The sequence below is a fragment of the Paenibacillus filicis genome (assembly GCF_038070315.1).
GTDB classification, from domain to species: domain Bacteria; phylum Bacillota; class Bacilli; order Paenibacillales; family NBRC-103111; genus Paenibacillus_G; species Paenibacillus_G filicis.
In genome coordinates this window covers 1-57,671 of record NZ_JBBPCC010000010.1, presented here as the reverse complement: position 1 = coordinate 57,671, position 57,671 = coordinate 1, and the positions used below count along the sequence as shown (strand labels likewise).

Sequence of the window (57,671 nt, the reverse complement as noted above, 5' to 3'; positions counted from 1 at the left end):
ATAATCCTCCGCCCTGCTGCCTTCCACACGCGCATAGCGGAGAAGAATAGCAGCCAGCTCGGCTCTGGTAGCCGTGCCGTTCGGACGGAAAGACCCGTCGTCGAAGCCATCGATCAAGCCGGCTCCCTTGGCGACCGCTAGGTAAGGAATCTGTTCAGGCTCGACCCCGCCTTTGTAGATTTCGGGCGTAGGCAGCAGTGTATGTACCGTGTCCTGAAGCGCCTGCCTGAACCCCGTATCGGCTTGCGCCAGGCCCGTCGCCATCCACTTCATGATTTCAAAGCGTGAGACGGGAGCGTCCGGCTGAAAGCCCTGTGGATAATCCGCGCTCGAGATGAACCCTAGCCCAGCCAGCTTGCTGACCTCGTTGCGGCTCCAATGCTTGTCCAGCCCGGGGAAAGGGTCGGACGCCTTGTCCGGCCCTTTCAGCCGGGTGACACGACTGAGCATGCCGGCCGCTTCCGCTCGGGTAACTTCATGGTCGGGCCTAAAGGTCCCATCCTCATAGCCTTGAATAAAGTGTTGGGCTATCGCTGTTTCCACCACACTCCCGGCCCAATGGCCGGTTAAATCGGTGAACGAGTCTGCTCTTGCATCAGCCGGTGCAATGAGGATCGCGGCTAGAGCGAGCAGCATCAGTCCTGACGCAAATCGTTGGTAATTGATCCATTTCTTAATCTTCGTTTGTTGTTCATTCATAGCTACACGCTTCCTCTGATCCATAATATTCTATGAGTTCCATCCAAGTCAGATTAGGAAATCCGGAACACAGCATGGTAACGATACCCTATTTTCTTCCTCTGGTAAATGGCTTGCCCCGATTTGTGCGCATAAGTTCACAGATCTTGTCGCGCTGGCCGAACAAGATCAATACGTGGCGTGTTTTTTGGGGGAAATGAATAGAACCAAGAACAACCCGCTGGGGCGGGCCGCTCTTGGTTCTCCGTTCAAGCCTGCTTTTCAATTCAAGCGACTGATATCTGTAGGCTGCTCCCGGATCAGAGAGGCTACAATCTCATCCATCTGACTGCCTCCGTCCCGGCTGAACTCCACGAGATAGCAAACCTCGTTCTCTTTCCAGAAATAGCTGTAGACATCGGGTTCAGTCGAACCGCTAAGCGCCTCATCGATCTTGTACGGCTCCGTCCGGTAGACCTCCTGTCCAGCCAATGAAACGGCATTCACCTTCACCTGGAAGGGCTGTCCGTCGATCCGCTGGAAGGCAACGTGACCGCTGCTGCGGATTTCCTCGAAGATGCCGTTATTCTGAATTTGCCGGAAGCTGAAGCTTTGTACGCCTTCTTGGCTCTCCACAATACGACTGTATCTAATCGACAGCACCTTTCTCTGGTAATCCTCATCGTCCTTCGGATGACGGAAGTTCACCATCTTGGTACCCATGGCGCTCGCCGCCTGGAACTGCCCCTGTACACGCAGCGGAAACTTGGGGGCAATGCCCATCGAAGCGCTGGCTCGCTGGATATCATCAGTATCGTACATCGGCGCGACGAGCAGCGTGTCGCTCACATACGCCTCGCCCATCGGCAGACTCGGCGTCTTCATGGACGCGACCAACCGGAGAACATCGGCTTCGGTTATATCGCCCGGACCGACTTGGTACCGGACTCCAGCCTCCTGCCACAGGTAGTACCGCTTCTCGGCCTTCCCAAAGGTAACTTTGATCAATAGCCCGTTCAAGCCGTTTGGATTCCAGGACTCCTTCGTAAGGGTGACCGATCTCGGGATGTCCTTCGCGAAGCGCTGCTCCTCCTGCTCAATACGGGCATAAGCAGCCTCCAGCCCCTCACCGTCGTCGACAGCATAAAACGCAAATCTCCCCGTGCTTTTATTTCCCTTACCTTGATTGAAGTCGATTCGGACTTCACGCCAATACCCATCCTGCGAGTCACGCTTTAGCCCGACCTCTCGCAGCTTATAACGCTCCGGGAGCTCGTAGGGGACTTTGAAGCTGAAGCCGGCGACCAGCACCGCTTTATCCAGATTATCATATTTCCGTGACTTCTCATTATCAAACAACAGCTTGTTGTCCGATGCCGACGTTCCGCCCGCGTAGCTATCCGGCACACTTCGCTTAACCGGATCGGCCGCCTTGGTTAGTGTCGCCGCGCTTAGAGCGAGCATCCCGACTATAGCCAATAGCGATAATTTGTAAGACCCTTTCTTAAATCCATGAATCATCCGAATTCGCTCCTTAATCTGGCGGTAATGGTTCGACCCGAAGAAATGAAGCACATGCGGACGGCTGCGCTCGGCGGAATGACTCTTTAATATCTCGATCATCGTCATACCATACGGCACCGCCTCGTTCTCCCCCAGCGTCTCTAAGACACAAGCATCGCAAGCCAGCTCCCGGTCCTCCTTCATCCGCTTGACGCACAGCCAGACCAGCGGGTTCATCCAGTGGATTGCAAGCGCCAGCCCTCCAAGCAAGTTCCAGAGGGCGTCCCATCGTCTGACATGAGCCAGCTCGTGGGAGACGATGTGGGCTAGCCTTTCCTGGCTGAGCTCTCGGTTCAAACTCTCGGGAATATAGATTTTCGGACGAATAAGCCCGAATAAGAACGGACTCGCCGAAGCATCCTCTCCCGTATAGACGGGAACCCGCCTGCGCAGATGAAGACTTCTCCGGCTTTCCTCTACGATGGAGAGCAGCCTCGGGTCGGTGACTTGTCTGAACATACGGAAGCTCTTGCCGATCCTGTACATACGCACTATCATAACCAACGTCAGGGCAACAGCTCCGGCGAGCCAGATCAACGCTGCGCTCTTGAGGAGGACGCCTTCTTCCTTCCCAGCAGGGACTGCCGGATTCGGCCCCTCCTCCAGCGTCACACCTTGCTCTCCCAGATTGGCGTAGAGATAACGGACATCTGTCGGGACCTCCAAGTCGACGGAGCCGGGCGGGGCCTCCTGCCGGGAAGAGCCTGAGGTCAGGGAGTGCATAGAGGCCAGCAGGCTCTTCACAGGATGGTCCATCTGCAGCACTTGAAACAGGCTGACCGGACTGGCCGGAACGGCCGGCAGCAGCAGTCTCGCCAGCACGATCAGCCACAGCGCGTGCCGCAGCCGGGGGCTGATGCGAGAGCCGAATAGCTTGGCGATCACCATGACCAGCAGCGCAACTGCACTGGCTGCCAGCGTCGTCTGCAGGAACCATCGGAATGCGATCTCAATCATATCCATCGTATACCTCTTGGAGATAAGCCTCCCGCTTCCTTAGGCTGCGGATGCCTATCCCTTCTTTTGTTTGTCTTTCAGCATCTGCTGAAGCTGTTCGATTTCTTGTTCGGACAGATCGGTATGCTCCAAGAAGTTCGTAACCATCAGGTTGGCCGCTCCGCCAAATACACGCTTGATAAAGGAACTGCTCTCGGCCTTTACACATTCCTGTTCCGATACGAGCGGATAATAGCTGTAGCTGCGTCCCGTCCGCTCGAACCCGATCGCCTGCTTCTTCACCAATCGGTTGATAAAGGTTCGAACTGTCTGGTCGCTCCATTCGTGCTCAGCAGGAATCTCGGCCACGATCTGTTCAGCCGTAACCGGATGCTGCCTCCAGATTACCTTCATGATCTCCCACTCCGATTCCGATATCCTCGGAATAGCTTGTGTCACTGTATTCACCCCTTGCCCTATTTACTTTTACACTTGTAATAACATACTCATACGACAATATTACAAGTGTAAAAGTAAATTGTCAACTTTATCCTGTTTATTCGGTGGTATAGTATGAAGAAAAGAGCAAGGAGCCGAAGCTATGACAGATATTATGCCTATTGTGCAAGGGACGCCGGAAGAGGGCGAATATATCCGTAACCAATTGATCAAGTTCAATGCGCAGCATGCCCCTGGACGTTACGAACCGATCAACCTTGCTATCAAGGCCGAGGACGGCCGGGTGGTCGGTGGGCTGCTGGCCGCTCTATGCTGGAACTGGGTCGAGGTCCATATCCTGTGGGTGGATGAATCTCTGCGGGGACAGAACTACGGCTCACGCCTCTTGCAGCAGATCGAGCAGATTGCCAGGGAGAAGGCCTGTACCTTGATTAAGCTGGATACCTTCAGCTTCCAGGCGCCCGACTTTTACCGGAAGCACGGGTATAGCGAATTCGGGGTACTCGAAGATGCTCCGCAAGGCTTCCAGCATTATTATTTCAAGAAGGACCTCCGGTAACCTTGTCTTGGCAGAAAATAAGCCTCTAAAGCAAGGGGTGACTAGGCGATTCGAGCACATCGAGTGCACAAAGAAACCGTTCCTTTCGTAAATGGTTGATCGAACTTCCATTTTACGAAGAAACGGTTTCTTTTAGTTGTGAGAAATTGAAAAGAGGTGTCCCCCAGCCATTTTCATGGCTTTTGGGACAGCCCCTTACGTATTCCAAGAATTATTGCTGTTTACGGTGTAGCTTCGTAGACATCGACATTGCCTTTTACTGCTCCCCAAATGTGAACTCTGTAATGTGTACTTGTTGAAAGATTCCAATACGTTGTTGTTTGAGTTGTGTTGTAAGTGAATTCTTTTGTTTCAACTGTATAATAGTAGCCTCCAAAAAACCGCCACTCATCTACCCCAACCGAATAAGTCGTATTGTTTGTTGAGCCGTTTTTCTGACCAAGAGTGTAGATAGTAATTCCAGAATAACCACTAGATAAAGTAATATTTTTGTTGATTTGATAATGATTGGTCGCTTCTATATTAGCTGACCACAAATAATTACTGCTGTATAATGGTTTCACTATTCCATTTGATTCGAATTTATTATAAATAATAGCAGTCCCTTCTCCCTCAGTAACAGGGGTTCCAGGCGGTGGCGGGGTAGTTGCAAAGGCAGTGCTTGGTAAAGTTGCCAAGGCAACTAAAGAAGAAAATAGAATTTTTTTGATCTTGTCCATAAAACTTTCCTCCTATTATTTTTTTTTGGTATAATATGGTTAGTAGTGCTATGGTGAATATTATCATATAAATTATTGTAAATAAATGTTATTGGAGGGAATATATGAAAAAAATAATATTGTTAAGTTTAAGTGTATTCTTATGTGGCGGCGCTGTGCTTAATACGGGTTGCTCTAATTCAAAAAATTATGCCTCTGATAAGGTTTCAAGGCAAGACACAGGTGAAACTTCTAAGTTAGAATCGGAAAGGATTGTAAGTAATTATTGGAAGGCAATATCAGATAAAAATGGAGAAGACGCATATAAAATGCTTGATCCTAATAATCGTCCAGATAAAGATAAATTTGTTGAAAGTGTAAAAAGATCGAATATCTCTCAGGTAAAGATTAATCAATCCGAGAAAATAAATGACCAGTCTTTTAAAGTTTTTATAGATTTTACAGATGGAAAAAAAGAATTTGAGAAGGTCCCCTTTACAACCGTTTTGAATGGAGGAAGTTGGTTTGTACGTATAAACACTGATCCTGATAAGGGAGAAACGCTGACTCCAAAGAGATAAAGATTTTACTTTGAAATTTATCCAGAAGTATCACTCATTGAACTATAAAACCTATAACTTACTATTAGTAAGCCATGGTGAAGGTTTGTGATTGAAGAAATTTTGATATCCTAAATCTTTTACCGACATGGCGATCGGCGAAGAGCTCGAGTTGCTGACGCATGAGCAGGTCGTCGCCGTAGCGAAACGCATATTCATTGAGCTGGTACAGCGGCAGGTTGAGCTTTAGGTGAGGTCGTTGTAGCTAAAAATGGATTTCATCCATCACGACTACTTTCCAGGTTTTCATAAACCGAGGTTTTCGTATTATTAGGTCAGCCAGAAACTGATATGCTCCCCTTTAGGTAGACAGGTGAAATAATAAAACCTTTCTACCTAAAGGGGAGTTTTTTCATGTCGAAAATAAATGAGTACTGCGGGGAAGACAAATTAGCGATTCTGAAGGAGTATGAAGCAGGATGGGGATCACGAAGTGAGATCGCCTGTAAATATAACATTAACGTCAGTACTTTGAAGGAGTGGCGACGTCGTTATGAACTGTACGGAGTCGAAGGGTTGGCATTTCGTGCAGAGAATAAGAGCTACTCTATGGAACTTAAACTTCAGGCTGTTCAAGATTATTTATCTGGAAAGTACTGACAGAATGAGATCCTAAAGAAGTATCGTATAGCAAGCCGTACACAACTCCGAAACTGGATTAAGAAGTATAATAGTCATAGCGGTTTAAGACCGTACAAGAACGGGGGCGGAGCCACTATGACAAAGGGACGGACAACGACTTGGGAAGAACGAATGGACATCGTCACGTATTGCCTTTCGCAAGATCGAAACTATCACAAAACAGTAGAAAAGTATCACGTTTCTTATCAGCAAGTTTATGGATGGGTAAAGAAGTACGATACAAGTGGCGAGGATGCTTTGCGCGACGGCAGAGGACGCACGAAGGCACCTGAAGAGTTAACCGAGGCCGATCAGCAAAAGCTCGCCATGAAGAAACTGGAGTACGAAAATGAGCGTTTACGAGCGGAGAATGCTTTCTTAAAAAAGTTACAGGAACTTCAAAGGAGGCGTCGCTAAGCGGGCATCGACAGGAAAACATGTACCTCGCGATCCAATCCGTGCAGCAGGCAGAATCGCTTAGCATACAGCTTCTGTGCAAGGTTGCAGGGATTCCAAGGTCAAGTTACTATAAGTGGCTCCATCACAAGCCTAGCCAACGCCAGTTGGAGAACCAGGAGCTGACGGCAGTCATGATGGCGTTGCATGAGAAGGTTGAAGGCATCTTCGGCTACCGTCAATTAACGCTACACCTGAGACGGAAAACCGAAAAACAGATGAACTACAAACGTGTGTACCGCCTGATGAAGATACAAGGGATACAATCCGTCATCCATAGGAAGAAAAAGAAATATGAGTATGCTACGCCGCAACATGTTGCTGAAAACGTATTAAACCGTCAGTTTCAAGCGGAAACTCCGAATGAGAAGTGGCTAACAGATGTCACTGAATTGAAGTACGGCAACGGTCAGAAAGCCTATTTAAGCGCAATTCTCGACCTTCATGATAAATCGATTATTTCTTATGTGCTGGGGCATTCCAATAATAATCCGCTCGTGTTCTAGAGTAAAGGGCTGAAAATTATCAGCCCCTCCTCATCAAACCGTACGCGAGGTTTTCCCTCATACGGCTTTCCGATGTTCGTCATTCATGGGCATGCGGATTACAATAGCGTTTTGAGTCCATACTGTGTCGCCAGGAACCTGACCTCGCGGACCGAGCTCGCCCATCGTGAGCGTTGTCGCTTCTTCGCATACCATCTTGACAGCCGTTGTACGATGTACCAATCCAGCTTCGCCATCTTCGATTGACTGTAGGCCGTGTAGTAATAGTTTCGCAAGCCCTGTATTTTGGGGTTCAGCCATTCTACATGCTCTTGGAATGTCTTATGTCGCATCCTCGGCGGCGCCAATCTTTTCTTTACCACTTCCCGAATGCGCTCTTCTGCCTTTCGGGTTAGCCATTGTTGGGTGGTGTAGTACACGTTCCCCTTGGACGTTTCAGCTTTCGTCTTGCGATGGTGCATACCGAGAAAGTCGAAACCCTCCTCTCCCGTCCAAAGGCCCACGATTCGGGTTTTTGTCGGATGTAACGTAAGTTCCAGACGCTCCATGATCGTGCGTACAAGTTCGTATGCTCGATCTGCGTCTTTCCTTGTCTTACACACGATGACGAAGTCATCCGCGTATCGCGTCAGTTCTCCGGTCCCGCTGCCATGTCTCTCCCACAGGATGTCGAGGTAATTCAGATAGATGTTTGCCAAGAGCGGTGAGATGACCCCGCCCTGTGGCGTTCCTAAATCCGACCGCCTCACCATCCCTTCCTCCATAACTCCCGCCTTTAACCACTTTCGCACCAGTTTCAGGATACGTCTGTCGCTGATTCGCATTCCCACCAGCTTCATCAGCTTCTCTTGATTGATGGTGTCAAAGTAACCTTGGATGTCGACGTCGACCACCCAATTCCCTTTGCGGTTGCATGCTTTTCGGATACGGTCCAGCGCTCCCTTCGCGCTTCGCTTCGGTCGAAATCCGAATGAGGCTTCCTGAAAATCCGCTTCAAAGATCGGTTCCACGACCAGCTTTGTTGCCATCTGTATGACGCGGTCTCGAATGGTTGGAATCCCGAGTGGTCTTTGTTTTCCATCTTTCTTCGGGATGTATCTCCGCCGGACGGGCTGTGGGTGATAATCGCCTTCTTTCAGGAGCCGATGGCATTCGTGCAGGAAGATATGCTCTCCTTGCTTTTCAATGTCAACTAGCGTTTCTCCGTCGATGCCAGCCGCTCCTTTATTTGCTCTCACCCTGCGCCAAGCTTCCCACAGGATTTCCATTCGGTAGACCTTGTCGTACAACGCATGGAATCTTCGCTTCTTACTTTCCTTGGCCGCATGACCTAGTTTCTCTTGGAGTTGTTGAACGTTTTCCTTTGGTGTCGTTAGCCGTTTGGCATTCACTGACTCGTACCTCCTTAAGTAACATGAACAAAGCAGGGCGCCTTCCCTCCCACAGGTTGTGTTGTCCTGCGTTCTTCGGTACTATTCACCCCTCGGACTCCCTTCCTGCAGACGGCTCACTTCACCTTTTCTGGCTTATAGATCGTCTCTTTACGGTTTCAAAAAAATCCCGTGCAGGGGAGGGTCTCCCCAGTTCACTGCATCTTCTTTCCTACCATGCCATTCCCCATACGCCGGAGGATTCTTCGTTACCGCTCCAAGTTCTTCGTAACTTCCATGGCCTTCATCCAGTTCCACGGGATTCGGCTTCCTCTTGTCCCTCTTGCGAGGCCTTTTTGACGACGCGGCAGGATTCACTTGATGTTACGGCCTGGTGGGTTGCTCGCCCTGTCTCTGACAGGTACTTTTGTCGATACGCTCTTACGCACAGATTTCTCCATACGCAAGTATCCAAGCTACGCGGGGACTTGGCTCTTCCCGCGACCGGACTTTCACCGGCTAGAAGATGCGTGCTTAGCTGGGCACGCTAAAACATTAAAGTTGGCGCTAAGGCAGCGCCAAGGAGCAAAACGCTCCTTCATAGCGACCGGGGCTTCCAGTATACATCTCAAGGCTTTAAGCGAATGGTGGACAAAGCTAAAATGAAGCAGAGCATGTCCCGAGTTGGACGTTGCATGGATAACGGTCCAATGGAATCTTTTTGGGGAACGTTGAAATGTGAGAAGTACCATTTACATAAATACCAAACCTTTGACCAGTTGAAGAACGCCATTGATGATTATATTCACTTCTATAATTACGAGCGATTGCAGAAAAAACTAGACGGCCTCAGTCCCATGGAATTCAGGGCTAAGGCCGCTTCATAGATCTTTATTTTTTGCACTGTCTACTTGACGGGGAGCAGTTCAAAACTTCTGGTTGGCCTATTTTTATGGTCGTTCTATGATGGTGGTAGCGGGAGAAAACGGCGTCTTTTGGTCACAGCCCCTGTTGCAAAAACGTTCTCCCACTACTCCCAAATGACTATGTTTCAGCTGCTTGGGACATTTGACCTTCAATCACAAGCGAAGCTATGGGATTGGAACTATGGTGGGATTGCTGGCGAATCTAAAACGGGAGATTACTATGGAGCCAGTATTAGGTGTGAATGTAGCGAAAGGTTCTAGTATTGTACCAGCCTTTCTGAAACGGAACGAACCGTACGGGAGATTGGAGAGCATCCCGCACGAAGAGAGTGGGTTTGAGCGTTTAGGGGAACTGTTGGCTGAGTTAAAAATAAGAACCATGACGGATCCCGTCGTGGTTCTCAAAGAGACAGCCCATTATCATCGTGGACTTGTTGCCTATCTAGAACACAGTGGATGGACCTACTTTATCGTCAATCCGTTACAAGCTAAACGAGCGAGAGCGGTACAGTTACGAAAGATGAAGACAGATGCGGTGGATGCCTGCATTTAGCGGAGATGTACGATCGAGGAGATGTCACGCCGCATCTTACATGGGATGAGACGTTTGTGGAGCTTCAACACGTGACCAGACAGCATGCATTTGTAACCGGGATGTTTGTGCAAGCCAAGTTAAATATGAGGGCCCTGTTAGACCAGGTCTTCCCGGCTTATGAGAAGGTGTTTCACGATCAGTTCTCAGTCACATCTCTAAAGGTACTGATTAGTTGTCTGGAGGGACGTGTTGAAAATCTTGTCGAGGAGATCCAAACATGTACAAGGAGGTCTCATGCTAAGCGTTGGGTCGAAGAGAAGCGAAACGTCTCAAGGAAGTTCTGCTGGATTGAAACGATCAACCGAGATTCAATCTTAAACCGTTGCTTTGCAAGGCATGGTCTCCTTGCTGCTCTCGTTTACCGAGCAACTGAGCGAGTTGGAGAAGCAAATGGACGAGATTGCGTCGAGTCTCCCTGAGGTAGAATGGGTGAAAGGCATACAGGGCCTAGGAGATAAACTTGCAGCTGCGATTGTCGCAGAGATTGTAAGCGTAGAGCAGTTTAAACATGCGAAACAACTCGTTGCTTTTGCAGGAATAGACCCGGGAATATTCAGCTCAGGCAAATTTACGGCAACAAGTTCACGGATTACAAAGCGTGGCTCAAAGAGGCTGCATCATGCTTTGTATTTAGCGGTACAGTGTGGGATTCGTGGGAGTATCAACTCCAAAATTCGAGAGTACTACGACAAAAAAAAGAGGGCAAGCCTTACAAGGTGGTCGTGATTGCTTGCGCCAACAAGCTTCTCCATCACATTTATGCCATCCTTAATAAACGCCAGCCCTACCAAACCCAAATCCATATTTATCCATGTACTTCACGCCAATGAAGGTTATTTATCATATCTTGATTTAGTATACCAGCAACTTAGTGTACTCCAAGATTAAAATACTTGACAAGTAATTAGCTGGTTTTTAGTTATCTCTAGTGACGGATGGGCAACGTATAGTAATTAAACGCTTGGTCCAACAAGGCACTGGCTTCTTGGCGCTTCAGAAGCTGCTTGGAACGGAAGTTGACCGAACCGTCCGATTGGTTCTTGGTATCCGGGTCTATGATACCTTGGGATACAAGCGCCTGGATAGCTTTCTCAGCCCAAGCATCCGTTTCGCCACTCAATTTGACGTTCGTTCCAGGCTCCACCTGCCTCAGGTTTTGGATCATGACCGCTGCCATCTGTCTCGTGATCGGAGCATTAGGCTGATAATCAGGCACCCCGGTCATCATCTGTTTCTTATTCGACTCCGTCATGTAAGGCATGACCAGCCACCCTTGGGCACGCAGCAGCACGTCAGAGAATTCTGCCTGTGTCATCGTTCCTTGCGGATCGAAGAGGCCCGATGACTTCCCGCTCATGACCTTCAAAGCATGGAGATTGTCAATATAGGACTTGTATGGACTATCCTTAGGTACATCGGTAAATGGCGAAGTCACGTTGATTTTTTGGGAATACGCTACAAGATCTGGAGACTGCGTGTAGTAGTAATAGGCAATTTGACCCGCCTCATTTTTATTAAACGTCAATTTAGTACCGGATTCATCCTCAAATAATAAAGGGTGGATCATGTTCAGCGTGTGTTTGCCTGCAGCTGACTCCATTACTAACTTTCCATCCGAATAGGAAACCTTCGCCCTCAGGGAAGCAAGACGCGTGTTTTCATACAGTCCCACATAGTCTTGAGCCTCCTTCTCGCTGATGGCCGTGTAGGTAGACTTTGAAACTTCCGTTTTCCTCGGATAGTAATGATTCATAAACTCCTCATATACGTCCAGGCTCATCATGGAGTCGTTATTGTAGGACATGTAAAACCCTGTATTCTTGTCGGGCAGAAGAACAATCAAGGAAGAATGCCCGGTCACATTCCCTCCTTTTAAAACCACATTCTGATCATTCATTTTTTCTCTGAAATAGCCTTCGAACCCAATCGTTGTAATGGGAATGGTTTTATCCGCAAATAATTGGTAGGTTTGCATCTGCTCCACCCCCTTGGGGCTCAAGATTTCTTTCCCCTCATATTTCCCTTGGTTCAGATACATAAGGAGGTACTTGGCCATGTCGTTGGCTGTCGAGACCATGCCGCCTTGAGGCCTTTCCGTTGGATTAAATCCCTCCAAGGGCTCGAACTCGCCAGCCGGGTTATAGTGGGAAGCCATTCTGCTCAGCAATTCGGGCGTAAAGCGCACACTCGTGGAGGTCATGCCTAACGGCTTGAAAATATGCTCATCCATATACTGGGAAAACGGCTTGCCTGCTACGTTCTCTACCGCATAGCCCGCTAGCATGAAGCCAAAATTGTCATACGTGTACGCTTCTCCCGGTGGCCTGACGACCGTTGGCATATGCGAGGCGATGTACGGCTTCAGTGGGAAGTCTTGATTCACAAATTCGGGAGATGATCCCGTGGCGATATCCGGCAAGTCAAAGCCGCCTGCATAGGTAAGCAGGTCATACATCGTCAGTTTTTTACCCGTTGTATTCGGAACCTTCATTCCTCCCAAGTACTCCTGGATGTCCTGTTTGAGATCGATTTTCCCCTGATCGACCAACTGCATAGCGGCCAATGCCGTGAATGACTTAGTCACAGAGCCGATTTGGAAAACGGTATTTGAATCCACCGGAGTCTTCTTCTCCTTGTCGGCATACCCATAGCCTTTGCTTAAGATCACTTTCCCATCCTTGACGACTGCGAAATTAGAACCTACGGTATTGAACTTCTTCATCTTGTCTGCGAATACGCCATCTGCAAATGCCTCAAGTTCCTTGGCATCCTGTGGCCCCTCCAAGCTAACCTTATCTGCAGCAGGTGCGGGGGATACGTTGGTGGGTCCGGTACACGCAGTAGCTATCGTAGCTGATAATAGTAGAACTGCAAGACTGGAGGTGCGAATCTTTTTGTTCATGAATGATTTCTCCTTTACTTCTTGTTTGCCATAACGTTCGGCTAAGTCGAGTATGGCAAAAGGCTTGTCATCTCAACAAGTTGCATTCCGTCATGACTATCCAAAGCGCCTTCTATTGTGTCATATGACAGAATGGCACTGCGTGAAATGACAAAGAAATCAGTAAGATACATCTATGATTCCTTTAGAAAGGACGATGGATCTTTCATGAAACAAACGCTTCTCCTGTTCATTCAAAACTTCTACTTTCTGCTGTTTACTTTCATTAGCGGGTTGTTTTATTTCAGCTTTTATTTGCTCGGCATTACGTTAGGCTTAAGCCTCTCCTTTACCTTGATAGGCATTCCCTTGCTTACTTTTATCCTGCGAACCACTTCGACTTTCGTCCAATACGAACGTATACAAACCAAGATTTATACCAATATCACCGTTCAGCCTTATAGAGGCCAAACAAATCCGGAAGGCCCTTTTTGGATACAAGCCAGAGAGGAGCTTCTCGACCGCCGCAACTGGCAGGCCGTCTTATGGTTAATGCTCAAATCCGTGATCGGTATATTCAGTCTGATCGGTGCCTTCGTGCTGTACGTGATCCCCCTGTTATTGATCCTGGCTCCGATTCTCGTCTACGGATTCAACGTCTACTTCTTCGGGCTAGTCATCGATACACTCCAGGAATCTCTTCTGATGACAGCCGCGGGGCTCGGCGTCGTACTCCCCTTTGGTTGGATAGGCCATCGCCTCGTTCGAATGATCGGGATGTACACGCGCTCCATCATTCAAAGTTTAATTCACTAAGCATTTATCCTATACTAATGAGGATAGCGAAGAGAAACCGAAGGTTTATTAGGGGTTGATGAATATTGTTTGAGATGGTAAAGCAATGGTTCTGGTATGATTGGTTCATGCTCGTGGTTCGCCTGATGTTCAGTGTATCGCTCCTATTCACGACCCTTCACTTCCAGGATCAAATCCCTCTGCCGATTTGGGGGCTTATTTTTTGGCAGTTGATCGCCTTCTCCGCCCCATGGCTATGCTTGCTGCTGAACTACAAGTACTATCTGCTTGCAGAAATCATCCTGTCCGGCGGATTAAGCTTATATTTAACATCGTTATTTCCAGAAGCTTATCTTTCTTTTTTAACTCCTGCTTTCTTGATTGCCGCTAATAGTGCAGCTACGTCTTATCGGTGGTCGGGTCCTATGACCATGCTTGGTTTCCCTCTGCTCATCTATGTCGTCTCCGAACAGAGTGACCCCTTGGCCGTGATGCTTCACACCGTATTAGCTTATGCGGGCGGATTCGCCTTTCATCTGCTTGTCGTGAATCACCGTCAAAGCGAAATCATTCGTGAACAGAATCGCATCTTGGAACAGTATTTGTCTCAAATCGAGCGCATCACGTTAGCTGAGGAACGTCATCGGCTGGCTAAGGATCTCCATGATACGATCGGTCATTCCTACACTTCGATCATGATGAGCTTGGAGCAATTGCGCCCAGAGCTTTCCGCGACAGCAGGGGAACAAAGGCTGGAACCGCTGCTGGAATTAACGCGTAAGGGACTGGAAGAAGTCAGGACATACCTGCATCAGATGGAGTCCCCGTATGAGAGGCTTCCGCTGCTGGAGTCCTTGCAGCAGTTGGCTCAGGAGTTTCAAGCACATGCCAATGTGCCCGTTCGTTTCCGAGTATTTGGTGAGGAGTACCCTTTATCCCAACAGGCCAAAATGACCTGCTACCGCTGCTTGCAAGAATCATTAACCAATGCCGTGCGCCATGGACAAGCTACAGCTATTACCGTGACTCTACAGTTCGAGGAGCGGCAGCTCCGGCTGGAGGTACAGGATAACGGGAACGGGATGGCGATCCGACAAGAAGGCTTCGGTCTGACTGCGATGAAAGAACGTGCGATGAATTTGCAAGGACAAGTCTCGGTGTATTCGGAACCTGGACAAGGCACCCTCATTGTATGTACGCTGCCGAGACAAGCCGAGCGGCCTGATGAAGTGATTCGCTTGCTGATCGTCGACGATCAGCCCTTTATCCGTGAAAGTCTTCATGCCCTGTTGAAGGCACACAAGGATTTGGAAGTCGTCGGCTTGGCGGAGAACGGGGAGCAGGCCATTCAGCTATGTGAGGAGCTCAGCCCGCAACTCATCCTGATGGACCTGGATATGCCCACCATGAATGGCATGACGGCAGCCCGAATATTGAAAGAAAAGTGGCCGCATATGCCCATTCTCATTCTCACGGCCTTTCAAGATCCCGAACAGGCCCTGGAAGTTCTGCGGAGCGGAGCGGATGGGTATCTGCTGAAAACGACAGACCCTCGTGTACTTGCAGAGAACATTCGACTCGTATATCGCGGCGGCACGCTGATCGATCCAGATATCTCATCTCAATTGTTTGGGCAGCTTGAAACCGAGAAGAATGACCCGGAATCGGCCGAGCCCCCGACAACGAACACCTTTGACCTCACTGCACGCGAGCTTGAAATATTAACCATGTTATCCAAGGGACTTCGTTATAAAACGATTGCCTCCAAACTCTATTTATCGGATGGCACCGTACGGAACTATGCTTCATCCGCATACCTGAAGCTCGGCGTGCGCAACCGGGAAGATGCTGTGCAAAAGGCAATGGACGCCGGGCTTCTATAGCCTGGTGCAGCACTCGACTTCACCCGGGCGACCTACTTTCACTTCAAAAAAAGCAGCCTCCCCCTAACCGGGAGAAGCTGCCCTTGACACCTCAGCCGCTTACTGAAATTGCGGCAAATAGGCTCTATGCACCTGCAAGTATTCATCGAGAATTGACTTGGCTACTGTGAAGGAAGGAACCATCGGATGCACCGTCAGAGCGTTTAGCGCGGCTTGGTAATCCCCCTTCACAGCGGCTTCCACCGTCAGGCGCTCATACGTTTTGACCGGCTGGATCAACGACATCGCGAGGTCAGAAATTTCGCCGACCGTCAGCGGCGACGGGCCGTTCTGATTCACCAGGCAAGGCACCTCGACGACATCATCGGGCTTCAGACCTTGGATTGTCCCGCGGTTCGGCACATTGAGCGTCAGCACCTGCTGCTTATTCAAGTGAATGCCCTTGATCACATTGATGGCGAGCCCTTCATAGCCCTCTTCCTCGAATTGGTTGAGCGCCGGAGCCTCACTCTCATGGATATTATGCAGCTGCCCGGACGTTTCCTTCGACATATACGTGCTGGAGCGCTTATCCAGCGTGTCGTTATAATCCTTCCAAGCCTCGGCCAGCTTGCCTTCACGAACCAGTGGAGCGATCCGCTCCAACAGGGGACGGTTCAGCTGCACAATCTGTTCCCCGCGGGTTTCCCCCGCCTGCAAGATATGTCTAACCGATTGATCGTGATAATAGAAATAGTACAGGTATTCGTTCGGCAGCATCCCGATGTTGCGGATCAGCTCCGGCTCGAAGAAGCTGAACACATGCGCGGACTTGGCCAGCTCCTCGAAGCGGTCCAGCAGCACCGGCATCTGATCGACGCCATCGAGGTAGACTCTCGGTATCCAGCCCAAGTGGTTCAGGCCATAGTAATCGACCTGTAGCCGTGAGAAATGTACCCCGAGAAACCGGCTCAGCGCATTCTTCATCCCCGCATGCGCGTCGCAGATGCCGATGGCCTTGCAATGGCCGTACGTATTCATCGCTTGGGCGAGCAGGCCGGACGGGTTGCTGAAGTTGAGCAGCCAGGCGTTGGGAGCCTCTTCATGAATAATGCGCGTGTATTCCAGCATCACCGGAATCGTCCGCAGCGCCATGGCGAAGCCGCCCGGGCCGGTCGTTTCTTGTCCCAAGACGCCGTGCTTCAAAGCAACGCGCTCGTCATGTACCCGGCTTTCTTCTTGGCCTACGCGAACCGCAGAGAAAATAAAGTCGGCGCCGCGGACGGCCTCCCGGATATCCGTAGTAAACGTAACTTTAAATGTAGACCCCTTGGATTCTGCGATATACCTCGATAAGCCGCCCATGATGCGGAGGCGCTGCTCATCGTTATCAAACAAAGCAACTTCGTCAAATTGAAGCTCCTCCGAATGCCGAATCAATCCGTTTACCAGCAGTGCCGTTCTCATCCCTGCGCCACCCAAAATCGCCAGTTTCATCATCTTGCGCCTCCCCGAATATGACCGTTTTTATTTAAATGAAGATAGTACCTGCTCCCATGTAGGTGAAACTGCATTACCGCCAATGCCCTGAACCGATTGGGCTCCGCAGTAATTGCCGAGCCGGATCGCATCGGTCAACTCCCAGCCCTTCAGTACGCCCGTCAGCAAGCCGGCTAGAAAGTTATCGCCGGCTCCCGTCGTATCGACAGGGTCTTGCACAGAAGTGACGGGTACATAGCGAATCCCATCCTCCGCCCGGAACATGGCCCCGGCCGGCCCCAGCTTGATGACCGGGGTACGAACCAGATTGCACAGCATCTTAAGGGCTTCCTCGGGACGATCTTGCCCCGATATCGCCAGAGCTTCGGATAGATTCGGCGTAAACCAATCCCCCAGCCGGAGCAGCTCCTTCAGCTCCGTGCTATAGATCCATTCATCGTCCCAGCCGATATCCAGCACGATGGTCACTCCTTGGTCGCGCGCCTTCCGTATGACAGGCTCATATTCACGCCGGGCGTTAATGACCAGCATGCTCGTCTCCATCCGGTCCAGCGTATCCAAGAGATACGCGATGTACCCTTCGTGATCCAGCGAGTCCTGATACGTGACGAATGCGCGGTCTCCACCGCAATTGATAGCCGCCGTCACTTGACGGAAGGATCTTCCCGCGTGGTACACATGCTCCGTGGACAAGCCTTCCTGGCGCAGCTGCTCCTGGATAAACTTGCTGAGAAAATCCTCTCCCAACGGAGCTAGCACGCCTACCTTCATCCCCAGCCTCGCCATGGCCACCGACGTAATATAGGTGCTGCCCCCGCACGTAATATCGAAGCCTTGGCTGAATACCTCCTCACCCGGCTCCGGCATCCGGGGAACACCGGAGAAGATCAGATCCGTGAAGATAGGTCCGCAAATCAATATATCGTAGTTGTCCATAACTCGTTCTCCTTGTAGCTTAGGCGGATAGTAACTTCTTCATCTCTTCCACGCATTCCTGAAAATGAGGATAAAAGCGAAACTCAATTTCCATATTGACGATCCCCTCATAGCTCCTCAGCCAGTCGAATACCTCCGGGTAAGGGATCGAACCCCACCCTATCGGAAGATGCAGGTCCCCGTACCCGTAGGGCAGGTTGCTCATATAGCTCTTGGCGTCCTTCAGCTTGCCAAAATTATCGTGCACATGAAGATGCAACACGTAAGGGAGCGCATCGAGAATCGCATCCTTGAAATCATAACCGTACGCGATGGAGGTCAAGTAACAGTGCCCGATATCTAAGGTCATCCCGACATTCGGCAACCCGACCCGCCTGATATGCCGGACCACGTCCTGTGGACGAATGCCATACGTATACTCCTGCCTGATGTCATACCAGATATTATTCTCAATTCCTATTTGAACCCCTGCTCCCTGGGCCAATCGCCCAAGCTCACGCAGCCGATTCGCATCTTCATCCAGCAGGATGGCGAACAGCTCCTCATGATACTTTTTTCCGTATTGCTTAAAATAATGCTCCAGATTGGAGTCGTTCAGCACCGCATACGAGCTGTGGTATACGATCGTATCGCAGCCGATCGCAGACGCCAGCTCGATGCCGGCTTCAAAGCCGCGATAATAGTCCTCGCCCTTCTCCAGCGACATCAAATTCAGCTCGTAAGGAAGATGCAAGGTGTAACCGAGCTTGAAGCGGTCCAGCACACGGCGCACCAGTTCCAGTCGCCTAGGATGCACACGCCCCCCGATAACGACGTCCAGTCCATGCATAATCAACTCGGCATAGTCGCAGCCTGCATCCGCGATATAGCCCAAGTGCTTCTCCAGAGCATCCAGATCGCCGTTCACCATATCGGCATTGAGACTGATTCCGATTCCTCTTACGCTCACCCTTGATCCCTCTCCCGGTTATTTAATCTTATAAAAAGGTAATGAGCAGGATTTCTCCGGCTGCACTATTCTTTCAGCAACAACTTGTAGTAACAAATATTAATATCAATCTAATATTCGAAGTTGTTACTACATTTCAAATATATTATCATAACAAAACATTGTCAACATGATTTTCCTTGTTAGGGCCCGTCTTCTTTCTTTTTAAATGATAGTAATTTCGCATTATAAAAGCGAATTTCAGTTGGTTTTTAGTCACGCTTGTTGTAATTGATGCTCGAAAAGGTTTAGAATATAGCTATCTATTTTTATTTCTCAATAATTTGTTACAACCTATTTTGATGGTTTGGATCACATTTGGGGGAAGGCGTGTCACGATGGAAGGAAAACAAGGAGCATCCTTATATATTAGCGTGAAAGAAAAACTCCACGATCTGATCAAATCGGGCAAGTATGCTCTAGGGGATAAGCTGCCAACTGAGTCTGAGCTGGGTCAGGAATACGAGGTTTCCCGCACTACCATCCGGCTGGCTCTGCAGCAGCTGGAGTTCGAGGGGCATATTCAGAGAATACAGGGAAAAGGGACCTTCGTCTCGAAGCCGAAGATCCGTGAGTCGATTACCCCGAACCTCCGGACTTTTGTCGAGCAGATGAAGGACTTAGGGCTCTCCTCTCACTCCCAGGTCTTGGAGCTTGTCGTGATCCCTGCGGACAGCACCTTGGCGGAAACACTGCATGTCGAGGAGAAGGACCCGGTTGTTAAGCTCGTTCGTTTGAGGGTTGCAGATAGGGAGCCGCTGCAATATGTCACGTCCTACCTGCCTTGGCGAGTAGCTCCCGGCCTCGTGAATGACGATTGCTCTGGTTCCCTGTTCGACCTGCTGAGGTCCAAGTACGAAGTGAACATTTATCGCTCGGTGGAATCGATCGAGCCGGTGCTGACAGAAGAAGCCATCAGCCGCCTACTGGGGGTACCGGCAGGTTCCCCGGCTTTCGCGCTGGAATCGCTCACTTATAATGACAAGGAGCAGCCGATCGAGTATTCGTACGGAATCGTGCGCGGTGACCGCTTCAAGTTTACGATGGAACGATTCGTGAAGTAAACGACTGGCGGGATTGAATAGCCCCGAGGCGGTCGAGAATCCGGTGAAGCAGCCCGGCGGAGGCTTCGCTGCGGCTCAGTCCACTTCGAATATCCGCGGCCGACTGGATATACGGTCCTTCGATCAATTCCGCCGACCAATGCTTCAGCATGGATTCGATGCAGGCCGGCGAGGTTTCCAGATGAAACTGAACGCCGAGAATATGCGGCCCGAGCGCAAAGGCTTGATGCGGACAAGCTGCAGACCTCGCCAGATGTACCGCCCCCTCCGGGAGCTCGAAGACATCCCCGTGCCATTGAAAGCTGGTGAACGTATCCGGCAGCGGAAACAAGCCATGGCTCTGTCCGGTCCGCTCCACCCGGTGCCATCCGATCTCCTTGTGGGCGTGGCGGTATACGCGCCCTCCGGCCAATTCGGCGATCATCTGGGCTCCGAGACAGATCCCCAGCACTTTTTTATGCTGCTCCATTGCTCGCTTAACAAACTGCTTCTCAGGCTTTAGCCATGGATACTGCGCCTCCTCATATACGCTCATCGGCCCTCCGAGGATGATGAGCATGTCGAACGTATCCGGCTCTGGATAAATCGTAAGCTCAGGCGGATAAAGGACGCTCGCTGAATGACCGTTCCGGGTTGCCCATGAGATCAATGCCGATTCGTCATCGAAAGAAAAATGCTTCAACAAAACCAAGTTCATCTGCAAGCCTCCCTATCCGTTCCCCTTCTGAGGATTGGGGCTGGCATGAATGGCATCCATGTCTTCGCCTTCATGCCTGTGAGATTAGCTTACAACAGTTGCTTCGTCTGCTGAAGTACACTTTCCCGAATAGCGGAATACGATGCTTTTTATCTATACAGGCTCATGCCATATGGCCTCAGCGCTCTACTCCCCCTCAAGGATGTCCGCGGTGGACGCGGCGATACCCGAGTTCCTCGGAGACTAACTCCGCATATTTCGTCACATAATAGCTGATTTTCTCGACTTGTTGTGCTGTAAATCGTACCGAAGGGCCCGCACAATTCAAGGACCCTATAACGGTGTGCTCATAGGAGAAAATCGGAGCACCGATCCCCGTCGTTCCTTCTGTCGCTTCGCCCGAAGTTATGGCGTAGCCTCTGCGGCGGATTTGCTCGATATCTTGTTCAATCGCTTCGCGTGACAGAGGTTTCAGAGAGGGGATCCGCTCCCATTGCGCCTGAGCCAACAGCCTCTCTCGCAGGTCAGCGGGCAAATAAGCCAAAATCGCGCGGTTGGAGGCGCCGACGAACAGCGGTAGCCTCAGACCGATCGGCTCCGAGATTTTCAGCAGCTGTGGAGAATCGATGCTATCGATGTACACGCCCTCCAGGTTTTCCCGGGTCGCCAGATAGACCGTTTCCTTGGTCTTGCTGCACAGCTCCTCCATAAACGGGCGGGCCACCGACCGCAGCATCAAGCTGTCCCACATGAGAAATCCGTATTTCATCACGGACAAGCCCAGCTTGTATTTCTTGCTTTTCGGGTTCTGGGTGACCCAGCCGTGCTCACACAGCGAGGCCAGGATCCGGTGGACGCTTTGCACCGGCATCCCCAGCTCGCGACCGATCTCCGTTATACTAACCTCTCGTTCACTTCCTTGGGGAACTAGAAAGTCCAAGATCTGTATAGCCTTCGAAATGACAGACACGCTCCACACACCTCCATTGCCTTAGCTAGAAACAAGAAGCACACCATTTCTTTCTTATATCACGTAATGAATCCTGACATCATTATATTATCAGAGAATCCGATCCTTTTTTCAATCCGTCACACTTTCTTGCGAAATGATGTGATTACAATCACACAGCGTGAAATTCTTCTTCTCCTATACTGGTGGTATGCCGAAGCCATGAAAGTGAGGAGAAATTTATGTTAAGTCAGAAGACCATTCATATCATCAAATCCACCGTGCCGGCGCTGGAAAAGCACGGAACAGACATCACCAAGCGCTTCTACCAGCTGCTGTTCACCGGGCATCCGGAGCTGCTGAACGTATTCAACCATGCGAATCAAAGCCAAGGCCGGCAGCAGACGGCTCTAGCCAATGCCGTGTACGCTGCGGCGCAGCATATCGACAAGCTGGAGTCGATTCTGCCGGTCGTGCGGCAGATTGCCCATAAGCACCGCAGTCTGGGCGTGCGGCCCGAGCATTATCCCATTGTCGGACAAACGCTGCTCCAGGCGATCAAGGAAGTGCTGGGCGACGCTGCTACCGAGGATATTCTGCAGGCCTGGGCCGAGGCTTATGGCGTGATTGCAAACGTCTTTATCGGAGTCGAAGCGGAGATGTATCAGCAGGCTGAGCGCCAAACGGGCGGATGGGCTGACTTCAGAGCCTTCCGCGTGGAACGCAAGGTGCAGGAGAGCAGCGTCATCACCTCCTTCTACTTGGTTCCACAGGACGAAGAAGCTCTGGCTCCCTTCGAGCCAGGCCAATATATCAGTGTGAAAGTGGAGATCCCGGGCGAAGCCCATACGCATATTCGGCAATACAGCCTGTCCGACGCGCCTGGCAATCCTTATTACCGCATTTCCGTTAAGCGCGAGGAGGCCTCCACCGGCAAGCCAGCGGGGAAAGTATCGAATTATTTGCATGAGGGGGTCCAATTGGGGGATGTGCTCTGGCTGTCGGCTCCTGCCGGGGATTTCACACTCGATCGGCAGGATCAGCGGCCGCTGGTCTTCCTGAGCGGAGGCGTGGGATTGACACCGCTGGTCAGCATGCTGAGCACGGTGGCCGATACCCACCCCGGGCGCCCCGTTACCTTCATCCATGCCGCTCAGAACAGCGGGACTCACGCCCTGAAGCAGCAAGTGGAGGAGCTTGCGGGCTGTCTAGAGAAAGCCTCGGTCCACTGGTGCTATAATCAGCCCACCGAACAGGACCGTGAGCAGCAGGTCTATGATAAGGAGGGCTACATCGATCTGGCCTGGCTGAAGCAGGTGGTGCCGACCCGGGAAGCGAGCTTCTACTTCTGCGGACCGGTACCATTTATGAAAGCTGTGAACAGCTTCCTGAGCGAATGGGGAGTTCCTGCGGCCGATATTCATTACGAATTTTTTGGCCCGTCCGGCAGTCTCGATGCTGCCGAAGGCGATGCCCGGGCAGAAACCGCCGCTCCTCAGCGCTAGATCAGGAAGAATTGCGCTCGTCCGCCTGGCTCCGCAGCAGCCGGTTCACCGTCTCGCGGCGCAGCCCGATGAACTGGCCGATCTCGTCCTGCGTCAGCACATCCGTCAGAGCAGCCGGTGAGATATAGTGCTGGAACCAGGCCTCCAGCTTGCGCAGCTTGTCGGCCGGCGAAACGGCCGTCAGTTGATCCATCCGCTGCTGCATCATCCGCAGCTTGTCCTGCAGCTGCAATGCGATGGCTCGGTAGCGTTCAGGGTTTCTCTCCAGCTCCTGATACCAAGCGGCTTCCGGCAGAATCTCGATCTCACTGGTCACGAGCGCTATCGCCGAGCCATAGTAGGGATTAGGACTGATCAGGGAATGATGCGGGATCGTTTCTCCCGGGACGATCACATTGACCAAAATTTGGGAGCCGTCTGGGTGCATCCGCACCACCTTTAACAAGCCGCTTCTCAGGTGGTACAGCGGCCCGGATTCTCCCTGCCTGAATAAAAATTCACCTCTATGCAGAATCATCCAATTAACCTCCATCAGGAAAAGAAGCGAAGACCGGCAGGTTGCGGTTTTCGCTTTTATACGTTTGACTATCATTCCATATCATTATCCCTCTATGAGGCGGGCGCTCGCCTTGGACAGCATCAAGAAGAGGCGGCCGGCGGCTCCACATCTCTAGCATCGACCGGGCAGCTGATAATTTCCAGCACCTCTCCAAACGGCGTGACGCGAATGGCGCTTAGCGCGGCATTCCGGTAGGCGCCAGTATCGATATTCCAGAAATGGGAGGCTTCCTCATATTCTGGACGTCCGGATCGGCAAGGGGTATGGCCGAAAATCTGCAACCTGCCGAGATTTTTGAGCGGTGCGCGGTTCCACAATACTCCCTGCTCATTCCCTTCATCGAAAGGGTACTCCGCCTGCGCCGCTATGCCGGCGTGGCTGATGAAGAGATACTCGTCCTCCCAGACCAGCGGAAGCCTGCCAATCCAGTTCACGACCTCCTGAGCCTTCACCTGCGCTGCCTCTAACTGATCAAGGGTATCCTGACCACCTTGAGGGAGCCAGTATAGATTAGGCCCATGCTCAATATGCTGAACAAATTCGTATTCATGATTGCCCTTGAGAAATACAGCCTGCGGGCCATACCTTTCCTTCAGTTCCCAAACCAGCCGAAGCGTTCCCGGCGTATGCTTGCCCCGGTCGATCAAGTCCCCCAGTTGGACGAGCACCTCCTCCTCGGGATTCCAATGTTCGTCCAGCAGTTTCTGGAAGGTATGCAGGCAGCCGTGCACATCTCCGACAACAAGCAGATTCATAGGTTGATGTTCTCCTTCGACTCACTTCTTGAACGTATAGCTATTCAAGCTCTCCATGCTTCTTATGCGTAAGGATCACTCCATCAAGTCAATGAATGACACAGCCTGCCTGACTCCACTTGAAGGGTCCGCGAGCATGCTGGCCTGGCAGGTGATCCCCGTTTGATCATCCTAAGCTTAAATCTTAGTCTGCGCAAGCCCCCTGAGGCTTCGTCCCGCACGCCATCAGAAAAACCAACATCGCATGGGCATCCGGAGCTTGAACGAACTGGTCATACGACCGGTGCAAAGCCTCGTATTCCTCAGGAGAGATGATTCCGCTGCGGTAAAATCCGGCGAACTGCCCGACATCCAACACCCGCCTGAAGCCTTCGATCCCATGAAGGTCACTATGCTGAATCACCGCCTCCATATCCACATCCGTAAAGCCTGATCCGGAGAGCAGCCGGGGCAAGCTTCTGCCGATATGACGACTCCCTCCCTTGGAGGCCTTCAGCGCGGCTAATTTCTTCAGGATGGACGGGAGCACGTCAATGTCCGGATGGATCGCCCCGAATATGGCATCGTCGACATCGATAATCACGAGCTTGCCGCCAGGCTTCAGCACACGCCGGAGCTCGATAGCCGCCTCTACCGGATCTATCAGATGAAGGAAAAGCAAGCGTGCTATGACAAAGTCGTACGTATCATCCGGCAATTCCGTCCGGTATACGGACCCTTGAATAAAGGTAAGTCTGGATGCGGGGACATCGCTTAGCATTTGCCTCGCCTTACCGAGTAAAACCTCGTCTATCTCCAAGGCGGTGACAGAACCATTCGGCAAGCCCTTCACGAGTTGTTCCGTGATGAACCCCGGGCCGCTTCCGGCCTCCAGCACCTTCATCCCGTCCTTCAAGCCAAATGACCTCAGCGTCCGGTGCTCCTTATCCCAGCCCATGAGTGCCTGCTCCTTTAAGCGCAGCAGCTCAGCCTCTTCTCCAATACTGACCTGCTGAAAATGATAACTAGAGCGACGCTCATCCATCTAGTATTCCTCCTAAGGATTAGTAAAGCCGGTTTCTATAGCTGTCTTCAAGCCTCGCCTGAATCTGCTCGGCATTCATTCCGTCCATCTTCACATGCTTGGACAACATCTGTGCAGCTGACGGCAGCTCTTGGGGACCTAGCCAGGATTCTGGTTCCCACAGCCGCGAGCGCCGGAACGCCTTGGCACAGTGCAGGAAGCATTCATCCACTTGGACGACGATGCCTACTAGAGGCACCTGCTGCCTCACCGCCATCAGGCTCAGCAGCTGCCTATCCTTCGTCAGATACGCCCGTCCGTTAACGCGCAGTGTTTCACCTAGACCGGGGATGAGAAACAGCATTCCGATCTGCGGATTGGACAGAATATTGCGCAGAGTATCCATTCGCTTGTTGCCGGGCCTCTCCGGAATCACTAGATGCTGCTCATCTACAACGTGGACAAAGCCTGGGCCGTCGCCTCTCGGGGAAACATCACATTGGCCGGAAGCATCGGAAGAGGAGAGCAAAGCAAACGGGGATTGCCGGATAAAGTCACGGCAGGCCTCATCCAGCCGGGTAATCGCTTTGCGCTGGACGAGCTCGCTCGGAAACCCCATTAGTGCGCGAAGCTCTTCTTCCGTCGTGATCCTTTCGTTATCATCGGTCTGCTGCATGGGCTTTCCTTCCTTTCAACATGAAGTCAGGTTAGATAATTTTACCATATACACCTCGGCACAAGTGCCCCCATCAGGAAGTTGAGGGGGAAGAATCAGGAACCGCCTGCCTAACCATCTTGCAGAAATAGTACATCCCTTACAGCATAGAAACAGAAAAGGGCCAGAAAACGGATCACCGAATTCGGTCCGTCCTCTAGCCCTTGCTTGCCTGCACTAAACGCATATAAATGATGCTAGATCTACTTTCCTGCCGGTTTTTGCGCTATCAAGCGCAGCCAGCACCATCGCCATGCTATATCGGTTGTCCCGACAGTCCGTTTCCGGAGGGCGCTGCTCCTCCAGTGATTGAAACATCTCCACCAGACAGCCACGATGGCCCTTCAGCGCTTCGTCAGCCGGCTGATCGGCCTCGGCCGGTTCTATCCGGACGTAATCTCGGATAAACTTCCCTTCCTGAGAACCCGCCGCTACGACCTCCGCGTAAGGCTGACCGTGACCGTCCCAGATCGCCGTCCCCTTCTCCCCTACGACACGCCATGCCGCTTCCCAAGAGGTCGGAGCCCCTTCTGCGCACCAGGAGCCCCGGTAGTTAAACACCGAGCCGTCGGACATCTCGAAGATGCAGACGACGGAGGCATGTCCTGCATACCACGAGCCCGGAGGGTTGAACTCATGACAGTAGACCGACACCGGATTCGCTCCCGAGATGAGTCTAGCCTGATCAAAGGTATGGATCGCCATATCCAGCAGCAGCGGGCTGTCCATCTCTTCTCTAAAGCCTCCGAAATGCGCCCCGATGAAAAAGTCGGCACCGATCATCTCCAGACGGCCGACCGTCCCTGAGCCGATCATCCGGCTTAGCGCGCGGATACGGGGATCGAACCGGCGGTTCTGCATGACTGCATGCGTGCGTCCCGTCTCCTCCGCGATGCGCACGATCGCATCGCACTCTTCCATCGTCGCGGCCAGCGGCTTCTCGCCGAAGACATGACATCCCATCCTCATGGCCGTGCTGGCAATCTGAAAGTGGCTAGACGGGATGGTTACATCGAAGACCACATTAGCCCCAGTCCGCTCGATGGCCGTAGCCAGATCCGCGAACGTCTCGCAGGATAAGCCCTTCTTCTCCTTCATCTTGTCCGCGAACTCCAGCTTGAGATCGACCAAGGCCACGATCTCCGTATCCGGCCTCTCCAGAGCGTAATCGATCCAAGCGTTGGACATGCCGCCGCAGCCCGCCACAACCACCTTGTATTTCACCGTCATCTGCTATCGTCTCCCTCAGTGTACACTGCTGCCCAAGACTCAGGCCCTGCTTCGCTTCTGAAGACGCGAACGGAACAACTGAACAATGCGTCAAATCTTCAGCAGCTTGTCCGTCAGTCCCGAGATTCCACACTTGAGCACCCTTCCAATCTTGGTGTACAATTTAATTGGCATCTTCAGTATATCTCCCGGAATCGGCTATTTCTCTGCCAATCTTGACATATACCAATCCAATCTTGTGAGGTTCTAGCGATATGATCTACCCTCAGGAGCTTCGCGAGCATACGGAAATCCAAGAAAAGGATCATCCCTTCCACTTCTTCTTCAACGAACATCCGGCCGCCAAATCCGGCGGGATGATCCTGCATCTGCACTGGCATGAGCATTTCGAGATCATCGTCATGCAGCAGGGCCGCGCCATCTTCCATATCGACAGCCGGCCCTACGACGCTCAGCCTGGAGATGTGCTGCTCGTCCCGGGCGGAGGCTTGCATGTCGGCTACAGTGCCTGCGAGGGCGAGCTCGCCTATTTGTCCATCGTGTTCAACCGGTCCTTGTTCCAGAGCTGGGCGCATGATCCGGTACACCGCAGCTATATCCTCCCCTATCTCGAAGGCAGCCTCGCGCTGCCTGTGAAGCCGTCGCTGACAGAACCTGCTTGCACCGGTTTGTCCGCCCTGCTGGAGGAAGCCGCTAGCGAGTTCAAGGCCAAGCGTCCCGCCTATCAGCTGATCATCGCATCCCAGCTTCATATGCTGCTGACCCTGCTGGCCAGAACCTACCTGCCCCAGCAGACGCCGATTACGCCTAGCAAGGCCTTGACACAGCATCGCGACCGCTTCAAGTCGCTGATCCGGCATATCGAGGCTACCCTCTCAGACAAACATACGGTAGCCGAAGCCGCCAGGCATATGAACCTGAACCCCTATCATTTTTGCAAATTGTTCAAAAAACTAACGGGCCAGACGTTTATCGAGTATGTGAACGTCTGCCGCGTCCGCGAGGCCGAGCGCCTGCTGCTGGAGTCGGATCTCTCCATTACCGAGATCGCCGGCCGGATCGGGTGCGACAATCCCAATTCCTTGACGAAGCTATTCAAACAGCATAAAGGCATGACGCCGTCTCAGTTCCGGAAGCGAGGCTTCTCCCAGCTATAAATCTCCTTAAGGCCGGGTGCTGCCCCGCTCCAGGATCACCTGGCTTTACCGGTTCCACCGGAACCAACTAACCGGCTTGGTTTGCATCTTGGGATGAAACATTTTGTACAGGAAATGCTTCTTCTGCTGCTTCTGCTCCAAAATCTGCTTGACTCCATCTATAAGCAGCCTGGATCTGATCTCATCCTCATAGCTCAATTGACGAAGCTCTTGATAAAATTGCTCACTCACACGGTCTATCGTCTTCATGATCTTCCTCAGGCCCTCCATTCTATGTAAAGTTGATCGTTCCAAGAACGGCACCCCATAAGCCGGGTTCCACGCTCTCTGATTATTCCTGCAGCAACGCCTTGAACGCTCCGAGCAGCACACAAGCAAACAAAATAATACCCACGATCATCCACAAAGGATTCAGACTATTGATCACCAAAAATCCCCCTTAACTAGTTCGACCTAGTCCCATTACGCTGAAGGTTTGTCTCGGATGTCATCTAGGACTTTTATCCCACATTGATTTCATTATATCAACTCCGTCTCACAAAAATCTCAAAAATCGACAATGGATGTTCGCTGAAACAAGAAAATTTCAACTTGTTCATGATTTATTCAATTTTATAGCTATATCAAATTACCCATTTATCATTGGGGGATGGGTAATTAAACCCACTCGGAAACACGCTTTGATGGCCGTCTCGGTTACAGAAAAAAACCTTGACCGGCATGAAGACGATCAAGGTTCAAATGATTTATTCGACACTGGGTAACCCCACCTAAAAGAAACCTTGAAAGGCACGAAGTCAATCAAGATTAAGAGAGTATTAAATATAGTAGCCTTCACCAACTTGCCACAATAAAAACTCAATTTTTTCGACAAGTTCATCTCTATTTTTTGTATCAAATGAAACCAAGGGGTTTCTCCAATCGTGATTTTTAATTAATTCAAGCCCGTAAGAACCATTAGGATCACTCTCAGGATACCACCCTACATCTAATAGAATATTATATTTAATATGTTTGATTTGAAGTAAATCCTCAGTAAAATTACGCCATTTCTCTTCTTCATCCTTTAAGTGCGAAGGATCAAGCTCAACTAGTGAGTTATAACTGATCTCCCAACTTGATGGAATTCTTAAAGGAAGCAGTTTGAATTTTGGTGGAATTGATTGATTTTTCATACTTCACCTACTTTTAAATTATCTTGGCTTTCTGCTCCGCAGCGATAATGCCTTTGGTCGCATACTTGCCTCCGTACTTGAGTCCGAGAATCGACATCAGGCTGATATTCTACCGTACCTAAGAATCTCAGGTAATTCGATTGAATTGTAGCTTCAACAATTTCCCCAGTATACTTAAAGTTATAAAGTAAAACTACTGCATTAATATCATTTAGCAATTCTTCATGCACTAGCATATCAAATCTCGGGACAATTTCATCATCATAAGAGAACCCTTCAAGTAATTGATTCAGGTCAGTACTCGCCTCTTCATAATGTTCTGCTTCTCTTACCGCATCATCATATCTACGAATTTCAAAGTGTTTAGCAAATATAGATGGAATAAAATCTCCTTCATCTGAATAAGAAACAGCAAGTAATCTATCCAGTTCCTCGGAAGATTGAACTCTCCCTACCCACAGAGATACGAATCCTTCCTTTTCCATGTTAAGCCTCCTCTAGGGTTTTGATCCATCAGGCAGAGTACCTATCCCACCTTCAAATCTATAGTTCGCCCAAATTTGTAATCTTCTTTTAAACATATCATAATCTGCGAGAAAGCGAACATAGCAAAAAAACATATTAATCATGGTGACATCTGACCATAATTGACCTGCTTCGCGTATCGGAATAGCTTTATTTAGGTTACAGAATTAAAGCATTTGATGTACATATAAACGAAATGACGAAATCTTCATACGGGCATTACATGGGTTATATGTGCTATTTGTTGAATGATGGGTTCATTCGGCACTGGGTGGGAGGTCTACTTCATAAACCGCCGTATTCATACCAAAGAACGAAAAAATGTTGATAGTCCTTTAGAAGATTACTTGTTCCCAATCAGTCTCACATTTTTTTTCGTATGTTATAAAACCTTGGGTCTGTCAAATATTTTGTGTAAACTCGAATATAGCGAATCTCCCCCGAGGGGGAGATTGACCCTCACGGCAGATGCTGGCCGATTCGTTCTGGAAAGAAAACGGAGAGTTGAAGAAGCATTTGTCCCCAGTTTTGGACACGGCCTGTCCATTTACGGGTGACGTCCATGGTGACGAGATAGAGCATTTTCAGCAGCGCTTCATCGCTTGGGAAGATGCTCTTTCCTTTGGTCACTTTGCGAAGCTGACGGTGGTAGCTCTCGATCATGTTCGTGGTGTAAATGAGCTTGCGCAGCTCAGGTGGGTATTTGAAGAACGTGGCCAACTCGTCCCAGTTGCTTCGCCAGGAGCGAATAATGAGCGGGTATTTAGCTCCCCAAGCTTCTTCGAAGCGATCGAGCTCCACAAGCGCCATTTCCTCGGTTGCTGCCTTATAGATCGGCTTCAGATCGGCCGTCACTTTCTTAAGATCCTTGTAAGAGACGTAGCGCGTGGAGTTGCGGATCTGGTGGATCATACACTTTTGGATTTCCGTTTTGGAATAGGACGCCGTAATTGCCTGTGAGAAGCCCGTTAGGTTGTCAACACAAGTGATGAGAATGTCTTGGACGCCGCGGTTTTTGAGGTCATTCAGCACGCTGAGCCAAAACTTGGCGGACTCGTTCTCGCCGATCCACATGCCTAGAACGTCCTTGTTTCCGTCCAGATCGATGCCGATGACCATGTAGGCTGCCTTGTTCACGATCGCGCCGTCTTGTTTGACCTTAAAGTGAATGGCATCCAGAAATACGACTGCGTAAACGCCTTGCAGCGGACGATTCTGCCATTCCTTGATGAGTGGGATAATCTTGTTCGTGACGTTCGAGATCATCGTCGGAGAGACGTCGATACCGTACAATTGCTGAAGATGACCCTGGATTTCTCGCGTGCTGACGCCTTTGGCGTAAAGGGCGATGATCTGATCCTCAATACCGGTCACGCTGGATTGATGTTTCTTTACTACGATCGGTTCGAACTCGCTGAGACGGTCCCTCGGCACCGTAATCTCCTGCTCGCCGTATTCGCTGGTGATCTGCTTCTTGCTCTTTCCGTTGCGGCTGTTGCTCGTCTTCTTATTCTGCACGTCATGCTTCGCATAGCCTAAATGCGTATCCATCTCCGCCTCAAGCATCTCCTGCAGCGTTTCGGCGAACAAGTCTTTCAACGCATTCTGAGCGTCCTGAGCGGTGACAAGCTTGTTCTCCTTGATGAATGCGCGAAGTTGTTCCTTTGTCCATAAACCCATGTGTGCTCCCAACCTTTCTGTTACTTTCATTTTAGCAGGTTTGAGAGTTTACACATTTTATTTTACAGACTCCCACAACACGGACGGCAAGCTCGCATTGTGGCGTGGTTAATATGGTTACACAGAATTATTGATAGACACCAAAAATCTGGACAAACCTCTACTCTTCTACTTCACTTGTTTTTAAGAAATCTTCTTCTTCATAAGGATAATTCAGTAGTTCTAGATTTTCTTTAGTCATATACCAGATTCGGTGTTCATCTAAATTATTATTGATGAACAAACTCCCTTTAATTCTTTTCAATAGTGGATTTGAGGAATCATCTTCAACAACCAAATCCTGTTCGTTCAATCGCAATAATTTTCCAATAAATTCAAGGAATTTTAACCATCCGATATCAAATGTACGCGATATAAATTGAATACTAATATTAACGTTTGTATTCACACCATACGTTTCGAGATTCAGCTTGCGATAACGTTCTGTATATTCTTCCTCATCATCTAAATTAATGCTTATAGAAAAATAAGTGCAACCAATACTCAAATGTTGAGTATCAGACCAATCCTTTACTTCTGCTTCATAAATATTTAATTCCAAAACTAATACCTCACATATCATATTGTAAAGCAATTTTCTAAAAACTTCTCTAGGTAAATCAGAACCAATAGATAGCCAAAAATCCATTTTACTCAAACCTCCAATACGCTCTAGTTACTTGACGGCCTTCAATGATTAGTAGTTCATCTAAATGTTTTAAATCTTTTTGTGTTTGACTTTTTATAAATTCAATAAGTTCAGCCCTTTTTCCAACAGGGTAATCATTTAAATTTAAAACTATTCTTCTTGCTTGTTTTGTAGTTTTCTCTCTGAGAGTTCTAAAACGTTGTCTAGCTTCGTACCTAAATCAGGAGCGTAACAATCAAAAACTTGCCTATCTATTATGAAGTCTGGACTTTTTTCGGGAACGATTCCATAACCATTACCATTGTCAAACTCGTCAAGCATTATAGTGCGATATCCTTGTTCTGCAAGTACATCAGCAGATTCATTTTGTCTTTCTAATCCTCGTTCACCCTTAGCATTAGCATAGTTTCCTTCTGGTTTCCCACCCTTAGGTAAAGTAGGCTTTGTAATTATAGAATTTGGTCTGATTTTAGGTGTATATGGAATATACTTATCACCATATAGCTTATATTCAGAACTAGTTTTCCAATCTACATTTTCATCTCCATATTTTGAACGGAAATACTCATCCCATTCTGGTCCGGTTCTTGGTGTCTGTGCATCATTACCCGTCCCCTCAGCTCGACGCTCTGCTCCGCAGCGATAATGACTTTGGTCACAGCGCATACAACTTGAATCCTATCATTTCTGAATAATGTTCAAAATTAACTGGTCGCACCTTCATCGAATACGCTAACGACTGTCGCGTCCACGAGGCCGAACACCTTCTGCGGAATAAAGAAGACCTACCTATTACCAAATATAAGAGGTGACATCTCGCGATGCCACCCCTATATTCAAAAGTCTTTGTTTACAACCTTAGTTATAAGCTTTCCAAAACTTCACACCCATTATCTAGCATATTCTTAATAATCGCTTCATACTTCTCATCATCTTCAATTAACAAAGCTGTCTTTTCTGTCCTGTTATATATTGCATATCCACTTTTCACTTTGATAAGGACATGATCCTCTCTGTTAGTTGTCCAAATATACCTAAACTCTTCTAAGTTCATTGACTCCACTCCCAATTTTATTTATGTGTTCCATCAGGATAAAACCTAATCACATCATTTCTACCGGAAGGCACAATTTGCGAACTGCGTTGGGGCGAACCTACTAGTTCTAATAATTCCAATACTCTTCTGTCACCAGCACTGGCAAACGGGCTACCCGCAGGGTGAGTATGATAAATTAACATCGAGTCTTTTGTAATTGGTACACCTACTCTGTTTAGAGTGCCAGAAAATAATTTATACGTTCCACCTGCACCATTTTTACCAGTTCCTCTCTCATAAACCAAGGCAAATTCTACTCCATGCTGGTCGGTTAGTTGTCTCAACTCATTAGGCGATAGTCTTCTTGAAACGTTAATTCCTTCTTTACCTGGCAAACTAGTTACATCTGCAACAACACTTCCATCGGAAAGTATCCTTCGAGTTAACCTGCTGCCCTCTTCGGCAAGATCACCCGTTCCCTTACGCCCCAACCACCGCTCGACGCTCTGCTCCGCAGAGATAACTCCCTTGGTCGCATACTTCCCGCCGTGCTTGAGTCCAGGGATCGGCACCAGACTGAGCGCCGAACCGACTCCTTCGGCCCAACGATCAGCGGTTGACAACTGCTGGCCTGTGACTAGATTCATGCCGCTGAATGCCTGCTGGAAGCCCTTCAATGTACCGACCAGAGGTACGGCGTCGATCAGGAAGTCTCCTCCCTTGATCCATGGGGACGTGTCTCCGTCGCGGCTCAAGCCAAATGGGTCGATATAGGATACCGGATTGCCGTTTACATAGGCATACCGGTTCAAGGTTTGTCCCGCGCCGATGGTTCCCGTCACGACATCACGGTTAATGAAACGCTTGACCTCGGGGTTATAATAGCGGGCGCGCATGTAGTATAGCCCGTTATCATCAGTTTGTACACCGTCCCGGCCGTTGTATTGGAATGGATTCGGTGTACTCCCCTGCTTCTGAAGCACTTCGCCGTAAGGGCCGTACATATATCGATCCGTTACTTGCCCCGCCAAGTCGGTGAGTGCCACGGTGGTGCCACGGCGGTCATAATGATACACTCGATATTGACCTGCACTGTCTTCACGGCCGATCAGGCCGAGACCATATACATAGCGAGCCTTGACCTGGCCTTGGCCGTCTTTTTCCATCAGCAGTTGGGAAAGCACCGCATGCGGATTTACCACAAACCGTGTTGTCCCACCGTTGGTATCCAAGCTGGCAATCCGATGGTTCTCGCTGTTATAGGTGTATCGGATACCGCCTGCTTCGATCAGCCTATTGCGGGCGTCGTACACATAGGTGCCCATCGATCCAGCGAGAGGACCCAACGTCATATTGCCGTCGGCATCGTAAATCACGGCTTGTCCGTTATAAGTGGCGAGGCGATTGTCCGCCGTGTACGTCATATTGATCAAGGTACCTGCACCAAGTCCATGCAAAGCCTCAACCCCGCCGTAAACGGAGGACGTAACCGAAGCAGCCCCTGCTCTAGCTCCATACACAGCCGTGCTAACTGAATCGGAAGTCTTGAACGTCGTTAATGCGTTATTTTCCCCTACAAGATTTCCTGCCTCATCATACGTATACGTATAACGGCTGATCCATGTCCCATTCGCCAGTTTGTCGGATAATGTGGCAAGTTGCCCTGCGGCATCATAGGTTCGACTTTCCACAGAGCCGTCCGGCCTTACTGTCTGAACCAGGCGTCCGTTTGAATCGTAGGCATAGGTTGTTTTTCGATTGGCCCAATCCGTCACACTCGTCATCCGGCCTGCAGCATCGTAAACATACGATACTTGCTTGCCGTCCGGATAGGTCAAGCCGGTCAACTGGCCAACTTCATCATAGGCATAGTTGAGCGTATTGCCGTCTTCGTCCGTGTATGTCTCGACACGGTTTAGCTTGTCGAAGGTGCGAGTTAGCACTTTTCCGGAAGACGAGGTCACGGCGGTCACATTGCCGTTCGCATCATATGTGTAGGAAACTTGACCTTCGGCGTCTGTAAAGCCTGAGAGCCGATCGTTATCCATATACGTATACACAGTCTCTTGCTTTCTTCCGTTAGTTTCCTTGGAAGGCAGTCCGCTAACGTGATACTCGTATTGATGCGTGCCTCCTGCAGCATTCTGTTCCTGTACCAATCGGCCTGCCGCATCATATTGATAAGAGGTTATGTTCCTGTTAGGATCGCTAACAGAAGTCACTTGACTCCGTGCATTAAATACAGAACTGCTCATCCCTTGCTTCGCATCGGTCACGTCGGTCAAACGGCCTAACTTGTCGTAATTGAACTTAGTCGAACGGTTTAACGGATCAGTGGCCTGCTTCAGCCGGTTCAGTGCGTCAAACTGCTGACTGGCTTTTCGACCAAGCGCATCTTTTACGGCAATAGGATTGCCCGCTCCGTCAAAGGTAACGTCGTAGACACGATTGCCCAATGCATCGGTCATTGCCGTATTACGATCAAGCTGGTCATACTCATAATTGACCTTTTGGCCCAACGGATTGGCCACACTTGTCAAACGACCTTTGGCATCATAGCCGTAGACCGTTTTCTGCCCTTTGGCGTCGGTAACCTCCGTGACACGACCTTCCCGATCATAAGTGAATTTAGTTATTCGACCCAATGCATCGGTTACAGACGTCAGTTGGTTGTCTGAATCGTACTGGTACGAAGTGACATTGCCCTTGGCGTCTCTGGCTGTAAGCGGCTGCCCGGCCGGATTGTACGTATAGCTGGTTGCATAGCCTAAAGGATCGATTACACGCAGAACGCGATCATTGTTATCGTATTCGATCTTGGTCGATTTACCGCTTGCGTTCTGAATGGTGGTCACACGGCCCGCTGCATCATATGTGTATTGAACCCGATTTCCAGTCGGACCGATTATAGCTGATAACAATCCATTATTGTAATTATACTGGGTACGACCCGACGCTGCATCTACAGCTTCCGTCAATTGCCCGTTAGCATCGTAAACGTAAGTCGTCTTATTGCCTGCCGGATCGGTAATGCTCACGAGCTGCTGCTTGGCGTCGTATTCATTCACGATGCGAAGCTGATCGGGACCCGTAACCGTCAGCAGATTTTGGCGATTATCGTAGGTCATGCCTACGCTCTGACCCAGATAATCCGTTATACTTGTCAAATTGCTGCTCGTATCATACGCAAACGTATTCGACTGCCCAACCGTATCGGTCACTTTCGTACGATTGCCTTTGGAATCATACGCAAATGATGTGTGCTGACCGAGCTCGCTAACTGCCTCTACCAACTGATACTTCTCGTCGTGAATCAATTGCTTCACGTTGTTCATACGATCGGTAACGATCGTCGTTAAGGTTCCACTGTTTTCCGCATAAGCAAATCGGGTGCTCCCCTTCTCTGCCATGCCGCTTTCTTGCCCAATGACCCGGCCTTCGGCATCATAGGTGTTCACGAACAGTCGCGCGCCTTGCTCGCTGGCGGTAAGGATGCGGCCAGTTGCATCGTAGGTATAGACATACTCCAAACCTGCAGCGTCCGTGATCTTGACCAAACGCCCTCCCGAATCGTACGTAAACGAGACTTGCCGATTAAGCGGATCGCTTACCTTGGCCAAACGGCCGTTGTCGTAAGCCAGCGTCAGAGCTTTACCGGATACAGGCTCAGTGATGCCTGTCAGCATGCCGGATGTGTACGTAAGAGTAATACGCTGCCCTTGCTTGCTGCGAATCTCTTGAAGGACACCGGAAGCAGAGAAGGTGTATTCCGTTCCATTCAAGCGTTTGAGCCGGTATGACCCATCAGCTTGTTTGACGATCTGGTCCTGTCGAACAGAACGATCGGCAGACTCATACACGCCTGAGCCGTTGTCTTGAAAAAGATTACGTTGATTCGCGTTCCAGTGCAGCACGAGCTTGCCATTTCCCTGGTTCTCCACACGAGCCTCATAATTGTGACCCCAGCCTACGCCAAGCTTGCCTGCATCCAACAGCAGCGAATGATATTGAATGACAAAAGGCACATCTACCGCACCATGTACAGTTAACAACGTACGCTGCATCACTTGGGCGCCAGTCGCGGTATCAATTGGGTCTGCATGCAGAGATTGTGCATCCGTCTGCGAAGGATCAAGCTTACGAATTTCATTCACTGCCGCCGTTCCTGATATGGCAGTTGCTGCTTCAAAGCGGAATACATCAAATGGTCCGTATGCATCCTGTTTCGATGCTTCCTTGCTCGTCAGCACGTAACGTTCGCCGGCCGGAATGCTAAGTGTGTCCTTCCCGCTGGCTATCGTGCCGTCGGGCTTACGATAAGTGAAGCTTCCCCCAAACGTTACGGTTTGGGAAGACACGGTTATGTTGACAACCGCAAGGCTTTGCCCGCTTTCGACAGGCTTCACGGCAAGGGCTGGATTCAGTCGATCCATCGCCTGGATGGAATCATAGGGTCCGACCAAGGAAAGTGCTGCCGTGCCCGTGTTGGAAATACTCATTCGCTGCTGAGCTGCCAGCGATTGCTTCTCAGCGGCATCTCCTCTCCGATATAACGCCACGGCGCCAGAAGCATTGCTTTTTACCAGATCGTAACTGTCGCCGCTAAGCGAAAGAGTGACCGAAGAGCCCGAACTATTCGTCAGATCCATATGTGATCCGGAAGCCAAGTTTTTGCGCAGCAAAGCAGGGGCCGAACGATCGGCTACAGCAAAGATATCCTTAGGTCCGGCAACCATGGCCGGTTCCGATCCAGCGTTCGTCAGAACGATGGCGTCCCCAGGGCTTACATCCACACTGTTAACCGTGACTTGTTTCTCCCAGCCTAGAATGTTGCCGGAAGCATTCGTTTTGACATAATCGATTGTGCCCTGTATTTTGAGCGAATAAGAAAATTTACCGTTATTAACAGCACGTATGGTTTGTCCTTGCGTCAGTTCTTTGAAGAAAGTGACAGGTCCGCTTCCGCTATCCAGTTCGACCGCTTCGCGCGGGGCAGCAGCTTGGAAGGCGACCGTATCGCTGTTTGTAATTTTAATCCGTTTGTAAGGTGCTACCGTTAGTGTGGTTGGATTTCGTTTTTGACCGTAGATGGAGACGGATCCATCTGTATTATAAATGGTATAGTCAAAAATACCCGTCATTCTTACGCCTACGCTGCCACTCGTCAAATTCGTAAACCCTACCGATTGAGAAGGACTAAGGGTCTGGACCAGGTAGGCCGTTTCCGAACGATCCGTTGCCTCGAAAGCATCGTAGGAAGCCCGCACCTCAATCGGAACCGTATCGGCATTGGTCAATATGATGCGTTTATTCGCACTAACGGAAATCGTGCTAGCACTCGTTGAGCCCTGATCACTCGCTTGAACACTGCCTGTCTCGTTATATTTTACGTAGTCGAACAGCCCTGACATGCGAATAAAATAATCCTTGTTGACGATATTGCGAAGCTGAACGGTTTGGCCTGGAGCAAGTGTCTTCACATAGCTAACCGGCCGGCTCCGCTCGCTGACTTGCAGCATATCGTACGGCCCCGAGAATTCCACATTCCCTGCCTCGGTATTCATGTAAGCCGCACGTTCCCCAGCGCTTAATGTGCTGGTACCAGATCCCTTGCTATAGATTTGAATGTCTCCATCTGGTTTGTACTTAACATAGTCGAAAGTGCCATTGACCGTTAGAGTCGTTGCATTCAGACCCGTGTTAAGTATTTCAATATTCTGGCCAGGCGCAGTCGTTTTTACAAGAAGCGCAGGCTCTTGACGGGCTGTCCATGTAAAGGCATCATAGGCGCCCTTCACCTTGATTGCTGCCGTATCCGATGCGGTGATATGGGCAAAGCTACCTGCTGCAAATGAAATTGTGCCATAGGTAGTGGCTCGATCGTAAGCATCTAAGGTCTTAACCGAGCTATACTTAGCATAATCAAATTTCCCGGTTACTTTAACCATAAACAGCTTCGAAGAAGTACTCTGAGCCTGTATGGTTTGACCAGGATTCAATGTCGTTGAATAGGTAACAGGCGTCGAGCGTTCGATCACCCGAAACACATCGTAAGGTCCCGCCACCTCAATGGCTGCGCCGTCAGTACCTGCTATACCGATACGTTCACCGGCATCCAGGTCTCGACTGGCCGATGGACCTGAGGCATACGACTTAATGGGCCCATTTCCATCATACATGGAGTAGTCATGGTTTCCAGCAATTGCAATAGATGCCGTAGTGGACGTCAGATTGGTAACATCTATACTTTGACTACCACCCAAGGTCCTGACAAAGAGAGCTGGCTCGCTCCTATCGCTTAATTGAAAGGCATCATACGGACCTCTTACTAAGACTTCCGTTTGGTCAGTGTTAGTAATGATTAAGGATTCTCCAGGGCTGACGATTCTTGCAATAGTCCCCGAGTCAGCGCGACCAAAGGAAGAAATGGCACCGGTTGGCTTGTACAAGGCGTAATCGGTTTTACCGGAACGACGCACATTAAACGTACTATTGGCGATTTGCTTGGCTTTGACCGTTTGCCCGGGAGCCAGCGCTTTGACAAATGTGACGGGCGTGCTTCGATCATTAACGGCAAATGCGTCAAAGGGGCCCCACACTTCGCCAGCTTTGTCAGATGTATTCATCAGAGCTATCCGCTTCCCTGCGTCAATCAAGGAAAGACCCGAGGCGCCGCCTACCCCATAGCTCGCTAAAGTACCGTCGGACTTATATTCAGCCGTATCACCGGAGAAAGTCGAGTTAACCCTGTAAGGATTCGTCGAATGGTTGGTGATGTCTGCACTCTGGCCCGGCTGCATAACTTTAATGAACAATACAGGGTTTACACGATTGACGACCTGGAAAATATCATAAGGACCTGCTACCTCTACGTTACCGAGGCTGGCATTCGTTATCCCCACCGTTCTATCTGCAGGAGCATTTAAAAAGCCCAGTGCACGACCACGGTCAAATAGACCAATATCTCCATTTTCCGATTTCTGAATATAATCGTAGGTACCCGCCGTTTTTAAATTAACGGCCTGAGTTGATTTATTGGTCGCTTCCATGCTTCGTCCTGGACCCAATATTTGAACAAAAACCGCAGGATTCAGCCGTAAGTTGGTTTGAAACGCATCAAACGGACCACTTACGGTCATTCCCACACCAGAGCTGTTTGTGAACACCACGCGATTCTGGGGGGGAACCAAGCTGGAACCCGCTGTTTTATTTCGTTCGAAGGCGACAGACGCACCGTTTTCTTTGTATTCCGCATAGTCCGTCGACGCCGTTGTCACCAAAGAGAAGTTCCCTGAAGAGCGGTTGATGGCCTCCACCGTTTGACCTGGAATTAAGGAGGCGTAAAACGTCACCGGGTTTGTCCTTCCCCGGAATGTAAACGCATCATAAGCGCCGAATACATCGGCTGTAGTCGTTCCCGTGTTGGAGATGGCCGCACGTCTAGAAGCCCCAACCGACAACGTGGTGAGCTTGGTTCCTCGCGAATAAGACGTAATGCCATCCTTATCCTGGTACAAGGCATAGTCAAAGGTCCCGGTTAACATCAAGGAAGCGCTGGAGGTATTGAGGTTATCCGCCTCCATATGCTGCCCAGGCTGCAGCGTCTGCAGCGTCAACGCAGGAGCATTTCTTCCGCTTACGTTAAAACCGTCGCTTGGCCCCGACACTTCCATGACGGAAGTTCCGCGATTGGTGACCGCCAGGTAGCCGCCGGATGAAATCAGGCTCGACGCCGTACTCACACCTCGACCGATGGAAGCCACGGCCCCTGTCTTGGTATACTCCGCAAAATCATAAGTTCCCGAAAACGATAAGGAAAAGTTTTTCGGTGTCTTATTAAGTGCTTGTATACTTTGGCCAACACCCAAGGACCATACAAAAGACGCAGGCATTGAGCGGTCTGAGATGCGGAACCCGTCATAGGGCCCTGCTACCTCATAGGACTTCGTATCCGTATTCGTTAGTACGGCACTGTTGCCTGAAGAAACGCTCAGTGTACCGGCTGTTTTTTTACGTCCGTAAGCATAAATCGACCCGTCTGACTCATAGATGGCATTATCGTAAATGCCTCCAACCGACAGCGCAAAACTTTTACTCGACGTATTAGCGGCCTCCAAGCTTTGTCCGGGACTGAGGGTTTTATAATAAACCGCCGGAGCATTACGGCTGCTGATTTGCAAGGATTCATAAGGTCCCCACACCTCATAGGCTTTAGTGTCCCGGTTCGTTAAGGCAACTCGATTCCCTGCCGACAAGGTATGCTCACCCGCTGCACGGCGTTTGGCATATATCACGAGATCTCCCGTATTGTCATACTTGGCATAATCATTGATTCCATCGGCCCTCACGGCCCCGCTTTTGTCTGTAATATTCGTAACGTCAACACTTTGATCCGGCCAAATGGTCATTTTTCGTAAAGCTGGAGTAGGCGAATAGCCGATGTCAAAAAGGACTGGCCCACTTGTTATAGTTATGGTACTGCCTGAAGTATTGGTTATAATCAATCGATTTGTACCATTAATGCCATTGGTCTGTGCGCCTGTTGATTTGCCATAAGTATAAGAACCTCCTTCGGCCAAATACTTGGCATACTCGTGAGGCCCGCCGCTAACTTTAACTGAAGCTACGATACCACGATTGCTGGGCAGTGCCGTGATTTCCGCCGAAGCTCCCGGCGATAAATAATAAGTAATCGTGTCTGCCGCTCTAACCTGCGAAGCATGTAGAGTTTGAAAACCTGCGAACGCGAACAAAGCAATAATGAAAATAAACAGCAGTCGCTTCAAGGATGTTACCCTCCGTGGGAGAATTTAATAAGGGAATGATTTTAAGACAATATCGTCGAAAATAGCATGGCCGGTTCCGTCGAAGCCAATAACATGAAGTTGAAGCGCCACTTTTGCTTTTACAGCACCATCCGGCACTTGAATTCCTGCCTGTACCTCTTGCCAGTTGCTCGTCTGTTCATGCACTGGCACTGTCAGGACATCGACGAGTCCGTCTGAATTATCATAGAAGGATACGGCCAATTGAACGCTAGCCTCATTTAGCTGAACAGGAAGAACAGCAGCAGTTAGCTCATAACGGACACCTGCCGTAACATAAATCTCCTGCTTGACGCTAGCGACCGCCCCAGCATTCCCATGCACGGATACTTGCTGTGCTTGAGTTGTATATGGCTTGTTTCCGTAGACACTGTCCGTAACTATTGATGATACGTTACCATCAACATACACGCTGCGGGTTACACTTGACGATATGCTTTCTTGAACCACGGTTGACCCTTTACTGGAAGGAAGCTTTACCACCATATAAGCTGCTTCCCCTGATCCTGAGCTGTCCTCCTCCCAGCCCGGTGCAATTGCCCTCTCCTTAACAGGCATTTCAAAGTCGCCATTGATCAGCTCTGTGCTTAGCCCAGGCGAAGGTGGTTGAATACGTCCCGTAAACGTTGCTAATTGTGCAGGTTGACTGTTGCTTCGTACAGAGAGAATATTGCCTGCAGGATCATAAGTGTACAAGATCGTTTCTCCAGAATCCAAGGTTGCCGATGTTAAGCGATCCAGTTCATCGTAAGTGTACGATGAAGCGTACACTTGAGACGGCGCAAAGCAACATAAAATAACAAGCAGTTGTATTAAAAACTTTGATTTCATTCTAGCCATGAATCATTTCACCTTTCTTTTAATCTAGATTCTTACCGCACTATCTGTGTATTGAAGGATATGGAATAGCTTCAGCTTTATACAACCTCACCTCCTTAAAATCAGCTTTCCTTTAACTACTCAGCTACATAATTGAACAAATACAAATTACCTTTAATTCCTCTTTAATGAATAATTCCCATTAATTTCTTGTCATTTCGACATGATAACAAAGGAATATTTGGTATATGTTAGGAAATTGTTAGGATTGTGTTAAGGGCAGCTCTTCCATGTCTTCTATAAGTGCTATTTTCTTTTAACGTAAGAAGCGTTGTAACTGTCATAGAAAATAGATAGACAAATCCCCCAAGAAAGTCACTTTTTTCAAAGTGTCCAGCTTGGGGGACAATTCTAGCCTAAGTCAACCATCTACTTGTCAACCATATACATGAAGCTCATGAATGGACCACCAGTTGGTCGCGCTCCCGGTTTGCACCACTCGGATGTAGCGCGCAGTCTGCTCCGTGAAATCTACGGTAATTTGAGCCGAAGTGCCTGCACCGCTGGCAATGGGGGCTCCCCAATTCGTGCCGTCATTGGATACGTACACGTCATAGCCCCGGGCATAATCATTGCCATTCGTCTGCAGCGCGATGCGGCTGAAGCTCTGCTCCGCCTTCATGTCGACGATGATGTACTGGCCGGGTGCCATCGCCTTGCCCGAAGTCCAGCGGGTGGAGCTATCGCCATCCAGCATGCCCGCAGGCGCGCCGTTCACAGGCACCGTGGCAACGGTCCAGCCGGTCCGGTTCAGAGCGGCCGGGATTTTGACTGGCTTTGTCGTCGCGCTGGCCGTGTTGCTGGCCGCCGACACTTGGCCCGACGCATTAAAGGCTTTGACCGTATAGGTGTACATCGTCGAAGGCGTAAGTCCCGTGTCGCTGTACGTAACCGACGTCACCGTAGTCAGCTTCGAGCCATCCCGGTAAATGTCATAACCGGTTACGCTTGCCGGGTCGGTCGAAGCGTTCCAGCTGAGATCAATCCGGCTGGACGACACGGCGGAAGCCGCAAGATTCGCCGGCGTCGCCGGCCCCGTAGGCACATGCGGTCCCTGGCTTTCCACCCATACGTTTAATTCATGCACGGACCACCAGTTGGTCGCCGTTCCGGTCTGAACCAGCTTGATGTACTGCGCCGTTTGTTCGGCAACATCTATGGTTGTTTTTGGTGCGCCTGTTCCCGTGGCAATCGGAGCTCCCCAATTCACACCGTCGTTGGACACATACAAGTCATACCCCCTTGCATAATCGCTGACGCCGGACTCCAGCACGATGCGGTTGAATCTCTGCTGCTGCTTCATGTCCGCCACGATATATTGCCCAGGTGCCATAGGCTTGCCTGAAGTCCAACGGGTGGATAAATTGCCGTCCAGCATATTGGCTGAACCTCCGCTCGCAGGCGATGTCGTCAACGTCCAGCCCGAGCGCGGCAATGCTACTTGCTCTCCTCTGGTTGTAACGCTCGCCGGGTTGCTAGCTGCCGAAGCATTGCCAGCCACATCCCTCGCCTTGACCGTGTAGGTGTAAGACGTGTTAGGACTCAGTCCCTTGTCATGAAATGAAGTCGAGAGCGAAGCGCCTACCTTCGTACCGTTGCGGTAAATATCGTATCCGGTTACCGCCAGATTATCCGTCGAAGCGCTCCAGTTCAGGCTGACTTGATCGCTGGCAGCCGTGACTACCGTCAGATTTGACGGTGCCGTAGGTGCTTGAGCGTCTCCGCCTACCTGCAGCATCGGGTCTGCCTTCACGAGCGAATTCGGTCCTACGGTGACCGATCCCGTCACTCCTGCAGCATTGCGGAACTGCACCGTGACCGGCGCAGAGGTCGGATTCCAGATATGCGCTGTGTATTGATTTCCTTTCTTATACATGCCAACGGAAGACCAATTATCCGCCCAAACTTCAGTTGTTCGGTTGCCGTAGCTGGCGGTATTGAGGATGAACCAGTACGAATTGAAAATTTCATTTTTCTGCATGACGCTCGGGTCCCAGTTCGCGATGACCGCTTGAGGGTCGCTTAACGACTGATACGGCCATATGATATGCTGCCAGCCGTCCGCAGGACCACCATTTTCCCTGTAGAATTCGGCATACAGATTCCCTGCTTTCTGTCGGTCTTTACCATAGTAGCTCATCCATTCGGCCACAGGCAGCCAGTGAATGCCATAGATATTCGTCGCCTTGCCTGAGAAGTACGTGCCGTAAAGATAAGAGCTGCCCCATACCTGGCCGGCTACGCCGTGGTTATATTCCGGAATCCAGTTATCGCGATCTTGGTTGAACCAGTATTGCTCGATGGCTTTGAGTTCGGTAGTGAAGCCCCATGCCGCCACATCACGATAGCTATCGTTGCCAGTGACGATCCCCCACAGATAGACGCCTGCCCAGCCGTCCAACGCTTCTCCAGCCGCTTCTTGGTTGTTGCCGCTGTTGTTATCCGCATAGCCTCCGGCCCAGGAGTGGCCCTCGTACGGATCAAAGCTGCGCAGCCAAGGGTACATCGTATCGGTTTTGGACGGATTCGCGTAATCGCGAAGCAGTTGCTCGACCATGCCGCCGTAATCTCTCTTGAAATCCGGGTCAAAGGAAGCAAGCACCGCCGACGCGTATACAAAATACCCGTACGTATAATGATGGTCGGTAATCCCTGTATTAATGCCCCATCCTGCCGCCCATGGGTAGATGACCCCCCAGTCCGGGTTATAGTGGAAGTAGAACGTGTGCAAAGCATCATCGGATGAATAGGTATACCAGTTGACGAGCACTTTGCGCAGCTTGTCGAGGTAGTTGTCCCGGCGGGCGTAATCCCCGATCTGATCGCTAACCAGCGCTCCCAGTGCGGCTGGATGCAGCACTTTCCCCTGCCAGTACGGGTCCTGATTCATTAAGCCGCCTGTATTGGCCAGACTCGTATCCAGATAAGTCAGGTATTGTTCAAGCTCAGCCCGGGAATATGAGGGATCGTTCGGCTCTGCGAACTGCGGAAGAAGGCCGCTGAACTTATCTGAGGTCGTAAAGCTATTGCCTTCGTGCACCTTCATCAAACCCCGAATCGACGGGTAGGTACGCGTCGTCACGGGAGTGCTTGATATCTTCCATTGATGGGGCAGCATAGCCATCAGCGTATCGCTCGAAAATCCGGCTCGCTTCAGCTCCGTCACCGAATTAAAGTTCGTGGTCACCGTGGCCGTAGGCACATTATAGCTATACTGAACTTGCGTATCCTTTACGAAGGCGTACCCATGCTGGTAATAGTAGCTCAAATCTGTATTCGAAGGCATGGCCGCAATGGACAAATAATGCTCCCCGCCGCCCAGCTTCATCTTGATCTTGCTGCCCGCTTTGCTGAATTCCGTTCCCGGCGGAGCGAAAATGCCATACGAGCGAATAAAGGTACGAGGCGTCACCGCATTGTCGACGTTGGTGACTTCGATCCCGATATGGTCGCCGATCACCGTGTCCCCGTCCGCCGTCAGGATGGCGTTGTTATTGTCGTCGAAAATCTTGCTCGTCACCGTCGAATAAATAACCGCCGAATTCGGGTCGGCAAAGATGTTGTACAAGTAAGGAGAACCTTTGACGAAGGTTGTTTTCAGCTTGGGCGTGTTATCGTCGCTTAGAATCACGTCGACCGAATAATCCCCATACCCGTCGACCTTCGCCTCGATGGAGTTCGTTTCCATCAGGTTGCTAGCCGATAAGAACAGATCGGATACCCCGTCAGCATTCACAGCCCCTGCATTGCCATTGGCAAATCCAGCACCGGGATTGAGGATGCCCAGTCCGCCCTTCGTATAGCGGGATTTCAGCGGTAAGGTGATGATGCCTGTGCCGTTGCCCAGCGGAGCGATCAGCAAGTTCTGCCACCAGTCGTTGGAGGGGATCGGAGATTTCAGATTGGCGGTTTTGTTTTTCGGATACACCGCCTCCAATTGCGTAATGTCGTTAATCTCGTAGCTTCCCTTCCCTACGTCAACCTTGGAGGGCGCAGGAACCGGGGGAATCGTGTAGCTGGGCTGAGGATCACCCACCCGGTATGGATAAACCTCGAATTCATACAACGAGTACCCGTATTGCGTACCTCGACCTAAGCCGTTCATCCTGACGTACCGGCCTGATGAGTATAAGGAAATCTCATCCTTACCGCCCGAACCGTGTAATTCCCGGTAAACCGTCGTCCAGGTCTGCGCATCGTTGGATACCTGGATGTCATAAGCTCTGGCAAAAGCCTTCTCCCACCGCAGCAGAACTTTGCCGATCTGCGTCGTTTGTCCCAGATCCACATACACCCATTGCGGATCCGATACCAGAGAAGACCAACGTGTCGAGAGGCTGCCGTCGGTGACGTTGGTAGCCAAGTAATCCTTGGGCTTCAGATTAGGATTACTGCTATCTTCCGTAGAGGCCACGGCCGGTTTGTTCAAAGCTACATTCGGGACGGCCGGCTTAGGCGGCTGGTTATAGCCCCCCGTTCCATATACCTCGAATTCGTATAAAGAAACGCCATACCCGAGCTTCGCACGGTTGACGGAGAACATACGCACGTAACGGCCGCTAGCGGTCACCTGAGCATCGGTCGTGCCACCCGCAAAATTGGTATTGGTGTAAATGGGCGTCCATGTGTATTCGTTATCCGAAACCTCAATCCGGAATGACTTGGAATAAACGCCCTCCCATTTGAGCAATACGCGCGAGATCGAGGCAGTTGCCCCCAGATCGATATAGATCCATTGAGGGTCCTTGCCCCACTCGCTTTCCCAGCGGGTGGTCAAGTCTCCGTCCACTACATTCTCCGGTCCGGCGCTGCCTTTGATCGAGGAAGCAAAAACCTGCCTGTTCCCGGAAAGCAAATAGTCGCCATCTGCCTTAGCCGCCGGAACGGTGATGATGGTAGATAGTAGGCTCAGCACCAAGCATAGAACAGTCAGCATAGCTGCATACCTGCGTATGGACCAGGCTCTGCCCGTATAACTATTCATGAATAACCTCCCGCTCGAATTTATATTCAGGCTGGCGAACGGGATCCCGCCCCATTCGCCAACCTGCATCAACGTTGTTTAGTTATACACATTGAATTCCCGGACAGACCACCAGTTGGAGGAGCTTCCCGTTTGTACGATTTTGATATACCGAGCGTTCGCCGGGGCCAAGTCGACCGTGATGACAGGACCGAGGCCGGTGCCGCTAGCCAGAGGGCTGCCCCAAGTCGTCCCGTCATTCGATACATAAACCTCGAATCCGCGGGCGTAGTCATTGTTGCTGCCTGTCGAGTTCATGACAACGCGATTGAACTGCTTGATCCCCTTCATATCGACTACAATATATTGTCCGGGCTCCATCGCCTTGCCCGAAGTCCAGCGCGTCGACAAATTGCCATCCAGTATATTCGCAGGCGTACCGGTGACAGGCGAGGTAACAACGGACCATCCTGTCCGGTCCAGCGCAGTCGGCACTCCGTTATTCAGTGTCGTCGCGCTGGCTGGATTGCTGGCTGCCGAAGCGTTTCCGGCGGCATCCAAAGCTTTGACCGTATAGACGTAGGCTGTCGAAGGCGACAAGCCTATGTCGCTGTAAGTTGCCGTCGTGACGGTAGCTGCCTTCGCACCGTTGCGGTAAATCTCATATCCGGTTACACCCACATTGTCTGTAGAGGCGTTCCAGCTCAGATTAATTTGATTGGCGGATACAGCTGTTGCCGTTACATTCGTTGGAGCGGTTGGCGCCTGTGTATCCTTGTCTTCGGCGTACACATTGAATTCGGAGACAGACCACCAATTGGAAGCGCTACCAGTTTGCACAACCTTGATATAACGGGCCGTTTGTGGAGCAAATTCCACAATAATCTTGGTTGATCCCGTACCGCTTGCTACGGCGCTGCCCCAAGTCGTTCCATCGTTAGATACGTACACTTCATAACCGCGGGCATAATCGTTATTACTGCTCGTTTCAATCTGAACGCCTTTGAAGGCTTGGGCAGACTTCATGTCAACGATAAAATTCTGGCCGGGAGCCATCGCTTTGTTCGTGCTCCAACGGGTAGATAGGCTGCCGTCCAGCATATTGGCAGCCGGATCGGCTCCCGGAGGCGTCGCAACCACCGTCCAGCCCGCACGGCCCAGGAGGGTCCTCTTCGTTGTTTCCGTAGCCGTATTGCTCGGTGCCGAGACATTGCCCACCCCGTCCCGCGCTATCACGTAGTAGGTATAGATCGTCGATGAGGCAAGGCCTGCATCGGCATAAGAAATGGACACGCTGGAGGCGATTTTCGCCCCATTGCGATAAATATCGTATCCGCTGACAAATGAATCGTCCGTCGAAGCGGTCCAGGTCAGATTGATCTGGCTATCCGATGCGGCAGTTGCCTTCAGATTCGTCGGTGCGGTCGGAGGCTGGGTATCGATGGCTCCACCTACGAATTCGCTCACCGTTTGCCGCATAGCGTCGCTAGGCGAGTTGGCATACACCCGGTTGCCGACATTGTTGACGACATGTGTAATTTCGCTGCCCGCTTGACCGGCCAGCCAGATAGAAGTCGCGTGATGAATTTTAATTCCCGGCTTATTCGGAACCTCAACAGCACTGTTCAGCTTGATGGCCGCATCTCGGAAGAAGGAGTATACGCCAAGTCCCCAAGCTTCGTGTGTATTTACGGAATCCGCAACCTTGTAGGAGGCATACCCGTTAATCGTTCCGTTGCTGCTCATCCAGTCCGCTTGATTGGGCACATCATAAGGAATCTCAGATTGGTAGAAGTAAACACGACCGCCGTTACCATTCCACAGCGTTTGGTATTCTTCATGATGCTCATTAAATAAACCATAGATCGTAACGTCGTTGCCGTTAACGACCAGTCCGTTCTTGCTCACATTGGTGTTCCAGCTCGCTCCGGCACCGTGATCGGCCCGCCAGATCCAGAAATGATCGCCGATGACGTTATTGCTGTTGATCTGCAGACCTACTTCTGCGCTTCCGACAACGGCGCCGCCGATGCGGAACACCAGATCTTGGAGGGAAGTTGGATTTGCCGAATGATTCACCGTGCTGCCCGGGGTTCCCACTTCCATAAGTACGGGAGAATGCACCGCGCCCGCGTCCATCAGCAAGCCGGCTACTTTGACTCCGTCTACGTCGGCTACGGAAATGATCGCTTTCCCCGTATCGGGAATTAATGTAGCGAAACCAAGACCCAGTACAACGGTATTGGCACGCGTTACCCGAATCGTATCGTTCAAGTGGTAGATGCCCGGCGTAAACAGCAGGTTCTTGCCCTGGTTTAAGGCATTATTAATCGCTGCCGCCGTAGCCGTTTCCGGACGTGCGATATAGAATTGATCGATCGAGATGGACTCTCCAGGCGTAGTCGAACCGTTTGCCCATGTAACACCCTTGGTATTTGTCTGCAAAGAAGGCACAAAAACCTGATATTGGCCCGCGTTATCGATATACAGATAAGGCTTCTCCCGAACGACAGGCGTACGGTCGACGACGGTATAAGGCGGATTCGGGAAATTACCGGTCGGCGGCTGGCTGTCCCCTACGAATACCATGTTCCACACGCCATTAGACCACGAAGCATACTGGCTGTTCCGGGAGAACCATTGCTGTTGAGAGGCCGGAACGATTTTATTGTCCACGATCGTATCGGCGTTGTATCCGCCGCTGGCCCAGCCTGCATTCCAGTTCTTGTCGAAGTCGAATAAATTCACATTGCCCTGGATATGCATACGTCTTAACGTCGTTGCTTGCGCTACTGCCCATTGCATCGTGCCGTTTGCAGGCTTCACGCTAAAGTTTTCGAGGGAACGCCAGAAATTAAGCGTAGCATTGCCATTCCACCACTTGGCGTCCGTGTTCACGCCGCCATTGATTTTGACATCTTCGGGATTTTGCCCCAGACCGGACACTTGCGTGTAAAATCCTACCTTCACGTCCACATTATTGTAAGTACCGGGCTTGAATAGTAGCGCATACCGGTTAGTTCCGAATTGACTCGATTCTTGGGTGCTGAAGATGGAAGCGGCCGTGCTCGTAATATCGGCGGACGACATCGAAGGATCGAATACATACACATTCGGTCCCAGGATCGTGGTGTTGGCATCTCCGATTGGTGCTGCTTTGGATTCTGCAGGATAAAATGAGAGGAGAGTGGTTGCAATCGCCAAGGCCGATACGGATGACATCATTTTTTTGAACATTACATTACCTCCTTTAAGATGAACAAAGTCTGGCGTCAGAAAACTTGAAGCTGGTCCGTCTTCTATGCCTTGCTTAGCCTATACGTATCTGCCAATCACCTCTTCAAGAAATGTAAGCCTTTTCAAATGAAAGTTTGCGCAAGTCACAGATCATCCTCGAGCAACGTGAATTCCACGATTCATCCGACTAAAGGAATATTATGATAACGCATGCAATCATAGGAAAAAGCTTCTTAATTGATCGTAAATCATCCTTCACACAAAAAAAAGAAACAAGATTTACTTTACCTGAAAAATATTTACCATCTTTCATACAAGAAAGGGATTTTATGAACTTCGTTTTCAGAAAGTCCGTCTCGCTTGATTTTAGTAATAATTCATTTCAGATAACTGTCTGATGTAAATACGGATGCAGACTGGAGTTATGAGTGGATCTAGGCATTAAATCCAATACAAAAAGCCGCAAGTATGCGGCTTTTAAACGTGTATGTTCTTGTCGTCTAACAGATGGAACAAATTAACCATTAATCATATAAAATTGGAAAGCCAGTTTGCACTTTGTCTATTTCTAGGCAAGTGCAGCGTAATTTTCGATACTATATGCCCAATCTATTGACAGTAGTTCAACTCCGTCATTTCCAGCTTATTGGACCACTCCAGGGACTGAAAGGCACCAGTTTCGGATGAATATTTTGCAGCTAGGCACATAAATGCGCTCGTGAGGCCGTCATCAAGGGTAGAGAGGGAAGGCGCGCCGCTCTGCATCATCTCAATGAAATTGCGTGCGAGCGCCGCATCGCCTCCGAAATGATTGTCACCCGCAAATAGCTCATAGGTTTCTATGCGTGGTGTATGGTGCATATAAACTTTGACGATGCCGGTATAGAAGTCGAACTCAACCGTTCCCTTGTAACCCAGAAACCGTGCCCCGCGTGCCTGTGCTCCTCTGCGTGCAAAGAAGTTCTGCGAGTAAGAGAGATGCATGCCTGACTCATACCTCACCAGCGCGCTGCCGGAATCCTCGTTGCCTGTGTCTTCAGCAAAGCAGCAGAACGGCCATGCTTCCTTCATCCCATCGGTTCGGAATGCAGTGCTCTCGGGACATGTGCGATTTTCGCCGCAATCGACACAGCGAAGGCCAGCAGTCTTGCTACCCTTGAAGATTTGTTTGGATATCATCGCGGATACGACTTTAGGCTGTTGTTTGACAATGGCATTAATATAATCAAAATCATGTGTGGCTTTTTGCAAAAATAGACCGCCGGTCTCGTTCTCATCACGGTACCAACTCTGAAAGTAAACGCTTCCGTATGGGACATTGTTTACCGCTTGAATATGTTCAACTGTTCCAATCTTGCCAGAGTCGACAATATCTTTGACAAGCTCTACGAGGCTGGTTAGCCGCAAGGGGAATGAGACGATGACACCCGCCTTCGCCTGTTCATACCCAGCCTTTAATCTGTACAAATCCCTGGCGGTAGTCGCAACGGGCTTCTCCAGAAATAGCGGAAGTCCGCTCTTCATGACCTTTAACGCCATGGAGGTATGGAGAGAGCAGCGGGTGCCGATTAGTACTCCGTCGATCTGGCCGGATTCCAGCATTTCCTCCGGCTCGGTATAATATTGAACGGTGTCTCTGCCGTCCCGAAGCTGTTCCTCCCCAATAACATCCTTGCGTACGTCAACGATGGCAGCGACATTGCAGGACGGATCCTGTTTAATGATTTCACCGATCATATGGCTAATGCGATGGCCATATCCTATAACGCCGAGTCTCAAATGTATGATCCCCTCTCACTAAGGATTAAGAATGCACCCGGGAGGCTTCAGGCTAAAGTCTATCCGGGAGTGGTTGTGTTTCGAAGCACCGCAAGCCGAGGCCAGCTGTAATGAGCGGATAATATCGTAGCCGCGATGCAGCGCTGCGGCAAAACCTGCAACGAATGAATCACCGCTGCCTACAGGGTTTACTGCTTCGACTTTGGCCGCGCTGACGGTATAGATCTTGTCACCGAATCCGACCATTGCGCCTTGTTCGCCAAGCGATACGGCTACGCAGAGGATGTTCTTGCTTTGGACCAAGTGACGAATGGTCGCTACCAACTGCTCCTCAATGCTACTATCCGCTTCAGGCACAAGGCCGCTGTCCGCTGCGAGCTTGGCGATTTCTTCCTTGTTCGGCTTGATCATGAACGGTCCGGCTTGGATACCAAGCATTAGCGCTTCGCCGCTAGTATCTAGAGTAACAGGGACACCGCTTGGCTTGATCGCTTCAATCATACAGCGATACAAGTCTGCGCCGCCCCCGGCCGGTACGCTGCCGGACATGATGATGACCGACGATGTGTCGGCAAGCTCCTGGATCTGCTCGATGATACGGCGGCAATCGGATTCGTTTACTTGCAAACCGGCTTCCAGCGCCTCCAGCTATTCGCCGCTGCCTTCATTTATAATATTCAGGCAGGTGCGGGACTCACCCAACGAAGCAGTTACGAATTGATGTTGGATCCCTTCCTGCGTCAGCCCGCTGCTGATCATTTGTCCGTTCAGTCCGGAGATAAGTCCGGTCGCAATGACCGGCTCGCCAAGCGCCCGAAAGTTATGTTAACGTCTCATTTTCAAGTTGTCACCGACTAATATGAAACGTAAAGCCTTCGGCGCTTGCAAACCTCCTGCAGTTCTGCAGGAAATCGTACGTTGCAGACGATCGCCTCCAGCTCAGAAATCGGTTTAACGTGTTAGTCAATCTTGACGACCTGTGTCAAGTTGCGCGGTTCATCCTTTGAGCTTGATAATAAGAAGAGCCTGAACCGATGAAGATGACCTCATGGTATGAATCATTGCTTAAATATTCCTCAATCCAGCTGTTCTGCACATCCAACTGCTCCCAGGCACTGCGAAGCGCTTCAGTCTGTGCCGAGATTTCTGGATGTGTCAACACGCCATATTGTCCCATAGTTTTCATCCTCTCATGGGATATGTGCTTTCAATATAGCGCATAATTATGAAAATTTCAATCATAATTTTGATTAAAAAATTCAGTATACCCCTCTGTTTTGGTGCTCATCTGGACTTTAATCCACCTGATGATCGTGCTACCAAGCAAGCATTACAATCCCCTCCGACCTGCTTCTCGTAGCTCGCAGGTTCACCTTTCGGGCTTATAGGTCCGCGGAACACGTCGGATCTATGCAGCATTTAATTAAACTTCAGTAAAATCAGGTAATTAATTGAAAAAAATTGATTTCATTTACCGATATAAATATTTATCTGCTATAAAAACTACTCAATTCTTTAAAGAGGTGATTAAGATGGCGTGGAATATTGGTTTGCTATGTATAAAGGCGGATCTTTCTACCGTTGAAAAGGATACTTACTTGGATGTTTTGTACAGATCGGAAGAAGGACTACATTTTGAGGAAATCACATCTGTAACGATGGAATCGGCTCTTGGTGTTGGATATGTAAACCCATGGACGATTATTTTCGATACAAATGCTCGATTTATTTTTGATCAGAGCTTTCCGCTTGAAGCATCAAAAAAGTTCAAAGTCAAAACATTTTGGATATCAGAATCCTTGATTTATAGGGATTATCATTACGGCCTTCTTAAAAAAGGCGGTTTAAAAACGGAGGTTAAAGGGGCTGCAGAAGGAATTAAATATTTATCATCCAAGGGGATACAAGCAGCGGACACGTGGGGCGAAGATATTATTCTCCAGATCATTGGAAAGGAAATTTTCAATAAATCGGAAGGCAATGCTATGGATGATTTTTGGGATTTATCCTATGCAAAGTACGAGCTTGATTGAATGACAGCCCTTAGGCTGTCGAGAAAGTCTCGACAGCCAGCCGGCCCATCATATTAAAAAATAGTCGGCACCATTCCCCCATCCATACGGATTGGAGAGCCTTTAAATGCGGATGCATAAGGACTACATACGAATGCAGCTAGTCTACCGATTTCAATGGGCTTGATAAATCGCTGTATTTCAGATTGAGGCAGGTTTGTAGTCATAAATGTTTTTTCTTTTTCGGAGAACGTCATAGTTTCATCAGGGTAGATCCCGTCAATGATTTGGTGTACATGTTCGGAGAGTGTTGGGCCTGGCATGATCGTATTGACGGTCACTTCGGTTCCTGCTGTTAATTTCGATAAGCTTTTTGACAATGATAATAGCATGGATTTGGTCATAGCATACTGAGGCATTTGTCCCGAAGGCATCATGGCTTCTTCACTCGCAATAAAGATAATGCGGCCATAATCATTTTTCAGCATGTTAGGCAAATAAAATTTAGATAGTCCGTTTGCTGCAAGCACATTGGTACGGAAGTATGTTTCCCATACTGCATCGTCAATGTCCGCATATTGCATAATTTCATAAACGCCCATATTGTTGACTAAAATATCAATATGGGGGTATTTTTTGAATAAAGCCTCTCTTTGCCCAATGTCCACAATATCGGCTGCAGCATTCTGAGGAGAGGTAGCCGGGAAATCTGACTTTATTTCACGTACCGTTCGTTCAACCTCTTCATCATTTCTCCCATTAATGAGTACGTTCACGCCTTCTCTGGCAAGTTCGATGGCAATGGCTTTACCTATCCCCTTCGTTGATCCTGTAACCAAAGCTGTTTTATGATTTAATCCCATATCCATTATTTATGGCCCCTTTTAACTTACTTAGTAATCATTTGCTCTCTGTAGAATGGAGATGTTCCGTGCGCCAATTCGCAGGAGTATCCCCCTCCCAAGAGCGGAAGGCACGGTAGAACGAGTTCTGGTCTTCATACCCAATCAAGAAAGCCACTTCTTTAATATCAAACGAGGGATCTGTCAAGTACTCTCGTGCCTGCTCATGTCTAGCTTGTGTCAACAGGTGCTTGAAGCTCGTGTTTGCGTCAGTCAGTCTCCGTTGCAAGGTCCGATCACTCATCCCCAATTCCTTCGCAACCGTCTGAATATCGGGGCGCCCTCCTGTGAGGCTGCGCTTGATGATCCATTTGACCATCCCGGTAATGGAGCGGCTGTGCGGCTGTTGATGGAGCGATTGGTCTAGAGCGGGCGTCAGGATCTCCAGCAGTTCTTCGTTGTACGAGATGAAGGAGCGATCCAGATCCGTTCGATGCAGCGTCAACCTGTTGGTTGTTGCACCCGTCAGGATGCGGCAGCCGAAGTACGCTTCAAGGGCCTGTACATCGCCCATGGAGTGCGAAAATTCGACGAACTGTGCCGTCAAAGGTTGACCCGTGCCACGGCGACCAAGCTCCAGAAGGCAGGCTAGCGTAATACCAACCAGCATAGGGGGGCCGGGTTGCTCGGTATGCAGCCATTCCAGTTCTATGGCACAGTGCTCTCCCTCCTCGATGATACGCAAGCTTTCAGGGGGGCACATTTGTTTATACCGAGCCATTCGCTTTAGTGCGTCGCGATAGTCACGAGCGTGGTAAGTCGCTAAGACGGACGGCGGGTACTGCGCGGTTTCAAAGACGGTCACCAGTTTGATGATTCCTTGGGCCGTGTCACCCATGAGATCGGAATAAGCCTGCCAGATCGCGAAATATTGGGCGGTTGTGACTACGGGATCCGTAATCATGGTGAGCGGCAATTTTGCTTGGCGAGCGACATCATGGGCGGCAATCCCTAATTGATGTAGTCCTGTCCAAAATCCCGGCGGGATTTTAATCCGGTCAGAGGTAGGAGACTTCATAAGACGGTCCTCCTTTAGCTGCTTATTGTTCCACTAGTTTGGATGTTTATCAGGTGTTCTGCCTTATTGAGGGGACAACTGTTATAGTACTGCCTCAATGCCACATCTGTAACTAGCAGAGGACGACATTTCACTTGCCGAATACGCCAAATCTTAAGTTCATATCAAAATACGCTTAAGTCTGTTGATTATCGTAATTTGCCCATATTATTAACAAAAAAACAGCCAAGTCGGGCTGTTTCGGGTCTGTAAAATAGAACGTGGAACCTTTGAAATCGAGAAAAGTTGGGCATACTGACATCATAGAAAACTCGATTCGGAGGAAACCAAGATGACCGAGAAATTTTGGACCAAAAAAGATATCCGTGC

The 57,671-nt window shown here is 50.0% G+C and carries 46 protein-coding genes and 3 pseudogenes (1 of these 49 running past the window's edge); 15 read left to right on the top strand and 34 right to left on the bottom strand.

Going from position 1 to position 57,671, the window contains the following annotated elements; translation table 11 throughout:
* The 3 genes from WMW72_RS16300 to WMW72_RS16290 all read right to left on the bottom strand — a co-directional run.
* Positions 1 to 699 carry the start of an S-layer homology domain-containing protein gene (locus tag WMW72_RS16300; protein ID WP_341416575.1) on the bottom strand. It extends 885 nt beyond the left edge of the window, so only the first 699 of its 1,584 coding nucleotides appear in the window; its start codon is at positions 697 to 699; its stop codon lies beyond the left edge, outside the window.
* Between the two features lie 261 nt (positions 700 to 960).
* Positions 961 to 3,204: a M56 family metallopeptidase gene (locus tag WMW72_RS16295; protein ID WP_341416574.1), complete on the bottom strand. Its 2,244-nt coding sequence runs from the start codon at positions 3,202 to 3,204 to the stop codon at positions 961 to 963.
* Positions 3,205 to 3,252: 48 nt separating this feature from the next.
* Positions 3,253 to 3,591 (bottom strand): BlaI/MecI/CopY family transcriptional regulator, encoded by a 339-nt coding sequence (locus tag WMW72_RS16290; protein WP_341416573.1) that lies wholly within the window; start codon positions 3,589 to 3,591, stop codon positions 3,253 to 3,255.
* Positions 3,592 to 3,778: 187 nt separating this feature from the next.
* Here WMW72_RS16290 and WMW72_RS16285 point away from each other — a divergent pair, with 187 nt between their 5' ends.
* Entirely contained in the window at positions 3,779 to 4,195 is a 417-nt protein-coding gene (locus WMW72_RS16285; protein WP_341416572.1) for a GNAT family N-acetyltransferase, read from the top strand.
* 221 nt (positions 4,196 to 4,416) lie between these two features.
* On the opposite strand, the gene WMW72_RS16280 is transcribed toward WMW72_RS16285, so the two are convergent.
* Positions 4,417 to 4,914: a hypothetical protein gene (locus tag WMW72_RS16280; RefSeq protein ID WP_341416571.1), complete on the bottom strand. Its 498-nt coding sequence runs from the start codon at positions 4,912 to 4,914 to the stop codon at positions 4,417 to 4,419.
* Positions 4,915 to 5,018: 104 nt separating this feature from the next.
* On the opposite strand from WMW72_RS16280, the gene WMW72_RS16275 reads away from it, so the two are divergent.
* The 5 genes and pseudogenes from WMW72_RS16275 to WMW72_RS16255 all read left to right on the top strand — a co-directional run bounded on the left by WMW72_RS16275 (position 5,019) and on the right by WMW72_RS16255 (position 7,096).
* Positions 5,019 to 5,474: a hypothetical protein gene (locus tag WMW72_RS16275; RefSeq protein ID WP_341416570.1), complete on the top strand. Its 456-nt coding sequence runs from the start codon at positions 5,019 to 5,021 to the stop codon at positions 5,472 to 5,474.
* A 121-nt stretch (positions 5,475 to 5,595) separates the two neighbouring features.
* Positions 5,596 to 5,703 (top strand): annotated as a pseudogene (locus WMW72_RS16270) (purine-nucleoside phosphorylase); the annotation flags it as partial.
* Positions 5,704 to 5,867: 164 nt separating this feature from the next.
* Positions 5,868 to 6,113 carry a helix-turn-helix domain-containing protein gene (locus tag WMW72_RS16265; RefSeq protein ID WP_341416569.1) on the top strand — a complete coding sequence of 82 codons (246 nt, stop codon included), beginning with the start codon at positions 5,868 to 5,870 and terminating at the stop codon, positions 6,111 to 6,113.
* A gap of 117 nt (positions 6,114 to 6,230) precedes the next feature.
* Entirely contained in the window at positions 6,231 to 6,551 is a 321-nt protein-coding gene (locus tag WMW72_RS16260; RefSeq protein ID WP_341416568.1) for a helix-turn-helix domain-containing protein, read from the top strand.
* 20 nt (positions 6,552 to 6,571) lie between these two features.
* Positions 6,572 to 7,096, top strand: a complete 525-nt coding sequence (locus WMW72_RS16255) for an IS3 family transposase (protein ID WP_341416567.1) — start codon at positions 6,572 to 6,574, stop codon at positions 7,094 to 7,096.
* Between the two features lie 98 nt (positions 7,097 to 7,194).
* On the opposite strand, the gene ltrA is transcribed toward WMW72_RS16255, so the two are convergent.
* Positions 7,195 to 8,487: a group II intron reverse transcriptase/maturase gene (gene ltrA / locus WMW72_RS16250; RefSeq protein ID WP_341416566.1), complete on the bottom strand. Its 1,293-nt coding sequence runs from the start codon at positions 8,485 to 8,487 to the stop codon at positions 7,195 to 7,197.
* 563 nt (positions 8,488 to 9,050) lie between these two features.
* On the opposite strand from ltrA, the pseudogene WMW72_RS16245 reads away from it, so the two are divergent.
* Positions 9,051 to 9,353 (top strand): annotated as a pseudogene (locus WMW72_RS16245) (transposase); the annotation flags it as partial.
* Between the two features lie 259 nt (positions 9,354 to 9,612).
* Positions 9,613 to 10,817, top strand: a pseudogene (locus WMW72_RS35605) (IS110 family RNA-guided transposase).
* A gap of 95 nt (positions 10,818 to 10,912) precedes the next feature.
* Here WMW72_RS35605 and WMW72_RS16230 read toward each other — a convergent pair.
* A complete protein-coding gene (locus WMW72_RS16230; protein ID WP_341416564.1) occupies positions 10,913 to 12,889 on the bottom strand; it encodes a serine hydrolase domain-containing protein in 1,977 nt (658 codons plus the stop codon).
* 207 nt (positions 12,890 to 13,096) lie between these two features.
* Between WMW72_RS16230 and WMW72_RS16225 the strand changes: the two genes are divergently transcribed.
* Positions 13,097 to 13,684 carry a sensor domain-containing protein gene (locus WMW72_RS16225; RefSeq protein ID WP_341416563.1) on the top strand — a complete coding sequence of 196 codons (588 nt, stop codon included), beginning with the start codon at positions 13,097 to 13,099 and terminating at the stop codon, positions 13,682 to 13,684.
* Between the two features lie 65 nt (positions 13,685 to 13,749).
* Positions 13,750 to 15,546 (top strand): response regulator, encoded by a 1,797-nt coding sequence (locus WMW72_RS16220; protein WP_341416562.1) that lies wholly within the window; start codon positions 13,750 to 13,752, stop codon positions 15,544 to 15,546.
* 99 nt (positions 15,547 to 15,645) lie between these two features.
* On the opposite strand, the gene WMW72_RS16215 is transcribed toward WMW72_RS16220, so the two are convergent.
* From WMW72_RS16215 to WMW72_RS16205, 3 genes are read right to left on the bottom strand one after another with little or no spacing between them, the layout of a single operon-like run.
* Complete coding sequence (locus WMW72_RS16215; protein ID WP_341416561.1) at positions 15,646 to 17,025, bottom strand: family 4 glycosyl hydrolase; 1,380 nt, start codon at positions 17,023 to 17,025, stop codon at positions 15,646 to 15,648.
* Between the two features lie 27 nt (positions 17,026 to 17,052).
* A complete protein-coding gene (locus WMW72_RS16210) occupies positions 17,053 to 17,961 on the bottom strand; it encodes a carbohydrate kinase family protein (protein ID WP_341416560.1) in 909 nt (302 codons plus the stop codon).
* A gap of 19 nt (positions 17,962 to 17,980) precedes the next feature.
* Positions 17,981 to 18,910, bottom strand: a complete 930-nt coding sequence (locus WMW72_RS16205; RefSeq protein WP_341416559.1) for a sugar phosphate isomerase/epimerase family protein — start codon at positions 18,908 to 18,910, stop codon at positions 17,981 to 17,983.
* Positions 18,911 to 19,287: 377 nt separating this feature from the next.
* Between WMW72_RS16205 and WMW72_RS16200 the strand changes: the two genes are divergently transcribed.
* Positions 19,288 to 20,013 (top strand): GntR family transcriptional regulator, encoded by a 726-nt coding sequence (locus WMW72_RS16200; protein ID WP_341416558.1) that lies wholly within the window; start codon positions 19,288 to 19,290, stop codon positions 20,011 to 20,013.
* On the opposite strand, the gene WMW72_RS16195 is transcribed toward WMW72_RS16200, so the two are convergent.
* Positions 19,988 to 20,710, bottom strand: coding sequence for a type 1 glutamine amidotransferase (locus WMW72_RS16195; RefSeq protein WP_341416557.1), 723 nt, complete (start codon positions 20,708 to 20,710; stop codon positions 19,988 to 19,990). The two genes, WMW72_RS16200 and WMW72_RS16195, sit on opposite strands and share 26 nt — an antisense overlap.
* 196 nt (positions 20,711 to 20,906) lie before the next feature.
* Positions 20,907 to 21,680, bottom strand: a complete 774-nt coding sequence (locus WMW72_RS16190) for an IclR family transcriptional regulator (RefSeq protein ID WP_341416556.1) — start codon at positions 21,678 to 21,680, stop codon at positions 20,907 to 20,909.
* Positions 21,681 to 21,901: 221 nt separating this feature from the next.
* Here WMW72_RS16190 and hmpA point away from each other — a divergent pair, with 221 nt between their 5' ends.
* Positions 21,902 to 23,164, top strand: coding sequence for an NO-inducible flavohemoprotein (hmpA, locus tag WMW72_RS16185; protein ID WP_341416555.1), 1,263 nt, complete (start codon positions 21,902 to 21,904; stop codon positions 23,162 to 23,164).
* Position 23,165: 1 nt separating this feature from the next.
* Here hmpA and WMW72_RS16180 read toward each other — a convergent pair whose 3' ends face one another.
* The 5 genes from WMW72_RS16180 to WMW72_RS16160 all read right to left on the bottom strand — a co-directional run bounded on the left by WMW72_RS16180 (position 23,166) and on the right by WMW72_RS16160 (position 27,426).
* Positions 23,166 to 23,681: a Crp/Fnr family transcriptional regulator gene (locus tag WMW72_RS16180; protein ID WP_341416554.1), complete on the bottom strand. Its 516-nt coding sequence runs from the start codon at positions 23,679 to 23,681 to the stop codon at positions 23,166 to 23,168.
* A gap of 122 nt (positions 23,682 to 23,803) precedes the next feature.
* Positions 23,804 to 24,478 carry a metallophosphoesterase family protein gene (locus WMW72_RS16175; RefSeq protein WP_341416553.1) on the bottom strand — a complete coding sequence of 225 codons (675 nt, stop codon included), beginning with the start codon at positions 24,476 to 24,478 and terminating at the stop codon, positions 23,804 to 23,806.
* A gap of 184 nt (positions 24,479 to 24,662) precedes the next feature.
* Positions 24,663 to 25,502 carry a class I SAM-dependent methyltransferase gene (locus WMW72_RS16170; RefSeq protein ID WP_341416552.1) on the bottom strand — a complete coding sequence of 280 codons (840 nt, stop codon included), beginning with the start codon at positions 25,500 to 25,502 and terminating at the stop codon, positions 24,663 to 24,665.
* Positions 25,503 to 25,521: 19 nt separating this feature from the next.
* A complete protein-coding gene (locus WMW72_RS16165) occupies positions 25,522 to 26,157 on the bottom strand; it encodes a pyridoxamine 5'-phosphate oxidase family protein (protein WP_341416551.1) in 636 nt (211 codons plus the stop codon).
* Positions 26,158 to 26,373: 216 nt separating this feature from the next.
* A complete protein-coding gene (locus WMW72_RS16160) occupies positions 26,374 to 27,426 on the bottom strand; it encodes a Gfo/Idh/MocA family protein (RefSeq protein ID WP_341416550.1) in 1,053 nt (350 codons plus the stop codon).
* 254 nt (positions 27,427 to 27,680) lie between these two features.
* Between WMW72_RS16160 and WMW72_RS16155 the strand changes: the two genes are divergently transcribed.
* Entirely contained in the window at positions 27,681 to 28,583 is a 903-nt protein-coding gene (locus WMW72_RS16155) for a helix-turn-helix domain-containing protein (protein WP_341416549.1), read from the top strand.
* Between the two features lie 45 nt (positions 28,584 to 28,628).
* Here the strand turns inward: WMW72_RS16155 and WMW72_RS16150 are convergent, their stop codons facing one another.
* The 14 genes from WMW72_RS16150 to WMW72_RS16090 form a co-directional block, all read right to left on the bottom strand.
* Complete coding sequence (locus tag WMW72_RS16150; protein WP_341416548.1) at positions 28,629 to 28,814, bottom strand: hypothetical protein; 186 nt, start codon at positions 28,812 to 28,814, stop codon at positions 28,629 to 28,631.
* Positions 28,815 to 29,401: 587 nt separating this feature from the next.
* Positions 29,402 to 29,758, bottom strand: coding sequence for a hypothetical protein (locus WMW72_RS16145; RefSeq protein WP_341416547.1), 357 nt, complete (start codon positions 29,756 to 29,758; stop codon positions 29,402 to 29,404).
* A complete protein-coding gene (locus WMW72_RS16140; RefSeq protein ID WP_341416546.1) occupies positions 29,755 to 30,243 on the bottom strand; it encodes an immunity 22 family protein in 489 nt (162 codons plus the stop codon). Before WMW72_RS16140 ends, WMW72_RS16145 begins: the two co-directional genes overlap by 4 nt.
* A gap of 499 nt (positions 30,244 to 30,742) precedes the next feature.
* Complete coding sequence (locus tag WMW72_RS16135; protein WP_341416545.1) at positions 30,743 to 31,963, bottom strand: IS256 family transposase; 1,221 nt, start codon at positions 31,961 to 31,963, stop codon at positions 30,743 to 30,745.
* Positions 31,964 to 32,123: 160 nt separating this feature from the next.
* Positions 32,124 to 32,651 (bottom strand): hypothetical protein, encoded by a 528-nt coding sequence (locus WMW72_RS16130; protein WP_341416544.1) that lies wholly within the window; start codon positions 32,649 to 32,651, stop codon positions 32,124 to 32,126.
* A gap of 1 nt (position 32,652) precedes the next feature.
* The gene (locus WMW72_RS35600; protein WP_423227557.1) at positions 32,653 to 32,805 is read right to left on the bottom strand and encodes a hypothetical protein; all 153 of its coding nucleotides are present in this window, start codon (positions 32,803 to 32,805) and stop codon (positions 32,653 to 32,655) included.
* Entirely contained in the window at positions 32,802 to 33,317 is a 516-nt protein-coding gene (locus WMW72_RS16125; RefSeq protein WP_341416543.1) for a hypothetical protein, read from the bottom strand. The genes WMW72_RS35600 and WMW72_RS16125 overlap by 4 nt, the downstream gene beginning before the upstream one ends.
* Before the next feature lie 196 nt (positions 33,318 to 33,513).
* On the bottom strand, positions 33,514 to 33,705 hold the full coding sequence (locus WMW72_RS16120) for a hypothetical protein (RefSeq protein WP_341416542.1): 192 nt from the start codon (positions 33,703 to 33,705) through the stop codon (positions 33,514 to 33,516).
* Positions 33,706 to 33,722: 17 nt separating this feature from the next.
* Positions 33,723 to 42,095, bottom strand: a complete 8,373-nt coding sequence (locus tag WMW72_RS16115; protein WP_341416541.1) for an RHS repeat-associated core domain-containing protein — start codon at positions 42,093 to 42,095, stop codon at positions 33,723 to 33,725.
* A 402-nt stretch (positions 42,096 to 42,497) separates the two neighbouring features.
* On the bottom strand, positions 42,498 to 43,352 hold the full coding sequence (locus WMW72_RS16110) for an RHS repeat domain-containing protein (protein ID WP_341416540.1): 855 nt from the start codon (positions 43,350 to 43,352) through the stop codon (positions 42,498 to 42,500).
* A 415-nt stretch (positions 43,353 to 43,767) separates the two neighbouring features.
* The gene (locus tag WMW72_RS16105) at positions 43,768 to 48,375 is read right to left on the bottom strand and encodes a discoidin domain-containing protein (protein ID WP_341416539.1); all 4,608 of its coding nucleotides are present in this window, start codon (positions 48,373 to 48,375) and stop codon (positions 43,768 to 43,770) included.
* A 78-nt stretch (positions 48,376 to 48,453) separates the two neighbouring features.
* The gene (locus tag WMW72_RS16100; RefSeq protein ID WP_341416538.1) at positions 48,454 to 51,591 is read right to left on the bottom strand and encodes a discoidin domain-containing protein; all 3,138 of its coding nucleotides are present in this window, start codon (positions 51,589 to 51,591) and stop codon (positions 48,454 to 48,456) included.
* A gap of 609 nt (positions 51,592 to 52,200) precedes the next feature.
* Complete coding sequence (locus WMW72_RS16095) at positions 52,201 to 53,370, bottom strand: Gfo/Idh/MocA family protein (protein ID WP_341416537.1); 1,170 nt, start codon at positions 53,368 to 53,370, stop codon at positions 52,201 to 52,203.
* An 18-nt stretch (positions 53,371 to 53,388) separates the two neighbouring features.
* The gene (locus tag WMW72_RS16090) at positions 53,389 to 53,997 is read right to left on the bottom strand and encodes a 1-phosphofructokinase family hexose kinase (RefSeq protein ID WP_341416536.1); all 609 of its coding nucleotides are present in this window, start codon (positions 53,995 to 53,997) and stop codon (positions 53,389 to 53,391) included.
* Between WMW72_RS16090 and WMW72_RS16085 the strand changes: the two genes are divergently transcribed.
* A complete protein-coding gene (locus tag WMW72_RS16085) occupies positions 53,992 to 54,228 on the top strand; it encodes a hypothetical protein (protein ID WP_341416535.1) in 237 nt (78 codons plus the stop codon). The genes WMW72_RS16090 and WMW72_RS16085 overlap by 6 nt on opposite strands.
* A 124-nt stretch (positions 54,229 to 54,352) precedes the next feature.
* On the opposite strand, the gene WMW72_RS16080 is transcribed toward WMW72_RS16085, so the two are convergent.
* The gene (locus WMW72_RS16080) at positions 54,353 to 54,547 is read right to left on the bottom strand and encodes a hypothetical protein (RefSeq protein WP_341416534.1); all 195 of its coding nucleotides are present in this window, start codon (positions 54,545 to 54,547) and stop codon (positions 54,353 to 54,355) included.
* Positions 54,548 to 54,902: 355 nt separating this feature from the next.
* Between WMW72_RS16080 and WMW72_RS16075 the strand changes: the two genes are divergently transcribed.
* On the top strand, positions 54,903 to 55,403 hold the full coding sequence (locus WMW72_RS16075) for a hypothetical protein (protein ID WP_341416533.1): 501 nt from the start codon (positions 54,903 to 54,905) through the stop codon (positions 55,401 to 55,403).
* Between the two features lie 53 nt (positions 55,404 to 55,456).
* Here WMW72_RS16075 and WMW72_RS16070 read toward each other — a convergent pair whose 3' ends face one another.
* The 3 genes from WMW72_RS16070 to WMW72_RS16060 form a co-directional block, all read right to left on the bottom strand.
* Positions 55,457 to 56,251: an SDR family NAD(P)-dependent oxidoreductase gene (locus WMW72_RS16070; RefSeq protein WP_341416532.1), complete on the bottom strand. Its 795-nt coding sequence runs from the start codon at positions 56,249 to 56,251 to the stop codon at positions 55,457 to 55,459.
* Between the two features lie 31 nt (positions 56,252 to 56,282).
* Positions 56,283 to 57,302 carry a helix-turn-helix transcriptional regulator gene (locus WMW72_RS16065; protein ID WP_341416531.1) on the bottom strand — a complete coding sequence of 340 codons (1,020 nt, stop codon included), beginning with the start codon at positions 57,300 to 57,302 and terminating at the stop codon, positions 56,283 to 56,285.
* A gap of 175 nt (positions 57,303 to 57,477) precedes the next feature.
* On the bottom strand, positions 57,478 to 57,671 hold a 194-nt coding region (locus WMW72_RS16060), incomplete at its 5' end, for a hypothetical protein (protein WP_341416530.1).

What these genes read in the sequence shown, in the direction of transcription:
- WMW72_RS16295 (WP_341416574.1), bottom strand. Translation starts at nt 3,204, where the DNA reads ATGGATATGATTGAGATCGCATTCCGATGGTTCCTGCAGACGACGCTG.
- WMW72_RS16120 (WP_341416542.1), bottom strand. Translation starts at nt 33,705, where the DNA reads ATGAACTTAGAAGAGTTTAGGTATATTTGGACAACTAACAGAGAGGAT.
- WMW72_RS16100 (WP_341416538.1), bottom strand. Translation starts at nt 51,591, where the DNA reads ATGTTCAAAAAAATGATGTCATCCGTATCGGCCTTGGCGATTGCAACC.
- WMW72_RS16170 (WP_341416552.1), bottom strand. Translation starts at nt 25,502, where the DNA reads ATGGATGAGCGTCGCTCTAGTTATCATTTTCAGCAGGTCAGTATTGGA.
- WMW72_RS16135 (WP_341416545.1), bottom strand. Translation starts at nt 31,963, where the DNA reads ATGGGTTTATGGACAAAGGAACAACTTCGCGCATTCATCAAGGAGAAC.
- WMW72_RS16110 (WP_341416540.1), bottom strand. Translation starts at nt 43,352, where the DNA reads ATGGCTAGAATGAAATCAAAGTTTTTAATACAACTGCTTGTTATTTTA.
- WMW72_RS16140 (WP_341416546.1), bottom strand. Translation starts at nt 30,243, where the DNA reads ATGGAAAAGGAAGGATTCGTATCTCTGTGGGTAGGGAGAGTTCAATCT.
- WMW72_RS16210 (WP_341416560.1), bottom strand. Translation starts at nt 17,961, where the DNA reads ATGGACAACTACGATATATTGATTTGCGGACCTATCTTCACGGATCTG.
- WMW72_RS16070 (WP_341416532.1), bottom strand. Translation starts at nt 56,251, where the DNA reads ATGGATATGGGATTAAATCATAAAACAGCTTTGGTTACAGGATCAACG.
- WMW72_RS16160 (WP_341416550.1), bottom strand. Translation starts at nt 27,426, where the DNA reads ATGACGGTGAAATACAAGGTGGTTGTGGCGGGCTGCGGCGGCATGTCC.
- WMW72_RS16165 (WP_341416551.1), bottom strand. Translation starts at nt 26,157, where the DNA reads ATGCAGCAGACCGATGATAACGAAAGGATCACGACGGAAGAAGAGCTT.
- WMW72_RS16265 (WP_341416569.1), top strand. Translation starts at nt 5,868, where the DNA reads ATGTCGAAAATAAATGAGTACTGCGGGGAAGACAAATTAGCGATTCTG.
- WMW72_RS16155 (WP_341416549.1), top strand. Translation starts at nt 27,681, where the DNA reads ATGATCTACCCTCAGGAGCTTCGCGAGCATACGGAAATCCAAGAAAAG.
- WMW72_RS16175 (WP_341416553.1), bottom strand. Translation starts at nt 24,478, where the DNA reads ATGAATCTGCTTGTTGTCGGAGATGTGCACGGCTGCCTGCATACCTTC.
- WMW72_RS16145 (WP_341416547.1), bottom strand. Translation starts at nt 29,758, where the DNA reads ATGAAAAATCAATCAATTCCACCAAAATTCAAACTGCTTCCTTTAAGA.
- WMW72_RS16285 (WP_341416572.1), top strand. Translation starts at nt 3,779, where the DNA reads ATGACAGATATTATGCCTATTGTGCAAGGGACGCCGGAAGAGGGCGAA.
- WMW72_RS16195 (WP_341416557.1), bottom strand. Translation starts at nt 20,710, where the DNA reads ATGAACTTGGTTTTGTTGAAGCATTTTTCTTTCGATGACGAATCGGCA.
- WMW72_RS16275 (WP_341416570.1), top strand. Translation starts at nt 5,019, where the DNA reads ATGAAAAAAATAATATTGTTAAGTTTAAGTGTATTCTTATGTGGCGGC.
- WMW72_RS16105 (WP_341416539.1), bottom strand. Translation starts at nt 48,375, where the DNA reads ATGAATAGTTATACGGGCAGAGCCTGGTCCATACGCAGGTATGCAGCT.
- WMW72_RS16255 (WP_341416567.1), top strand. Translation starts at nt 6,572, where the DNA reads ATGTACCTCGCGATCCAATCCGTGCAGCAGGCAGAATCGCTTAGCATA.
- WMW72_RS16180 (WP_341416554.1), bottom strand. Translation starts at nt 23,681, where the DNA reads ATGATTCTGCATAGAGGTGAATTTTTATTCAGGCAGGGAGAATCCGGG.
- WMW72_RS16065 (WP_341416531.1), bottom strand. Translation starts at nt 57,302, where the DNA reads ATGAAGTCTCCTACCTCTGACCGGATTAAAATCCCGCCGGGATTTTGG.
- WMW72_RS16225 (WP_341416563.1), top strand. Translation starts at nt 13,097, where the DNA reads ATGAAACAAACGCTTCTCCTGTTCATTCAAAACTTCTACTTTCTGCTG.
- WMW72_RS16125 (WP_341416543.1), bottom strand. Translation starts at nt 33,317, where the DNA reads ATGCGCTGTGACCAAAGTCATTATCGCTGCGGAGCAGAGCGTCGAGCT.
- WMW72_RS16200 (WP_341416558.1), top strand. Translation starts at nt 19,288, where the DNA reads ATGGAAGGAAAACAAGGAGCATCCTTATATATTAGCGTGAAAGAAAAA.
- WMW72_RS16130 (WP_341416544.1), bottom strand. Translation starts at nt 32,651, where the DNA reads ATGGATTTTTGGCTATCTATTGGTTCTGATTTACCTAGAGAAGTTTTT.
- WMW72_RS16215 (WP_341416561.1), bottom strand. Translation starts at nt 17,025, where the DNA reads ATGATGAAACTGGCGATTTTGGGTGGCGCAGGGATGAGAACGGCACTG.
- WMW72_RS16075 (WP_341416533.1), top strand. Translation starts at nt 54,903, where the DNA reads ATGGCGTGGAATATTGGTTTGCTATGTATAAAGGCGGATCTTTCTACC.
- hmpA (WP_341416555.1), top strand. Translation starts at nt 21,902, where the DNA reads ATGTTAAGTCAGAAGACCATTCATATCATCAAATCCACCGTGCCGGCG.
- WMW72_RS16230 (WP_341416564.1), bottom strand. Translation starts at nt 12,889, where the DNA reads ATGAACAAAAAGATTCGCACCTCCAGTCTTGCAGTTCTACTATTATCA.
- WMW72_RS16115 (WP_341416541.1), bottom strand. Translation starts at nt 42,095, where the DNA reads ATGACCATTTGGCCGGATCAAAGTGTTGACGTTACGAATATTACAGAC.
- WMW72_RS16080 (WP_341416534.1), bottom strand. Translation starts at nt 54,547, where the DNA reads ATGGGACAATATGGCGTGTTGACACATCCAGAAATCTCGGCACAGACT.
- WMW72_RS16280 (WP_341416571.1), bottom strand. Translation starts at nt 4,914, where the DNA reads ATGGACAAGATCAAAAAAATTCTATTTTCTTCTTTAGTTGCCTTGGCA.
- WMW72_RS16290 (WP_341416573.1), bottom strand. Translation starts at nt 3,591, where the DNA reads ATGAAGGTAATCTGGAGGCAGCATCCGGTTACGGCTGAACAGATCGTG.
- WMW72_RS16260 (WP_341416568.1), top strand. Translation starts at nt 6,231, where the DNA reads ATGACAAAGGGACGGACAACGACTTGGGAAGAACGAATGGACATCGTC.